This window comes from Pseudomonas sp. NPDC087615, from assembly GCF_044743445.1.
In the GTDB taxonomy this organism is placed as follows: domain Bacteria; phylum Pseudomonadota; class Gammaproteobacteria; order Pseudomonadales; family Pseudomonadaceae; genus Aquipseudomonas; species Aquipseudomonas baetica_A.
Genome location: NZ_JBIUWM010000051.1, coordinates 1 through 43163, shown reverse-complemented (window position 1 = coordinate 43163; position 43163 = coordinate 1). Strand labels below are relative to the sequence as shown.

Genomic DNA, 43163 nt, shown 5'->3' with positions numbered 1-43163 from the left:
ACATAAATGTGCTTGGTCTTGCGCTGCATGATCGTGCCGAAAAACACGATGGCGTAGGCGACCCAGACGATGGTGATCAGGATGTCGATCGGCCATTCCAGCTCGGCGTATTCCTTGGAACTGGTGTAACCCAGCGGCAGGCTGATCGCTGCCAGCAGGATCACCAGTTGCCAGCCCCAGAAGCAGAACGCGGCGATTTTCGGCGCAAACAGCTGAGTCTGGCAGGTGCGTTGCACCGAGTAGAACGAACTGGCGAACAGCGCGCAGCCACCGAAGGCGAAGATCACCGCGTTGGTGTGCAGCGGGCGCAGACGGCCGAAACTGGTCCAGGGCAAATTGAAGTTGAGTTCAGGCCAGACCAATTGGGCGGCGAGAAAAACCCCGAGGCCCATGCCGACGATGCCCCACACCACCGTCATAATGGCGAATTGGCGGACCACCTTGTAGTTGTAGGCGGTACTGATAGAAGTGTTCATGGTTCCCCATCCACGGTTCAGCCGAAGTGAGTGCGAGCAATAAACGCCGCGAATCCTTCGTCTGGAGTTATAGGCAGACTAAAAGCGAGGCAAGCATGGACAAACAGCACAAGGCCAGTATTGACGGGGATCAATGGGCGCAGTGTGTGCTCGATCATGGATGGCTGTGGGATGCCGCCAGTGGTGAGGCTTCGGCGACGTTGATCCTGGCGCATGGGGCGGGGGCGCCGATGGACAGTGACTGGATGACGGATATGGCTGGGCGCCTTGCTGGACTTGGGGTGAATGTGTTGCGGTTTGAGTTTCCTTATATGGCGCAGCGGCGGGTGGATGGGGTTAAACGGCCGCCGAATCCTGCGCCGAAACTGCTGGAATGTTGGCGTGAGGTGTATGGCTTGGTGCGACTTCATGTCGCTGGGACTTTGGCGATTGGCGGAAAGTCCATGGGGGGGCGGATGGCCAGTCTCTTGGCTGACGAATTGGGGGCTGATGCCTTGGTTTGCCTGGGTTATCCGTTTTATGCGGTGGGGAAACCGGAGAAGCCTCGGGTTGAGCATTTGGCTTCTTTGCAGACGCGGACGTTGATTGTGCAAGGCGAGCGGGATGCGTTGGGGAATCGGGACGCTGTCGAGGCTTACGACTTATCGCCGATTATTGAGGTGTTTTGGCTGGCGTCTGGGGATCATGATTTGAAGCCGCTCAAGGTTTCCGGGTTTACACATGAGCAGCATTTGGCCAGCGCCGCGCAGAAGGTGGCTTGGTTTCTTCGTTGAGGTTTGGGATTGGGATTGGGATTGGGTGAATATCCGTTGCTGCGGTGATGGCTGATTAGGGTTCCGCCCTTACGGCGGGTCACTTTTTCCAGACGCCGAAAAAGTAACCAAAAAGGCTTGCTCCTGCGTTCGGCCCGCTCGCTGGGGCTCGGGGTTCCTTCGCTCCGGGATTGATCCGGGCGCATCGCCTCCGGTTTGCTTCGCTGCACCTCCTCTCGATGTGTTTGGCTTCGCCAAACGGTCGCTGCGCTCCCACCCCCGGATCAATCCCTCCGCTCAGCCTTCCGACGTCGCCCGTGGATCAAGATCAAAAGCGGCAGCCGAGCTTGCGCTCATCCTGTTGAGTGGTGAAGAGCAGAAGCGGTGCGCGTTGGGCGCTGCTCCTGCTTTTGCTTTTCTGTGGGAGCTAGCTTGCTCGCGAAGACGGCCTGACAGTGGACCCATTTCTACAGACCGCATGCAGTTCCTGTGGGAGCTGGCTTGCCAGCGATGGCGGCCTGCCAGCCGACCAATCTCTTGCTGATGCACCCGGCCCAACTGTAGGAGTGAGCCTGCTCGCGATGGCGGCCTGACAGCCGACCAATCTCTTACTGATGCACCCGATCCAAATGTGGGAGCGAGCCTGCTCGCGAAAGCGGTCTGACAAACAACATCAAAACAACAGGCTAACTTCCCGCTTTTTCTGCCCATAAACGCAATCCTGCGAGCACGTTTAAACTACACAACCCGTTACGCCACCGGGCCTACAACACCTTGCGTCGTTGCCTACGCGTACGCCAGAATCCGCCGACTTACGCGGCTATGAGGTGGGTTGTATCGTTTCCCTGTCACTGGAAAACAGTGATCGGGTTTGGTAGCCCGCTTCGGTACCGCCGTATGGCGCCACCTTATTCAGTCTCTTTTTGCGGCTGCGTTTTATATGGTGGACATGCGTGGGGCTCATTCGTGAGCGCCGGGTTCCGTACCGACCGGTCTACCAACCCGCGCATGGCCGCCACCCATCGTTTGGTAGCGAGGGTGTTGGCTCCTATTTCTTCGGTATGGAGCTTCATCTATGTTCAAAATCACGCCAAACCCACCGCACACCGATCCAATCCCCCACGACCCAGCGCTCAGCCTGCAAAAGGTCAAAGAAGCAACCGACCGCGCCCTCGACTATTACCTCAAACCCGAAGACCTGGCGGCTCCGCCAAAATCGCCCAAGTTTCGCCCTGTCTATCTTGTCGATCCCATGGTGGATGAAGAAACCCTGCTCGTCGAAGCCTGCGAGTCGCTTTCATACGCCCATGCCATGGCCGGTAACATCGCCAACTCAATCGGCGGCCCGGAGCGCAAACCGCTGCTGGCGCTGCAACAGGTGATCATGCTTAACGAGCTGTTGGTCAATCGACTGCTGGATAAGCTGAAGTTGCCTCAGTAATTTCGCCGGCTGTTATTGCCTCATCGCGAGCAGGCTCACTCCCACAAGGGATTGTCGTCAGAAACAAATCTGTGATGCCACTACGTTCCAAAGTGGGAGCGAGCCTGCTCGCGAAAGCGGTCTGCCAAGCACCATCACTTTCAGACAAGCAACAAAAAACCCGGAAGCTTTCGCCGTCCGGGCTTTGAAGATCAAAAGATCGCAGCCTGCGGCAGCTCCTACATTGGAATGCATGTTCCTGTAGGAGCTGCCGAAGGCTGCGATCTTTTGCTTTTAGCGGTTAAACCGCTCCACCAACGAGTATTGCGTATTCGCAGTCTTCGTCAGCTCTTCACTCAGCAATGCCGAGTTATGCGCCTGCTCGGAAGTCTGATCCGCCAGTTCCGAAATATTGCTGATGTTGCGGCTGATCTCTTCAGCCACTGCACTTTGCTCTTCGGTCGCGGCGGCGATCTGGGTGGTCATGTCGGTGATGTTAGCCACCGCTTCGCTGATGCCGACCAGTGCCTGATCCGCTTCCAGCACCCGTGCCACGCCTTCTTCAGCCTGGCGATGCCCGGCTTCCATGGTTTGTACCGCACTCGAAGCAGTCTGTTGCAACTTGGCGATCAGGGTGTGGATCTGTCCGGTGGATTCGCTGGTGCGTTGCGCCAGTTGGCGCACTTCGTCAGCCACTACGGCAAAACCACGACCCATTTCGCCGGCACGGGCCGCTTCGATGGCGGCGTTGAGCGCCAGCAGGTTGGTCTGGTCGGCGATGCCTTTGATCACGTCGACCACGCCGCCGATTTCGTCGCTGTCCTTGGCCAGTTGGGTCACGGTCAGGCCGGTTTCCCCTACGACAACGGACAGGCGCTGAATGGCTTCGCGGGTTTCACCGGCGATGTCACGACCGCGACCGGTCAGGCGATTGGCTTCCTGGGTAGCGTCAGCGGTGCGCTGTACGTGGCTGGCCACTTCTTGTGTGGTGGCGGCCATCTGGTTGACGGCGGTGGCGACCTGTTCGGTTTCCACGCGCTGGCGTTCCAGACCGGTCGAGCTGCTGTGTGCCAGTCGGTCGGACTGCTTGGCCTGATCGGTCAGGTGTTCGGCGGTGTCTTGCAGACGAGTCAGGCAGGTTTTCAGGCGCGCTTCCTGGCTGAGGATCGACATTTCCAGACGCGCTTGGGCGCCACGGCTGTCGGTGTACATCTGCGCGATCAGCGGGTCGGACGTGGTCTGCTCGGCCAGACGCAGCAGGCGTTTGAGCCCGCGTTGCTGCCATTGCAGGCCCATCAAGCCCAGCGGCACCGACAGACCGGCCGCGAGGGCGAAGCCCCAGTGCGAGTTCAGGGTCGCGCCGATCACGAAGCTCAGTTGGCTGACCAGAATGAACGGCAGCCAGTCTTGTAGCACGGGTAGCCATTTATCGCTGGAAGGGATCGCCGACTTGCCTTGGTTGATGCGTTGGTAGAGCGCTTCGGCACGGCGGATCTGTTCGGCGGTGGGTTTGATCCGCACCGACTCGTAACCGACCACCTGACTGCCTTCAAACACCGGCGTCACGTAGGCGTTAACCCAGTAGTGATCACCGGTCTTGCAGCGATTCTTGACAATGCCCATCCATGGCAAGCCTTGTTTCAGTGTGCCCCACATGTGCGAAAACACCGCCGCCGGGACGTCGGGGTGACGGACCAGGTTGTGCGGCGCACGGATCAGTTCCTCACGCGAAAACCCGCTGATCTCGACGAAAGCGTCGTTGCAGTAGGTGATCACGCCTTTGGCGTCGGTTGTGGAAATCAACCGCTGCTGAGCCGGGAAAGTCCGTTCGCGTTGTGTAATGGGCTGGTTATTACGCATGTTTTTCAATCCGCAAGGCTTTGAAAGGTTGTCGGCGCTGTCAGCTTTTTATTGAAGTTTTTTTTCAGTTTTAAGTACGGCGTCGCAAAACGGCTCTTGCTTCAGCCAGCGAGCATCGGATAAGTGAACAAGCCGAAATGCAGCAGGTTCAGCCCAAAGTGTGTGGCGATCGCGGCACCGAGCCCGCCGAATCGGTAGGCCAGACCATAGCCGACACCTGCCAACCCCGCCAGCAACACCCATGTCCAGCCTGCGCCGATATGTGCCAGGGCGAACAACGATGAAGCCAGCAGCAGGGCGAGGTTTTCGCCGTAAGGCAGGTGTTTGAAGTGCCGGCTCAGACCGCCCTGTATATAGCCGCGAAACAATGCCTCCTCGACCAGTGTCACCAATAGCAGATTGTTCAGTACCCACAGCCACGCTGGATCCGGCCACTTCGGCGCCCAGGCAATCATGCCGAGCAACATCGCGCCACCCAAAGCCAGAATGACGCTCAAGGTCAGGGCCAAAACAGTGGCGTAGACCGTCAGTCGCAACGACCGTCGCGCGACAATCCACGGGCACACCAGCAACAACCAGAAACCGATCAGCGGTTTGTCGAGATTGAGGTACATCGAAAACGGCACGGCGTTGTCGGTGAAGCGTTGCGGGGCGATGCCCCGGCCGTTATAGAAGCCCGGCAGCCAGTGCAGGGCCAGCGCGACGGCCAAAACAATGAACAGACCATGGCCCAGAAAACGTCCAACCGGCACCTTTTGCTGGCGTACGGCGAACCCGGCGAATAACAGAAGCGCGATCGAGATCAATGCCAGCCAGCCAAGTTGGCCGAGGCTCAGCGCCAATCCGTAGCCGAGGCCGAGCAGTGCCAGAAAGAACCATGGCAGAGACTTCATGGAGGGTCCTTGTGCAGATTTTGTGGAAGGGCTTTCTACACGGACGGGCGGCGGGGGACAAGTGAAGGTGAGGTGAGAAACCGGGACAGCACCAAAGCCATTGGCCAAACACAAATCCCAATGTGTGGGGGCTTGCTCGCGAAGGCGGTGGGTCAGGCAATGAATGTGTCGACTGATACACCATTTTCGCGAGCAAGCCCGCTCCCACCGGGGATTTGTATTCCACCGGGGGGCAGAGGGATCAGCGCAGGTTGAGCTTTGCAGCTGCGCGTGCGGTAATTTCCGTGCGCAGCTTCAACGATGGCGCGGCGAGCAGGCGGGCCTGGTCGACGATTGTGCTCGATGCGTTTTCAGGAGAGCCCGAGTTGAACGGCGGTGCGGGCGCATATTCGAGTTGCAGTTGCACGCGTTGTGCTGTTTCGGCATCGACCAGTTCTGCCGCCAGCACCAGCGCAAAGTCGATCCCGGCCGTAATTCCGCCCCCGGTGAACAGATTGCCGTCACGCACCACCCGATCCTTCACCGCAATCGCGCCCAAGATTGGCAGCAACTCGTGGTACGCCCAGTGCGTGGTTGCGCGTTTGCCTTGCAGCAGACCGGCGGCGCCGAGTACCAGCGAGCCGGTGCACACCGAGGTCACGTAACGCGCGTGGGCGGCCTGGCGTTTAATGAACGCGAGGGTCTGCTCGTCTTCCATCAATGGCCCGACGCCGCCACCGCCCGGCACACAGATCACATCCAGATCCGGGCAATCTTCGAACGTCGTGGTCGGTTTGAGCAGCAGCCCTGTGCTGGCGGTGACCGGCATCAGATCCTTCCAGATCAGGTGCACCTGCACATCCGGCAGCGAAGCGAGCACGTCATACGGGCCCGTCAGGTCGAGTTGCTGAACCTGCGGGAATAACAGAAAACCGATCTGCAACGTCATGGTGTTTTTCTCCATTGAAGGGGTGGACGGCTTCACTGTAGGCGCGTAGGTTCTGGCGTATACGCCAATAACCCCACGAATTACGCCAAATGCCCAAAGCCATTCACGTACTCGCGTTTGCCAACATGCAGATCCTCGACGTCACAGGGCCTTTGCAGGTGTTCGCCTCGGCCAACGATCTTGCCCGTCAGCGCCGCTTGCCCATTCCCTACGCGCCATCGGTGATCGCCAGCGAGGGCGGGGCGGTGATGTCGTCGGCCGGCTTGGCGGTATTGGCCGAACCGCTACCGCAAGCACCCAGCGACACGCTGATCATTGCGGGCGGCTGGGGTATTTATCCGGCGGCTGAAGATGTGCCGCTGGTGGATTGGGTGCGGGAACACGCGGCGAAATGTCGGCGCGTGGCTTCGGTGTGCACCGGGGCTTTCTTGCTCGCAGCCAGCGGCTGGCTCGATGGCCGTCGCGTTGTCACTCACTGGACCCGTTGCGAACAACTGGCGCAGCAGCATCCGAAACTGCAGGTCGAAGCCAATCCGATTTTTATCAACGACGGCCCGGTCTGGACCTCGGCGGGCGTCACCGCCGGCATCGATCTGGCACTGGCGATGGTCGAGCAAGACCTCGGTCGCGAGATTGCGCTGGACGTCGCCCGGCATCTGGTGGTGTTCCTCAAACGCCCGGGCGGGCAGTCGCAGTTCAGCGTGACCTTGTCTTTGCAAAATCAGGGTAATCGGTTTGATGACTTGCATGCCTGGATCGCCGAGAACCTGACCTGCGATCTAGGCGTGCCGACCCTGGCCGAGCAGGCCGGAATGAGCGAACGCAGCTTCGTGCGCCATTACCGCGCCGACACCGGCCAGACCCCGGCGCGGGCTATCGAGTTGATCCGGGTCGAGACGGCGCGGCGGTTGCTCAGTGATACCGGGCTGCCCATCAAACGGATTGCGACCAATTGCGGGTTTGGCAGTGAAGAAACGCTGCGCCGTAGTTTCCTGCGCGCGATTGGCGTGACGCCGCAGGCTTATCGGGAGCGGTTTTCGGTCAGTGCTACCAAAGATCCAGCACTGCCTTGAGGGTTTGCCCGGTCAGGCCTCAGCTTCCGCCACCTGATTGAAATACTTGGTCCGATCCGGGGTAAACGTCACTCGCATCTTCGTCCGCGAACAGGTCAGCGTGCGTTCTTCACTCAAGTCGATATCCAGGTGTTCCCCGCGCAACCCCTGCCACTGGGCGAGGTATTTCAGCGAGCCGTACTTCTCGTTTTTCTTCAGGCTGCGACTCACGCCGCCTTTCCAGCCGAGTACCGGCAGTTCGTCGGCGAGGCATTGTTGAGCGAGTTCGGGGAAACGGATGGCGCGCTGGCGGCCGATTTCCCAGCATTTGATCAGGCCTTTGTCGTCGGCCTCCCACAGTTGAGTGCGGGTCAGGCCGGTGCGCAGGGGCGAGTCGATGGTGCGCTGGATGTGGTGGGTCATTCTGGTTCCTTGAATCGGGTTTTGTTGGACAGCTCCGCTGTGCCCGTTGCGGTGGATGGTAGGGGCGGATTAAACAGCTGGCAACAAGGTATTTCGTGGTGTAAGTGCAAGTTGCAGGGGGAGGATGGATCAAGTTCTGTTGAGTATTTGTAGTCCCTCGCCGCAGGGACAGGACTTTCCTGCATCAGTCGCGGGTTTTAGTCCTACAGCGAGGGTTTTTTGAGTGAAATTTCCGACAGCCTCTGACGACATTACGGCTGCCAAGCATTCTTTTCTCCACTCAAACGGCGATCCAGAAAACTTGCCGCGCTGATCAACGCCAGGTGTGTCAGCGCCTGTGGCGTGTTGCCCAAGTGGCGTCCATGGGTGTCGAATTCTTCGGCGTACAGCCCCAGCGGGTTGGCGTAGCGCAGCAGTTGTTCAAATTGCAGATGGGCTTTTTCCACCTGCCCGGCGCGCGCCAGGCATTCGACGTACCAGAATGAACAGGCGGCGAACGCGCCTTCGGTGCCGGGCAGGCCATCGATGCCGTTGTCGTCGTTGCGATAGCGATAGACCATGCCTTCGCGCACCAGGCTTTTCTCGATGGCGTGCAGCGTTGCCAGCCAGCGCGGGTCCTTGGCGCTGACGAAGCGCATCAACGGCATCAACAGCATCGAGCCGTCAAGCGCGGTACCGCCCTGGTACTGAACAAAATGCCCATGTTCTTCGTTCCAGAAGTTTTCCCAAATGTCGCTATAAATGGCCTGTCGGGTTTGATCCCATCGCGCAAATGGCGCGGGCAGCGAGCGTTTGTAAGCCAGGCGAATCGCGCGATCCAGCGCTACCCAGCACATCAGCCGCGAATGCAGAAAATGATGCTGCTCACCGCGCATCTCCCAAATTCCTACATCTTTGTTCTGCCAAGTCTCACAGACGCGGTCGACTATTTGCCTGACATGGTTCCAGCCTTCGTGAGAAATCGCATCGCCGTACTTGTTGACCAAGTACACCGCGTCCATCAACTCGCCAAAAATGTCGAGCTGGATTTGGTCGTAGGCTTCGTTGCCGATCCGCACGGGCTGGGCGCCGCCGTGGCCTGACAGGTGAGTCAGCTCGGTTTCCGGCAACTGCTGTCGCCCGTCGATACCGTACAGAATATTCAGTTTCATCGATTTGCCGTGGCCATCGCTGACCCGGCCACGCAGCCAGCGCATGTAGTCGTTGGCTTCCCCGACAAAGCCAAGACGCATGAACGCATATACCGTGAATGAGGCGTCGCGGATCCAGGTGTAGCGATAGTCCCAATTGCGCGAGCCCCCCGGCGTTTCCGGCAGGCCGAACGTGGCGGCGGCGAGGATGGCGCCGTGTCTGCGTGAGGTCAGCAGCTTGAGTGCCAGCGCCGAGCGGTTGACCATCTCGCGCCAGCGTCCGCGATAGCTGGACTGGCCGATCCAGTCGCGCCAGTACTTCAGGGTGCGCGCCATGCACAGGTTGCCGGCCCCTTCGGCAAAGCGAGGGTCTTGGCTTTCACCGAGCATGAACGAGGCTTGCTGATCCTGCCGCAGGGTGAATGTTGCGACAGCTGCACCTGCGTCAATGTGCAGGTCCTGGTCCGCTGCCAGTCGCAGGGTTGGAAAACCACCGGCGCTGAATAACACGTCTTGCTTGTCCATCCGGGCGCTCGTTTCGGCGCGGGCGTAGTCATGCTTGACGGCGCAGCGCATATGAAAAGTCGCCTGACCGCTGGCCACCCGAACCCGCCGCATGAGCACCGGCATGTCATCTTCGTTGTCGCCGATGGGGAGCAGGTCAGTCACTTCGACCACCGCGTGCTCACTGAGCCAACGGGTCTGCAAGACGTTGGTGCCCGGCAGGTAAATCTGTTCGCGCCGTGCATCGGGCAAGTCCGGTGCCAGTTGAAAAATCCCTGCTTCAGGGGTATCCAGCAGCGAACAGAAAATCGACGGGCTGTCGAACTCCGGCCAGCAGAAAAAATCCACGCTGCCCTTGTCGTTGACCAGTGCCGCACTGCGCATGTCGCCGATGATGCCGTGGGCATCGATCGGGCTTTGTCGTTCTTGATGATGTTCAGCCATTGCCGCGAAACTCCGGATAGAGGCTCATGCCGCCGTCGATGAACAGGGTCGTACCGACGATGTAGTCGGACGCGTCAGAGGCGAGGAAGACCAGGGCGTTGGCGACGTCTTCAGCTTCGCCGATACGTCCGTAGGGAATCAGCTCAAGCAGTTTTTCGCCGGCATCTCCTTCAGTGGCCGCTGTATTGATCGCCGTGCGAATCGCTCCCGGCGCAATGCCGTTGATGCGAATGCGCTGATGGCTGACTTCCTGAGCGAGGGTCTGCATCAACTGATCGACGCCTCCCTTGGAGGCCGCGTAGTTGACGTGCCCGGCCCATGGGATGCGCTGGTGCACAGAACTCATGTGAATGATCTTGCCAGCGGCCCGGGACACACCTTCGCGAATCCCTTGGTGCTGGAAAATCCGCAGCGCGGCGCGGGCGCAGAGAAACTGGCCAGTGAGGTTGACGCCGATGACCGTGTTCCAGTCGTCCAGCGACATATCCACGGCGGCGGCGTCTTTTTGCAGGCCGGAATTGGCCACCAGAATATCCAGTGAGCCAAAGGCTTTCAGGGTTTCGGTGAACATCCGTTCGACCTCATCCTCTTTCGACACATCGGCGCCAATGGCGAGGGCTTGACCACCGTCGGCGATGATCTGCCGGACCAGCGCTTGGGCGGGTTCGGCATGGCGATTGTAGTTGATGACGACCGCCGCGCCGGCAGCGGCGAGGGCTTTGGCAGCCGCATGACCGATGCCGGAACTGGCGCCGGTGATGAGTGCCACTTGATGGGCGAGGGAAATCTGCATGCGAAGTCGCGCCTGGATTGAGGGCTTATTTAGCTGACTGATGGCCGGCGGCCAGAGTTCATCGACGAACATGAAATAAACGATAGGAAGGCCTTCACACTCCACCAACAATTCCCCGCTTCCACGCACATCAGCCTTTATGGCAACTTGGCCGCCCTTGATGAGGCAGCAACCGATGGCAAACCCTTACCGCGAATTGTTCAACGCCCCCGGCACCCGGAATTTTGTGCTGGCTGGGATGATTGCGCGTATGCCGATTTCGATGACGGGCATCGGCGTGATCACCATGCTGTCGCAGTTGAAGGGCGGGTATGCGCTGGCGGGTGCGGTGGCGGCGACGTTTGCCTTGGCCACCGCGTTTTGTGCGCCGCAGGTGTCGCGGCTGGTCGATCGGTTTGGTCAGGGGCGCGTTTTGCCACTGTCGGCATTGATCGGTGGCGGGGCGTTGTTGATGTTGTTGCTGTGTACGCGGTTGCAGGCGCCGACCTGGACGCTCTTCATCTTCGCCGCGTTAGCCGGTTGCATGCCCAGCATGTCGGCAATGGTGCGGGCGCGCTGGACGGAAATCTATCGCGGCCAGCCACAACTGCAGACCGCGTATGCGCTGGAGTCCGTGCTTGATGAAGTCTGCTTTATCGTCGGCCCGCCGCTGTCGGTGGGGTTGTGCGTGGCGGTGTTTCCCGAAGCCGGGCCGCTGGCGGCGTTGTTGATGTTGGCGATCGGCGTAACGGCGTTCGTGGCCCAGCGCAGCACCGAGCCTGCGGTGCATCCCCACGCATCCCATCACCAAAGCTCGATCATTCGCTCGACGGACGTTCAATGGTTGCTGCTGTTGATGATCGCCATGGGCATCATCGTCGGTGTGATCGATGTGGTTAGCGTGGCGTTCGCCCAGCAACAAGGCCAGCCTGCCGCTGCGAGCATTGTGCTGTCGGTGTACGCCATCGGCTCGTGCCTGGCCGGTATCGCGTTCGGTGCGATGCGCTCGAAACTGCCGCTGCCGCGATTGTTTCTGTATGGCGGTGTCGCGACGGCGGTGACGACCTTACCCCTGTTGCTGGCGAACAATATTTTCGGGCTGTCGGTGGCGGTGTTTATCGCCGGGTTGTTCTTCTCGCCGACGCTGATCGTGGCGATGGCGTTGATTGAGCGCATTGTGCCGCCGGCCAAACTCACCGAAGGGCTGACCTGGCTGGTGACTGGTCTGAGCATCGGCGTCGCTGTCGGTGCCGCCGGGTCCGGGGCACTGGTGGATGCCTTTGGCGCGCGTAGCGGTTTCTGGCTGGCGATTGCGGCCGGTGCGGTGGTGCTGGTTTCGGCGGTGCAGAGCTTCCGGCATTTGAAATGAGTTTCGCCTGTGGGAGCGAGCCTGCTCGCGAATGCGGTCGTCCATTGAACATTGACGTCGACTGATCTGGTGCTTTCGCGAGCGGGCTCGCTCCCACAGGGTTTGCGCCGTTACCAGCCCCGCCCCGAGTTGACCCAGAAGTTCACCGACAGCGACGTCGACACCGACGCCACTTGATGGAACCAGCCCTCCGGCAAGAACAGCAGATCCCCGGCCTCCAGCGTCACCCGCAGGAATGTCACATCCCGTGCCGCCGGGAAGCGCTCGTAGTCCGGCGCATCCGGGTTGAAATCACAGCCATCCAGGCCGCCCTTGGGCGCCGTCGACCAGGTGCCCAGCGCTTCACGGTGATGAGGCGCGGCGAGGGTGAAGGTCTTCTGCCCCCAGACCTGAGCAAACAGATTGTCGGTGTCGTCGCGATGCAACGGCGTCAGCGTGCCTTTGGGGCCGATCCAGATTCGTGGCGGGATGAACAGCGTGGCATCGAAGTAGGACGGGTACTGGATCTGCTGCATCAATTGCGCCGGCAGAATGTTGTTGCCCATGTACGCCGGCGGTTCACCGTCTGCACTTTTGGCCGCTGGCGTGTCCAGCGAGGCGATGAAGTCGGCCATCGATGTTGAACGGAAATCACGTTCGGTAGAGAAGGTTTTCTTCACGTAATCGCCATGGCGGGTGATGCCTTGCAGTTCGGCGAAATGCACCAGTGATTCTTCGCGGCTGAGTTTGAACAACGGCCAGTCGTGCAGCGCGTGACTGATCACCACGGGAATACCGTTGGGCAAGTACTTGCTTTTGAATTCGCTGACCGACAACTCGTTGTGCGCGCGCCGTTCGATGCTGATCTGTCTCGGCAGGCTGGCGGTGAGTTTTTCACTGAAGCGTGGCGGTGTCGGATAGCGCTTGTTCATGTCGACCTTCTCCGTCACGGCGCCACCGTGCATCGCATGCTCGATGATCTGCGGCAGTAGCGTCGCCAGGCCCATGTTGCCGCCGATCTTCAGACGACCGCTGGCGAACAGTTCTTCGACGTTGGCCATGCCGCCCATGATCCCGAGAAAGTCGCGCTCGGCGACTTCGATGGTCACATCGGGGCTGGCATGTCGGCCAGGCACAGTGCGGCTGCTGGCCTTGACCTCGGACCAGTAGGCCTGCTGCGGGCCGAACACGAATTGAAAAACGCCTTCGATGCCGACGGCACCGGCATTGGCGAACAACTTGCCCAGAATGCGCTGCAGGTCCACGGTGAATCCTCATTATTGGTTTTGGCCTGAACAGTTAACGAGCGCCTGTATGCGGGATTTACTGGCTGGCGACTAATTTGTTCGGGGCGCAATCCGTTTCTCACTACAGACAATTTTTTTGAGGAGCGCATGGTGACCAAGCTGATCCTGCTGTGCCTGCCGTACTCCGGCGCCAGTGCCATGGTCTACAGCCGCTGGCGGCCGAAGATGCCGCAATGGCTGCACTTGCAACCGGTAGAGCTTCCGGGACGCGGCGCACGTTTCGGTGAGCCATTGCACACCGACATGCGTGCATTGGCGAGGCAACTGGCTAAAGAGTTGTGCCCGACACTCAAGACGCCTTACGCGCTGTTTGGCCATAGCCTCGGTGCGTTGCTGGCCTGCGAATTGGCGCACGCCTTGCGTGCCCTCGGTTGCCCGGAACCGGTTGCACTGTTCGCCTCGGGCACGGCGGCGCCGACGATGCGCGCCGATTACGATCGCGGGTTTGCCGAGCCGAAAACCGACGCCGAGCTGATCGACCAATTGCGCACGCTCAATGGCACCAGCGAAGAAGTGTTGGCCAACGCGGAGTTGATGAGCCTGACGCTGCCGATCCTGCGCGCGGACTTCCAGCTCTGCGGCAGATTCGAGCCGTTACGGCGACCACTGCTCAACTGCCCGGTGCATGTGCTCGGCGGCAAGGCTGACCGCGCCACCACCGAGCAGTTGATCGGCTGGAGCAAGGAAACCCGTGGCAGCTTCTCGGTGGACATGCTCGCCGGTGGGCACTTTTTCATTCATGAACATGAGGCCAAGGTGCTCAAGGTGATCAAGGATCAACTCGATGTGCATCACCGCCGGCACAACCTGATGGCCGTCGTGTAGCCCGATTCCCGTAACTTACCCAATACCCCGTGGGAGCGAGCCTGCTCGCGATAGCTATTGATCAGTCACTACAACGATGACTGACAGGTCGCCATCGCGAGCAGGCTCGCTCCCACAATTTTTGTCTGCCTGACAGTTATTCTCATTCGCTAATTTTTCCGGTCTGCATTCGTTTTATAGGGACGACGTGCCTTTGTGCTGCCTGCCTACTGATCCGGATGCTGAGAAATGAATGCTGAAGACTCCTTGAAACTTGCTCGCCGGTTTATCGGGCTGCCGCTGGAAAAACGCCAGATGTTCCTTGCGGCTTTGCAAAAGGAGGGCGTGGATTTCGCCCGGTTTCCGATCCCCGCCGGCATCGAGGCCGAGGATCGTCAGGCGTTGTCCTACGCGCAGCGGCGCATGTGGTTTCTCTGGCAACTCGATCCGCAGAGTGGCGCCTACAACTTGCCGGGCGCAGTGCGTCTGAGTGGGCGCCTGAATGTGGCGGCGCTGGAGCAAGCGTTCGCCAGTCTGGTCGAGCGTCACGAAACCCTGCGCACGGTGTTCCAGCGCCAGGCCGATGACCGCCTGCTGCAAGTGCCGGCCAGCGCACCGCTGGTGATTGCCCGCGAAGATTTCAGCGCGCTGCCGCAGGCCGAACGCGAGCAGGCTGTGGTTTACACCGCCGAGCAACAATCGGTGCTGCCGTTCGATCTGGCAGTCGGTCCGCTGCTGCGGGTCAATGTGCTCAAACTCGCGGAGCAGGAACACGTCCTGTTGCTGACCTTGCACCACATCGTCTCCGATGGCTGGTCGATGAACGTGCTGATCGATGAATTCATCCGCTGCTACGACGCGTTCGATGGCGATCAGAAGCCGCTACTGGCACCGCTGCCGATTCAGTACAGCGACTATGCCCTGTGGCAACGCCGCTGGCTGGAGGCGGGGGAGCAGGCGCGCCAACTCGACTACTGGCAGGCGCAACTGGGCGACGAACATCCGGTACTGGAATTGCCGCTGGATCATTCGCGCCCGGCGGTGCCGAGCTATCGCGGTACCCGCTACGAATTTGCCGTCGACGCTCAGTTGGCCGAGCAACTGCGCAACACCGCGCAGCAGCATCAGGTCACCTTGTTCATGTTTTTGCTCGGCGCCTTTAACGCGCTGCTGCACCGGTATACCGGCCAGACTGATATCCGCGTCGGTGTGCCCATCGCCAACCGTAATCACGGCGAAGTCGAAGGCTTGATCGGTTTCTTCGTCAACACCCAGGTATTGCGCACGCAGGTGGATGGGCAAACTCGAGTCGATGAGCTGCTGTGCGCGATCAAGGAAACGGCGCTTGGCGCCCAGGCGCATCAGGATCTGCCGTTCGAGCAACTGGTCGAAGCGCTGAAACTGGAACGCAGCCTCAGCCACACGCCACTGTTCCAGGTGATGTACAACCACCAGCCGCAAGTGGCCGATATCGCCAACATCAGCACTGCATCGGGCCTGTTGCTGGACAGTCTCGACTGGCAGAGTCGTACCACGCAGTTCGACCTGACCCTGGATACCTACGAGAAGGGTGGCAAGCTGCACGCCGCGCTGACCTACGCCAGCGACCTGTTCGACGCCAAGACCATCGAACGCATGGCGCGTCATTGGCTGCGATTGCTGGCAGCGATGCTCGCTGATCCATCGCAGCGGGTTGGCGAGTTGCCGCTGCTGGAGGCGGATGAACAGCACGCGCTGGTGCACCTCTGGAACGACACTTCGGTTGCTTACCCTATCGAGCAGCCTATCCATCAACTGATCGAAGCACAGGTTGCGCGCACGCCCCATGCGCCGGCGCTGGTGTTCGGTGAACAGACCCTGAGCTACGCCGAACTCGATGCCCGGGCCAATCGTCTGGCGCACCTGCTGCGTGAGCAGGGCGTGCGGGCGGACAGTCTGGTCGGCATCTGCGCCCAACGCTCCCTAGAGATGGTCGTCGGCCTGCTGGCCATCCTCAAGGCTGGTGGTGCCTATGTGCCGCTGGACCCGGAGTATCCGCAGGAACGTCTGGCCTACATGATTGAGGACAGCGGCATCACCTTGCTGTTGACCCAAGCGGCGCTGCTGACATCGCTGCCGACTGACGGCGTCAAAGTCATTACGCTGGATCAGCCGGGCCTGCTCGACGGCTACAGTGAAAGCCGTCCCGAGGTCAGCGTTGATCCGTTGAATCTTGCGTACGTGATTTACACCTCCGGTTCCACCGGCAAGCCCAAGGGGGCCGGCAACAGTCATGCCGCGCTGGTCAACCGCTTGTGCTGGATGCAGGAAGCTTACGCTCTGGACGCCAGTGATTCGGTGCTGCAGAAAACCCCTTTCAGCTTCGACGTATCGGTCTGGGAGTTCTTCTGGCCGCTGCTCAGCGGTGCGCGTCTGGTCGTCGCTGCGCCTGGGGCGCACCGTGATCCGCGGCAGATGATCGACACCATTAACCGCCACCGCATTACTACGCTGCATTTTGTGCCATCGATGTTGCAGGCGTTTATTCACGAGCCGGGCGTCGAAACGTGCGCCGGCCTCAAACGCATCGTGTGCAGCGGTGAAGCATTACCACTGGATGCGCAACTGCAAGTCTTCGCCAAACTGCCGAATGCCGGCCTCTACAACCTCTACGGCCCGACTGAAGCGGCCATCGACGTCACCCACTGGACCTGCGTCGACGAAGGCGTCGACAGCGTGCCGATCGGTCGTCCGATCGCCAACCTGCGCACCCATGTGCTCGACGCCGAACTGTTGCCGGTGCCAACTGGCGTGGCCGGCGAACTGTACCTGGGCGGAGCGGGGCTGGCGCGCAGTTATCACCAGCGTCCGGCACTGACCGCCGAACGTTTTGTGCCGTGCCCGTTCCATGAGGGCGCGCGCCTGTACCGTACCGGTGACCGTGTGCGTCAGCGAACTGACGGCGTGATCGAGTACCTGGGCCGTCTCGACCATCAGGTGAAACTGCGCGGTTTGCGCATTGAACTCGGTGAAATCGAAACTCGCCTGATGCAGCACTCGTTGGTGCGTGAGGCCGTGGTGCTGGTGCAGGGCGGCAAGCATCTGGTGGCTTATCTGGTGCTGGAAAATACTCAGCCAGACGAGCAATGGCAGCAGGACGTCAAAGCCTGGCTGCTCGGCAGTCTGCCGGAATTCATGGTGCCGACCTACCTGATGACCCTGGCCACACTGCCGGTCACCGCCAACGGCAAACTGGATCGCAAGGCCCTGCCGCAACCTGACGCCGCGCCGCAGCAAGCCTTCGTTGCGCCGCAGGACACGATGCAAAAAGCCCTGGCGGCGATCTGGGCCGACGTGCTCGGTCTTGAGCGCGTCGGCCTCGAAGACAACTTCTTCGAGCTGGGCGGCGACTCGATCATCTCTATTCAAGTGGTCAGCCGCGCGCGACAGGCCGGGATTCGCGTCAGTCCGCGTGATCTGTTCCAGTACCAGACCGTGCGCAGCCTCGCGCTGGTCGCCACGCTGGACAGCCAGACGTCGGTGGATCAAGGGCCAGTGACCGGCGACGCCGTACTCGGGCCGATCCAGCAACACTTCTTCAGCCATGCGATGCCGGTGCGTGAGCACTGGAACCAGTCGCTGCTGCTGACCCCGCGCGCCACTTTGAACGCTCAGTGGCTCGATACCGCGCTGGCGCACATGATCAACCACCACGATGCCCTGCGCCTGCGCTTCGTCGAAAACGCCGAAGGCTGGCAGCAAAGCCATGGCCTGCGGGTTGAAAGCGCTGGGCTGTGGCAGCGCGACGCCGACTCTGTCGAGCAGTTGAACGCCTTATGCAACGAGGCCCAGCGCAGTCTTGATCTGCGCAACGGCCCGCTGCTGCGCGCGTTGCTGGTCACGCTGGCCGATGGCAGCCAGCGTCTGGCGCTGATCATTCATCACTTGGTGGTGGATGGGGTTTCCTGGCGAGTGCTGCTGGAAGATGTGCAGCAGGCCTATGAGCAACTGGCGGCGGGCGGCGGCATTCAATCGCCGGCAAAAACCAGTGCCTTTCAGAGCTGGACAGCACGCCTCGAAAGCGCAGCGTCGCGCTTCGACGACCAACTGAGCTATTGGAAAACCCAGCATCAGGATGCCCTGGATCTGCCCTGCGAGCGTCCGGATGGCAGCCTGCAGAACCGGCATGGCGAGAAAATCCAATGGCGCCTCGACGCCGAGCGCACCCGTCAACTGTTGCAACAGGCGCCGGCAGCGTATCGCACGCAGGTCAACGATCTGCTGCTCACTGCACTGGCGCGCACCATCAGCCGCTGGAGCGAGCAACCGGGCACGCTGATCGAGATGGAGGGGCATGGTCGCGAAGATCTGTTCGATGACATCGACCTGAGTCGCACCGTGGGCTGGTTCACCAGCCTGTTCGCGGTAAATCTGATTGCCGCCGACGATCTCGACGGTTCGATCAAGTCGATCAAGGAGCAACTGCGCGCGGTGCCGGACAAAGGTCTGGGCTATGGCGTGCTGCGTTATCTCGCGGCGCCGTCGGTACGCGCCGAACTTGAGGCGCTGCCGCAGCCGCGCATTACCTTCAACTATCTCGGCCAGTTCGACCGCCAGTTCGACGAGGCGGCGCTGTTCGTGCCGTCCGCTGAAAACAGCGGTGTCGCGCAGGATCCAGAGGCGCCGCTGGCCAACTGGCTGACCGTGGAAGGTCAGGTGTATGGCGGCGAACTGTCGATGAGTTGGGGTTTCAGCCGCGAGATGTTCGACGGCGCAACCGTACAGAAACTGGTGGATCAATACGCCGTCGAGTTGCACGCGCTGATCGAACATTGCTGCACCCTGCAAACCGCGCAAGCGACGCCGTCGGACTTCCCGCTGGCGCAGGTCACGCAGGCGCAACTCGATGCACTGCCGGTGCCGGCCGGTCAGCTCGATGACCTTTATCCACTGTCGCCGATGCAGCAGGGTTTGCTGTTCCACACCCTCTACGAGCAAGCGGGGGGTGAGTACATCAACCAGTTGCGCGTCGATGTGCAAGGCATTGATCCCGAGCGTTTCCGCGCCGCATGGCAGGCCACCGTCGATGCGCAGGACATTCTGCGCAGCGGTTTCGTCTGGCAGGGCGAACTGACGCAACCGGTGCAGATCGTGCACAAGCAGGTGAAATTGCCGTTCACCACACTGGACTGGCGCAGCCGCGAGGATCAACCAGCCGCTCTTGCAGCGTTGGCCGATGCCGAACGTCAGCAAGGCTTTGATCTGACCTGCGCGCCATTGCTGCGACTGGTGCTGGTGCAGACCGGCGCCGAGCAATGGCACCTGATTTACACCCATCACCACATCCTGATGGACGGCTGGAGCAACTCGCAGTTGCTTGGCGAAGTCTTGCAGCGTTACGGCGGCCGTACGCCGGTAAGCGGCGGTGGACGTTATCGCGATTACATTGCCTGGCTGCAACGGCAGGACAGTCAACTCAGTCAGGACTTCTGGAGCGAACAACTCGCTGCGCTGCAAGAGCCGACCCGACTGGCCCGCGCCGCCACCGGCGGGGAAAACCTCAGCGGTCACGGCGATCATTACTTGACGCTGGACGTGTCACGCACCCAGGCACTGAAAGCGTTTGCCCGTCAGCAGAAAGTCACTGTCAACACCTTGGTGCAAGCGGCTTGGCTGCTGTTGCTGCAACGCTACACCGGTCACGAAGCGGTGGCCTTCGGCGCGACCGTGGCCGGGCGTCCGGCGGATCTGCCGGGCATCGAGCAGCAGGTCGGTTTGTTCATCAACACCTTGCCGGTCATCGGTGCGCCGCGTCCGGATCAAACCGTCGGCCAATGGCTGCAAGCAGTGCAGGCGCAGAACCTTAGCCTGCGCGACTTCGAACACACGCCGTTGGCGGACATCCAGCGCTGGGCCGGGCAGGGTGGCGAAGCGCTGTTCGACAACATTCTGGTGTTCGAAAACTACCCGGTTACCCAGGCGCTGAGTCAGGCCGGGCAGGGGCTGGTGTTCGGTGATGTGGGCAATCTGGAGCAGACGCATTACGCCCTGAGCGTTGCCGTGACATTGGGTCAGCAACTGGCGTTGCATTACAGCTTCGACCGCGCCCAGTTCGCCAGTGACGTGATCGAAGGTATCAGTGCGCACCTGCTGCAATTGCTTGAGCAGTTTGCCGCATCGGCTGAGCGCAACCTCGGCGAAATCGGTCTGGCCAGCGCTGAAGAGCAGGCGCGCCAGCAAGCCGAAAACCATCCGCAACCGTACCCGGTGGACATCGGCGTGCATCAGCGTATTGCCGCGCTGGCCGGCGAAAATCCGCAACGCACGGCGGTGATCTTCAACGGTCGGCGCTTCAGCTATGGCGAAATCGATCAGCGTGCCAACCAATTGGCCCATGCGCTGATCGCCCGTGGCGTCGGCGCAGAAACCCGCGTCGGTGTGGCCCTGCCGCGCAGTGAGGCGGTGATCGTCGCATTGCTGGCGGTGCTCAAGGCTGGCGGCGCTTACGTGCCGCTGGACACCCGTTATCCGCGTGAACGCCTGGCCTATCTGATCGAGGATTCCGGGCTGGCGCTGCTGATCAGCGACGCGTCAGTGTCGGCGCAATTGCCTGTGGCCGAATCGGTGCCGCTGCTTGAACTCGATCGCCTCGACTTGTGCGAATGGCCGATCACCGCGCCGCCCGTGCAGCTCGATCCGCACAACCTCGCGTATGTGATTTACACCTCCGGCTCCACCGGCAATCCGAAAGGCGTCAGCGTCGCTCACGGCCCTTTGGCGATGCATTGCCAGGCCATCGGTCAGCGTTATGAAATGCGCGACAGCGATTGCGAATTCCACTTCATGTCGTTCGCCTTCGACGGCGCCCATGAGCGCTGGCTGACCAGCCTGACCCACGGCGCCTCGTTGCTGATCCGCGACGACAGCCTATGGACACCGGAGCAAACCTACAACGCCATGATTGAGCATGGCGTGACCGTGGTCGCGTTCCCGCCGGTGTACCTGCAACAACTGGCCGAACACGCCGAGCGTGTGGGCAGTCCACCCAACGTGCGCATCTACTGCTTTGGCGGCGACGCGGTACCGAACGCCAGTTTCGAGCGGGTCAAACGGGCGCTCGATCCGGACTTCATCATCAACGGCTACGGCCCGACCGAAACCGTGGTCACGCCGCTGATCTGGAAGGCCGGCCGCGATGTGCCGTGCGGCGCCGCTTACGCGCCAATCGGCAGCCGCATCGGTGACCGCAGCGCCTACGTGCTCGACGCCGATCTGAACTTGCTGCCGCAAGGCATGGCCGGTGAGTTGTATCTGGGCGGCACGGGTCTGGCCCGCGGTTACCTGAACCGTCCGGGGCTGACTGCCGAGCGTTTTGTCGCTGACCCGTTCAGCCGCGCTGGCGGCTTGCTTTATCGCACCGGTGACCTCGTTCGTCAGCGCGTCGACGGCACATTCGACTATCTGGACCGCATCGACAATCAAGTGAAGATCCGCGGTTTCCGCATTGAGCTCGGCGAAGTCGAAGCCGCCCTGCAAGCGCTCGACGGTGTGCGCGAAGCCGTGGTCGTGGCCCAGGAAGGCAGTGCGGGTAGCGGCAAGCGTCTGGTCGCCTATGTGGTGGGCGATTCTGCCCGCGTCGACTTCACCGAAGACCTGCGTGCGCAGCTCAAGGCCATCTTGCCGGCGCACATGGTGCCGGCGTATGTCTTGCGTCTGGAGCGCATGCCGCTGACGCCAAACGGCAAGCTCGACCGCAAGAACCTGCCGAAGCCGGATGTCAGTCAACTGCAACAGACCTATGTCGCTCCGCAGAATGCGCTGGAGCAACAATTGGCGACGATCTGGCAAGACGTGCTTAAGCTTGGGCAGGTCGGCATCAGCGACAACTTCTTTGAGCTGGGCGGCGACTCGATCATTTCCATTCAAGTGGTCAGCCGTGCGCGGCAGGCCGGCATTCGCTTCACGCCCAAAGACCTGTTCCAGCACCAGACCATCCAGGCGCTGGCGGTTGTCGCGCAGACGGGCGAAGCGCTGCAAGTGATCGATCAGCAACCGGTGACCGGCCGCACGGCACTGTTGCCGATTCATCAGGAATTCTTCGCTCAGGCGATTCCCGACCGTCATCACTGGAACCAGTCGGTGATGCTCAAGCCGAATCAGGCGCTCGATGGCCACTTGTTGGAGCAAGCGCTGGACGCGCTGGTGCTGCACCACGACAGCCTGCGCCTGGACTTTGTCGAGCAGGCTGACGGCTGGATCGCGAACTACCGCGACATCGCCACGCAAGCAGGTGAAACCATTCTCTGGCAAGTCGAGGTCGCCGACCTCGCAGCCCTTGAGGCATTGGGCGACAAGGCTCAGCGTAGCCTGCAACTGAGCGGTGGCTCGCTGATTCGCGCGGTGCTGGCGAACCTGGCCGATGGCAGTCAACGCCTGCTGCTGATCGTCCATCATCTGGTGGTCGATGGCGTGTCGTGGCGGATTCTGTTTGAAGATCTGCAAAACGCTTACCGGCAGATCGCTACGGGCAATGCCGTGCAGTTGCTGGCCAAGACCCATGCGGTCAAAGCCTGGGCGCAGGCCTTGCAGGAATACGCCGCCACGCCTGCGTTGCAGTCTGAACTGGGCTTCTGGCAGCAACAGTTGCAAGGTGCATCGGCGACGTTGCCTTTCGACCGTCCCGACGGTGGGCAGCAACACGATCAGGCGCTGACCATTCGCAGCAAACTGGACCAGACCCTGACCCGTCAGTTATTGCAGGATGCCCCGGCGGCTTATCGCACGCAGGTCAACGATCTGCTGCTGACCGCGCTGGCGCGGGTGATGGTGCGCTGGACCGGTGCCGACCACGCGCTGGTTTTGCTCGAAGGCCACGGTCGCGAAGACCTGTTCGACAGCGTCGACCTGACGCGCACCGTCGGCTGGTTCACCAGTGTGTTCCCGGCGCGCCTGTCGCCGGTTGCCGAGCCGGGCGCATCGCTCAAGCAGGTCAAGGAACAACTGCGGGCGATTCCGCACAAAGGCATCGGCTTCGGCGCGCTCGCGCATCTGGGCGATGAGCTGGCTCGCCAAGCCCTGCAAGCCTTGCCGGCACCACGCCTGACCTTCAACTATCTGGGCCAGTTCGACGGCAGTTTCGATGCCGCCGCCGAAGCCCTGTTCGTGCCGACCAGCGAGTCCGGCGGTGCCGAAGTCAATCTGCAAGGCCCGTTGGGCAACCCGCTGGCGCTGAACGGCAAAGTCTTTGGCGGCGAACTGGATCTGAGCTGGACCTACAGCGGCGCGATGTTCGACGCGGCGACCATCCAGCGTCTGGCCGATGACTACGTGCAGGAATTGACTGTGCTGATCGGCCATTGCTGCGACAACGCCAACCGTGGCGTGACGCCGTCAGACTTCCCGCTGGCGCAACTGTCGCAGGCGCAACTCGATGCGCTGGTGCTCGAACCGCAAAGCATCGATGACATCTACCCGCTGTCGCCGATGCAGCAGGGCATGCTGTTCCATACGTTGCTCGAACATGGCAACGGCGACTACATCAACCAGATGCGCCTGGACGTCGACGGCGTCGATCCGCAACGCTTCCAAGCGGCGTGGCAAGCGGTGGTGGATGCCCATGACATTCTGCGCACCGGGTTTTTCTGGCAGGGCGATCTGCCGCAACCGGTGCAAGTGGTGCAGCGCCAGGTTGAAGTGCCATTCAGCGTGCTCGACTGGCACGGCAAAACCGGGCTGAACGCGGCGCTGCAAACCCTCGCCGACGAAGAGCGCGCACAGGGTCTGGATTTGATCTGTGCGCCGCTGCTGCGTCTGGTGCTGGTGCGCACCGCGACGGATCGTCATCACCTGATTTACACCAACCACCACATCCTGATGGACGGCTGGAGCAGCGCGCAGTTGCTCGGCGAAGTGTTGCAGCATTATCGCGGCGAAGCGGTGGCGCGTCCGGCGGGCCGCTATCGCGATTACATCGGCTGGCTACAACGCCAGGATGCGGCGGCGGCCGAAGCCTACTGGCTGGCGACGCTGCACAACCTGCAAGAGCCAACGCGCCTGGCCAATGCCATCGCGCGGCCGCAGTACGGTTTGCCAAGCGTCGGTTATGGCGATCACTACCAAGTACTCGACGTCAATCTGACGCAGCGTTTGGGCGAATTCGCCCGGGCCGCGAAAGTCACGGTCAACACCGTGGTGCAAGCCGCTTGGCTGTTGCTGTTGCAGCGTTATACCGGCAAAGACTGTGTCGCTTTCGGCGCCACCGTCGCCGGGCGTCCGGCGGATCTGCCGGGTGCCGAAGCGCAGATCGGCCTGTTCATCAATACCTTGCCGGTGGTTGCTGCGCCGCAAGCGCAGCAGAGTCTGGCCAGTTGGCTGCAAGGCGTGCAGGCGCAGAATCTGGCTTCGCGCGAGTTCGAACACACACCACTGGCGGATATTCAGCGTTGGGCCGGGCAGGGCGGTGATGCGCTGTTCGACAGCCTGATGGTGTTCGAGAACTACCCGATTGCCGACGCGCTGGAACGTGGCGCGCCGCAAGGCTTGCGTTTCGGCGCGGTGGCCAATCAGGAGCAGACCAACTATCCGCTGACCCTGCTGGTAAACATGAGCACGCAACTGACGGTGCATTTCAGCTATCAGCGCGACAGCTTTGCCGACGCCAGCGTGGCGCAGTTGGGCGCGCATTTGCAGCGTCTGCTGAGCCAGATGACCGAGGCGGGCGAGCGGTCACTCAGTGAGTTGAATCTGATCGAAAGCGTCCCGAGCGTCGATGCCGATTTCGTCACCGATCTGTGCATTCATCACGGCATTGCCCGTCAGGTGGCGGCGACGCCGGATGCGCTAGCGGTGACCTTTGGCAGCACGCAACTGACGTACGCCGAACTCGACGCGCAAGCCAACCGCTTGGCGCACAAACTGATCGAACTCGGTGTTGGCCCGGAAGTGCGCGTGGGCGCGGCGATGCCGCGTTCCGAGCAGTTGCTCATTGCCTTGCTGGCGGTGTTGAAGGCCGGTGGTGCGTATGTGCCGCTGGACCCGGATTACCCGGCGGATCGTGTCGCGTACATGCTGGAGGACAGCCGTGCGCGGGTGTTGCTGACCGAGCAAGCGGTCGCCGCGACCCTGACGGTACCTGGCGAAACGCAAGTGTTGCTGCTGGATCAGGTGTTGTTGAGCGGTTATCCGAGCAGTGCACCGCTAACATCGGTCGTTCCAGACAACCTCGCCTACGTGATCTACACCTCCGGCTCCACCGGCACGCCAAAAGGCGTGGCGATTGCCCATCGCAACGTCATGGCGTTGATCGACTGGTCGGCCAAGGTCTACAACCGCGACGATATTCAAGGCGTGCTGGTTTCGACCTCGGTGTGCTTCGATCTGTCGGTGTGGGAGCTGTTCGTCACACTGGCCAACGGCGGCTCGCTGATCATCGCCCGTAATGCTCTGGAACTGCCGCATTTGCCGGCGCGCGATCAGGTGCGCCTGATCAACACCGTGCCGTCAGCCATTGCTGCATTGCAGCGCGCCGGGCAGATTCCGCCGAGCGTGCGCATCATCAATCTGGCCGGTGAGCCGCTCAAGCAAGGGCTGGTTGACGCGTTGTATCAGCAGTCGACGGTCGAGCATGTCTACGACCTGTACGGCCCGTCGGAAGACACCACCTATTCGACCTGGACTCGCCGCAGTGCCGGTGGTGAGGCACGCATCGGTCGTGCCCTCGACCACAGCGCCAGTCACTTGCTCGACGCTGATTTGCACGCTGTCCCGCAAGGAGCGTCGGCCGAACTGTACCTGTCCGGTGCCGGCATCACGCGCGGCTATCTGGGCCGTGCAGCAATGACAGCCGAACGCTTTGTGCCCAACCCGTTCGCCAATAACGGCGAACGCATGTACCGCACCGGCGACCTCATCCGCGAGCGTGAAGAGGGCGAACTGGAATACATGGGCCGGATCGACCATCAGGTGAAAATTCGCGGATTCCGCATCGAGTTGGGGGAGATCGAGGCGCGATTGCTCGCCCAACCGGCCGTCACCGAAGCGGCGGTGCTGGCCGTCGAAGGCGAGGCGGGCGCGCAACTGGTGGCCTATGTGGTCGCCCCACCACTGGATCTGTACGACGGCGAAGCGCAGCGGCTCCTGCGCGACGGACTAAAGACTGGCCTCAAGTCTTCGTTACCTGACTACATGATTCCCGCGCACCTGCTGTTCCTTGAGCAGTTGCCACTGACCCCCAACGGCAAACTCGACCGCAAGGCCTTGCCAGCGGTCGATGCCAGCCAGATGCAGGCCGCGTATGTCGCGCCGCACAGTGAGCTTGAGCAGCGGGTCGCGGCGATCTGGCAGCAAGTGCTCGACGTGCAACGCATCGGCCTGAACGATCACTTCTTCGAACTGGGCGGGCACTCGCTGCTGGCGGTCAACGTGGTGTCGCGCATGGCCCTTGAACTGGGCCTGACGCTGACCCCGCAACTGTTATTCCAGCACCCCGTCCTGAGCGACTTTGTCGCTCGACTCGATACAGGAGGCGGGGCAATCAACGAACAGAAACTGAGCAAGCTGGAAGCCCTGCTTGACGATATGGAGGAAGTCTGATGGACAAGAGTGTTGCTTTGAGGGTAGCCAAGCGCTTTATCACTCTGCCGCTGGACAAACGTAAGCTGTACCTGGAAAAGATGCTCGAAGAGGGTGTCTCTCCGGCCAACCTGCCGATCCCGGAAACACGTTCCGGGTTTGCGGCGATTCCTCTGTCGTATGCCCAGGAACGTCAATTGTTCCTCTGGCAAATGGACCCGCACAGCACCGCGTATCACATCCCCAGCGCCCTGCGCCTCAAGGGGCGGCTGGAGGTGGCGGCGCTGGAACGCAGCTTCAATGCCGTGGCCGCGCGTCACGAAAGCTTGCGCACGACCTTCGCCGAGCAGGGCGAAACCTTTTGTCAGGTGATCCATCCGCAACTGCCGCTGAACATCAGTCTGGTTCCGCTGCCCGAAGGCCTTGATGCCGCCGGTGAAGAGGCTGCGGTCAAGGCGTTCGTCGAAAGCGAAACCACGCGCCCGTTCAACCTGCAACAGGGCCCGCTCCTGCGCGTGGCGCTGCTGAAAGTGGCGCAGGACGATCATGTGCTGGTGCTGATCCAGCACCACATCATCTCCGATGGCTGGTCGATCAAAGTGCTGGTCAATGAGCTGATCCAACATTACGCCGCCGACACCAGCGGGCAGCCGTTGACGCTGCCGGCGCTGGACGTGCAATACGCCGACTACGCGATCTGGCAGCGTCACTGGCTGGAAGCGGGCGAGCGTGAGCGGCAACTGGCTTATTGGATCAAGACGCTGGACGGCGAGCAGCCGGTGCTGGAGTTGCCAATCGATTTCCCCCGCCCGGCGGTGCAGAGTCTGCGCGGTGCGCGGCTTGAACTGGACTTGCCGACGGCCCTTGGCGACGCCCTCAAACATCTGGCCCAGCGCGAAGGTGCGAGCCTGTTCATGGTGTTGCTGGCGTCGTTCCAGGCCTTGCTGCATCGCTACAGCGGCCAGGCGCAGATTCGCGTCGGTGTGCCTACGGCCAACCGTAACCGAGTCGAGACGGAGGGCCTGATCGGCTTTTTCGTCAACACTCAGGTATTGAATGCCGAGGTGAACGGGCAACTGCCGTTCAACCGCTTGCTGGCGCAGGTCAAGCAAGCGGCGATGGATGCTCAGGCGCATCAGGATCTGCCGTTCGAGCAATTGATCGAAGCGCTGCAACCGGAGCGCAGCCTGAGCCACAGCCCGGTGTTCCAGGTGATGTTCAACCACCAGACCCGCCGTGATCAGGGGCGTGGCGCGGTGCAACTGCCGCAGTTGAGCGTCGAGGATGTGCAGTGGGAAGGGCGCACCGCGCAGTTCGACCTGACCCTCAATACTTATGAATCCAACGACGGTTTCGCCGCCGAGCTGATCTACGCCACTGACCTGTTCAAGTCTGAGACCATCGAGCGCATTGCCCGTCACTGGCAGAACCTGCTGCAAGGCATCGTGGCTGCACCGACTCAGCGCGTCGGCGAATTGCCGTTGTTGGACAGTGCCGAACACGGTGTGTTGTTGCGGGACTGGTTACGCGTGGCCGATCACACCGTGCAGGCCGAGTGCGTGCAGCAGGCTTTCGCCTTGCAGGCACAGCAAACGCCGCAGGCCACCGCGCTGATCATCGGCGCAGACGTGCTGACCTATGGCGAACTGGAGGCCCGGGCCAATCAACTGGCGCACAAGCTGATCGAGGCCGGTGTCGGCCCGGATCGACTGGTCGGCATCGCCGTCGAGCGCAGCGTCGAAATGATCGTCGGCCTGCTGGCGATCCTCAAGGCGGGCGGCGCGTATGTGCCGCTGGACCCGGCGTACCCGGAAGATCGTCTGGCCTACATGATCGAGGACAGTGGTTTGCAATTGCTGCTGACGCAGTCGCACTTGCAGGCGCAGTTACCGATCCCGACGGGCGTGCAGACGCTGTTGCTCGATCAGCCACACGACTGGCTGGCGGCGTATCCACAGACCGCGCCGGACGTGGCGGTCAACGGCGAGCATCTGGCCTATACGATCTACACCTCGGGTTCGACCGGTAAACCGAAAGGCGTGATGGTGCGCCACGCGGCCCTGAGCAACTTTGTCGCGAGCATGATCAAGCAGCCAGGGATCGCGGCCACTGATCGCATGCTGTCGCTGACCACGTTCTCGTTCGACATTTTTGGCCTGGAAATCTACGGCCCATTGCTGGCCGGCGCCTGCGTGGTGCTGACCGGCAAGGACGTGCATCAAGACCCGCAAGCGGTGCTCGAACTGATCGAGCGCCACGCCGTCAGTGTGCTGCAAGCCACGCCGTCGACCTGGCGCATGCTGCTGGACAACGAACACGCCGCGATCCTCAGCGGCCGCACGTTCCTCTGTGGCGGTGAAGCACTGCCGCAGGAACTGGCGCAGCGCATGCTGGCGCTGACGCCACGCGTGTGGAACCTCTATGGCCCGACCGAAACGACGATCTGGTCAGCACAACATGCGCTGAGTGCGGACAACAGCCGTCCGTTCCTCGGCACGCCCATCGACAACACCGCGTTGTACATCCTCGGCAGTGACCTTGAGCTCAATCCGCTCGGCGCGCCGGGTGAATTGCTGATTGGCGGTGACGGTTTGGCCCGTGGTTATTTCCAGCGCCCGAGCCTGACCGCCGAACGTTTTGTACCGGATCCCTTTGCGAAAAACGGCGCGCGCCTGTACCGCACCGGCGACCTGACCCGCTATCGCGCCGAGGGCGTGATCGAGTACATCGGGCGGATCGACCATCAGGTGAAAATCCGTGGTTTGCGTATCGAACTGGGTGAGATCGAAGCGCGTTTGCTCGCGCTCGACAGCGTGCGCGAAACCGTTGTGGTCGCGCAGGACGGCCCGACCGGCCCGCAACTGGTGGGCTACGTGGTGCCATTGGTCAATGATGTTTCGGAAGCCGATTTGCGCGCCGCGCTCAAGGCCAGCCTCAAGGCTGAACTGCCGGAATACATGGTGCCGGCGCACCTGTTGTTCCTCGCGCAACTGCCGCTGACCCCCAACGGCAAAGTAGATCGCAAAGCCTTGCCGGCGCCCGACGCCAGCCAGTTGCAATCGACCTACAGCGCCCCGCAAACCGCCACCCAGCAGACCGTCGCCGAAATCTGGCAAACGGTGCTTAAGCTGGATCGCGTGGGCCTCGGCGATAACTTCTTCGAACTGGGCGGCCACTCGTTATTGGTCACCCAGGTGGTCTCTCGGGTGCGCCAAGCGCTGAACGTTCAGGTGCCGCTGCGTACGCTGTTCGAACACAGCACGCTGGAAGATTTCGTCGCCGCGCTCGGTCTTGATCAGGCGCATCAGGAACCGCCAATTGTCGCGTTGCCGCGCCTGCAACCACTGGCGCTTTCGTATGCCCAGGAACGTCAATGGTTCCTCTGGCAACTGGAGCCGACCAGCACTGCCTATCACGTCCCGGCGGCGTTGCGTCTGCGCGGTGAACTGGATCTGGGGGCGTTGCAGCGCAGCTTCGATGCCCTGATCGCGCGCCACGAATCCTTGCGCACCTGCTTCGTCGAAGAGCAGGGCCAGCCCCTGCAAGTGATTCAGGCCCTCGCCACGTTGGATCTGCACGTGCAGGACGTTGCCGCCGATCTGGACGAGGCTGCGCTGCAAGCGCTGGTCGCCGAAGAAACCCTGCACCTGTTCAATCTCCAGCAAGGCCCGCTGCTGCGGGTCAAATTGCTGCGTCTGGCGGATGACGACCACGCACTGGTCATCACCTTGCACCACATCGTTTCCGATGGCTGGTCGATGAACGTCATGGTCGATGAACTGGTGGCGTTGTACGCCGCTTATAGCCAAGGGCAGGCCGTGCAATTGCCGGCGCTGGCGGTGCAATACGCCGACTACGCGGTGTGGCAAAAGCAGTGGATGGACGCCGGTGAACGCGAGCGTCAGTTGAGCTACTGGACGGCGCAACTGGGCGATGGCGATCAGCCGCTGCTGGAGCTGCCGACCGATCGCCCACGTCCGCCTGAGCAAAGCTATCGCGGCGCCCGTCGTGATATCCCGCTGAGCCTGGAACTGGCGTCTGCGCTCAAGCAGGTTGCCCAGCGTGAAAACGTCACGCTGTTCACACTGTTGCTGGCCTCGTTCCAGACCTTGCTGCATCGCTACAGCGGTCAGGCCGACATCCGCGTCGGTGTGCCGGTGGCGAACCGCAACCGGGTCGAGACGGAAGGGCTGATCGGCTTCTTCGTCAACACCCAGGTGCTGAAAGCTGAATTCGACAGCCAGCAGACGTTCCGTAGCCTGCTGCAGCAAGTGAAAAGCACCGTGCTCGGCGCCCAGGCTCATCAGGATCTGCCGTTCGAGCAACTGGTCGATGCGCTGCAACCGGAGCGCAGCCTCAGCCACAGTCCGTTGTTCCAGGTACTGCATAATCACCAGAGCCAGGCCCGTCAGGCTCAGGGCGCCACACGCTTGCCGAACATCGAGATCGAAGGCCTGAACTGGGCGTCGAACACCGCACAGTTCGACTTGACCCTGAACACCTTCGAATCCACCGACAACGTCTGGGCCGAGCTGACTTACGCCACCGACTTGTTCGACGCCGCGACCATCGCGCGCCTGGCGCAACACTGGACGAATCTGCTGCAAGGCATCGTCGTCGACAGCGGTCAGCGCATTGCCGAACTGCCGCTGCACGACGCTGCCGAACGCGCGAAGACCTTGCTGCAATGGAACCCGGCCTTGGCCGATTTCCCCAGCGAGCGGTGCCTGCATCAATTGATCGAAGCCCAGGCTGCCCGCGCACCGCAAGCGATTGCCGTGGCCTACGGCCAACAGACGCTGACCTACGACGAACTCAACAGCCGCGCCAATCAGTTGGCCCACAAACTGATCGCCAACGGTGTCGGCCCGGATGTGCGCGTCGGTCTGGCGGTGGAGCGCAGCCTCGACATGCTGGTTGGGCTGTTGGCGATCCTAAAGGCCGGGGGCGCTTACGTGCCGCTGGACCCGAGCTACCCGCAAGAACGCCTGAGCTACATGATCGGCGACAGCGGCATCGGCCTGCTGCTGACCCAAAGCCATCTGCTTGATCGTCTGCCGGTGCCGGACTCGGTACGCAGTTTGATGCTCGATCAGGACCGCGACGGTCTCGAAGGCTACAGCGACAGCAACCCGCAGGTCAGCATGAGCCCGGACAACCTGGCGTATGTGATCTACACCTCCGGTTCGACCGGCCAGCCGAAGGGCACCTTGCTGGCGCATCGCAACGTGCTGCGCCTGTTCGAAGCCACGGGTGCGTGGTTCGATTTTGGTCCGACCGATGTCTGGAGCCTGTTCCATTCCTACGCCTTCGATTTCTCGGTGTGGGAGATTTTCGGTGCGCTGCTGTACGGCGGCAAACTGGTGGTGGTGCCTTACGAGGTCAGCCGTGCGCCGGAAGATTTCTACGCTTTGCTCGGCCGCGAAGGCATTACCGTACTGAACCAGACGCCCTCGGCGTTCAAGCAATTGATGCAAGTGGCGTGCGCCCCGCAACACGCCGCTCTACAGCCGTCGCTGCGTTACGTGGTGTTCGGTGGCGAGGCGCTGGAGGTCAAGAGCCTGCGCCCGTGGTTCGAACGTTTCGGCGATCAGGCACCGCAACTGATCAACATGTACGGCATCACCGAAACCACCGTGCACGTGACTTACCGGCCATTGTCGATGGCCGATCTGCAAGGCGATGTCGGCAGCCCGATCGGCGAGCCGATCGCGGATCTGTCGTGGTATTTGCTCGACGCTGACCTGAACCCGGTCGCCAAAGGCTGTATCGGCGAGTTGCACATCGGGCGTGCCGGGCTGGCGCGGGGTTATCTGAACCGTGCCGACCTAACCAGCCTGCGCTTTATTCCCGATCCGTTTTCCGCTGACGGCGGGCGTCTGTACCGCACCGGTGACCTGGCGCGTTATCGCGCTGACGGCGTCGTCGAATACGTCGGGCGCATCGACCATCAGGTGAAGATTCGCGGGTTCCGTATCGAACTCGGCGAGATCGAAGCGCAACTGCTGGAGCAACCAGCGGTGCGCCAAGCCGTGGTGCTGGCGCAGCCGGGCCTCAGTGGTCAGCAATTGGTCGCGTATCTGGTGCCGAGCGATGCCGCGCTGCTCGACGCCAGCCTGGCCGAACAGGCGCAGTGGCGCGACCGTGTGCGTGCCGAGCTCAAGGAAAACCTGCCGGATCACATGATCCCGGCGCACCTGTTGCTGCTGGCGCAACTGCCATTGACCGCCAACGGCAAACTCAACCGCCGCGCCTTGCCGGCCCCTGACGCGAGCCAGGCGCAGCAGGCTTATCAGGCACCACAAAGCGAGCTGGAACAGCGCTTGGCGGCGATCTGGCAAGACGTGCTGAAACTGCCGAAAGTGGGCCTCAACGACAATTTCTTTGAGCTGGGCGGCGACTCGATCATTTCGATTCAGGTGGTCAGCCGTGCCCGTCAGGCCGGCATTCGTCTCAATCCCAAAGACCTGTTCCAGCACCAGACCGTGCAGCGTCTGGCGCTGGTCGCACAACTGGGCGATGGCGAGTCGACGATTGATCAACAGGCGGTGACCGGCGCGGCGTTGCTGCTGCCGATCCAGCAGCAGTTTTTCGAAGATGAAATCCCTGAACGTCACCACTGTAATCAGTCGGTGCTGCTCCAACCGCGTCAGGCGCTGGACGCCGCCAAGGTCGAGCAAGTGCTGCGCGCGCTGGTGGCCCATCACGATGCCCTGCGCCTGAGTTTCTCGCCGCAGGATGGCGTGTGGCAGGCCGAACACCGAGCGGTGGAAGATTCATCGCAAAACCTGCTCTGGCAGGAGGACGTCGCCGATGCTGCTGCGCTGGAAGCCTTGGGCAACCGCGCCCAGCGCAGTCTCGACCTGCAAAACGGGCCATTACTGCGCGCTGTGTTGGCAAATCTGGCCGACGGCACTCAGCGTTTGCAGTTGGTGATTCATCACTTGGCGGTAGACGGTGTGTCGTGGCGGATTCTGCTTGAAGACCTGCAAAACGCTTATCAACAATTGCTCGATGATCAGCCGCTGAGCCTGCCGTCCAAGACCAGCGCTTTCAAGGACTGGAGCGAACACTTGCAGCGCTACGCCAACGGCCCGGCGTTGCAGGCTGAGCTGGCTTACTGGCAGGCCTGCCTGAGCGATGTCAGCACCGATCTGCCGTGCAAACGCGTGAACGCCGGTCAGCACAATCGACTGGCGCAGACCGTGCAGACCCGACTCGGCGTCGAGCTGACCCGGCAATTGCTGCAAGAAGCCCCGGCGGCGTATCGCACTCAGGTCAATGACCTTTTGCTGACGGCGCTGGCGCGAGTCATCGGCCGCTGGAGTGGGCAGACGTCGACGCTCATTCAGCTCGAAGGCCATGGTCGCGAAGCGCTGTTCGACGGGGTCGATCTGACCCGCACCGTCGGCTGGTTCACCAGCCTGTTCCCGGTGTGCCTGACCCCGGCCGCGACAGCGGGTGAGTCAATCAAACAGATCAAGGAACAACTGCGCTCGATCCCCGACAGGGGCATTGGTTTCGGTGTGCTGCGCCACTTCGGTGACGCTCAGGCGCAGCAGAGCCTGCGTGCCTTGCCGAGCCCGCGTATCACCTTCAACTACCTCGGCCAGTTCGACGGCAGTTTCGAGGGCGATGACGGCGCATTGTTCGTGCCGTCGCCGGACAACGCCGGCCTCGATCAAAGCCCGGACGCGCCGCTGGGCAACTGGCTGACCCTCAATGGTCAGGTGTATGGCGGCGAGTTGCGCGTGGGCTGGACCTTCAGCAGCGAACGCTTCGACAGCGCGGTCATTGAAGCGCTGGCCGCCGATTACGCCGAAGAACTGGCCGCGTTGATCGGCCATTGCCTCACCCCGGGCGTTGAAGGTCTGACCCCGTCGGACTTCCCGTTGGCCGGCCTGACGCAGGCGCAACTCGACGGCTTGCCATTGCCGGCGCAGCAGATTGCCGATGTCTATCCGCTGTCGGCAATGCAGCAGGGCATGTTGTTTCACAGCCTTTACGAACAGGCCGCTGGCGATTACATCAATCAGGTTCGCCTCGACGTCGAAGGCCTCGATCCGCAACGCTTCCAGCAGGCCTGGCAAGCGGCGGTGGACAACCACGATATCCTGCGCACCTGTTTTGTCTGGCAGGGTGAACTGGCGCGACCGGTGCAAGTGGTACACAAGCAACTGGACATGCCGTTCAGCGTGCTCGACTGGCGCGAGCGTGGCGATGGCCAGGGCGAATTGAATGCACTGGCCGCTGCCGAGCAGGCGCAAGGTTTTGACCTGAGCCAAGGGCCGCTGCTGCGCATGGTGGTGGTGCGTCTGGATGACCAGCGCTGCCATTTGATCTACACCAACCATCACATCCTGATGGATGGCTGGAGCAACTCGCAGTTGCTCGGCGAAGTGCTGCAACGCTACAGCGGCATTGCTCAGCCTGTGCTGGCCGGGCGTTATCGCGATTACATCGAATGGCTGCAACGTCAGGATGTACAGGCCAGCGAGCACTACTGGACCGCGCAACTAGCCGACTTGCAGGCGCCGACCCTGCTGGCGCAGGCACTTCAGGCACAGCGTGGCGATGCGCCGCGTGCCGGGCATGGCGAACATTTCTGCGTGCTGGACGCGCAGCAGACCCGTCGTCTGGGCGATTTCGCTCGCCAGCAAAAAGTCACGCTCAACACGCTGATTCAGGCGGCCTGGCTGCTGCTGTTGCAGCGCTTGACCGGCCAACAAAGCGTGGCGTTCGGCGCCACGGTGGCGGGGCGCCCGACCGAACTCAAAGGTGTCGAGCAGCAGATTGGGCTGTTCATCAACACCTTGCCGGTGATCGCCAGCCCTCGCGCGCAATCGAGCGTGGGCGAGTGGTTGCAGAGTGTGCAGGCGCAGAACCTGGCCCTGCGCGAGCATGAACACACGCCGTTGTTCGACATTCAGCGTTGGGCCGCGCGCAACGGTGAAGCGCTGTTCGACAACATTCTGGTGTTCGAGAACTACCCGGTGTCCGAGGCGCTGGAGCAGGGCGCGCCGCAGGAGTTGCGCTTTGGCGAGATCAACAACCACGAACAGACCAACTACCCGCTGACCCTGCTGGTGCATTTGAGCGATGAATTGTCGATGCATTTCAGCTACCAGTGCGACAGCTTTGCGGCGCACAGCGTGGTGCAGTTGGGCGAGTACTTGCAGCGCCTGCTCGGGCAGATGAGTGAGTCGGGTGAGCGTTTGCTCAGTGAGTTGAACCTGATCGATAGTGCCCCGAGCGTCGCAGCCGATTTCGTCACCGAGCTGTGCATCCATCAGGGCATCGCCCGTCAGGTGGCGGTGACGCCGGATGCGCTGGCGGTGACTTTCGGCGACAAGCAACTGACGTATGCCGAACTGGATGTGCAGGCCAACCGTCTGGCGCACAAACTGATCGAACTGGGTGTTGGCCCGGAAGTGCGGGTGGGCGTGGCAATGCCGCGTTCCGAGCAGTTGCTCATTGCTTTGCTGGCGGTGCTCAAGTCGGGTGGCGCGTATGTGCCGCTGGACCCTGATTACCCGGCGGGTCGTGTCGCGTACATGATCGAGGACAGCCGCGCGCAGGTGCTGCTGACTGAGCAAGCCGTCGCTGCGACCCTGAGCGTGCCTGTTGATACCCAAGTGTTGCTCATGGATCAGCTGTCGCTCAGCGGTTATTCCGCCGATGCACCACACACCGCAGTGCAACCGGATAACCTCGCCTACGTGATCTACACCTCGGGCTCCACCGGCAAGCCAAAAGGCGTGGCGATTGCCCATCGCAACGTCATGGCGTTGATCGACTGGTCGGCCAAGGTCTACAGCCGCGACGACATTCAAGGCGTACTGGCCTCGACCTCGGTGTGCTTCGACCTGTCGGTGTGGGAGCTGTTTGTCACGTTGGCCAACGGAGGTTCGCTGATCATCGCGCGCAATGCCCTGGAGCTGCCGCAACTGGCGGCCCGCGATCAGGTGCGCCTGATCAACACCGTGCCGTCGGCCATCGCTGCACTGCAACGCGCCGGAGAGATTGCGCCGAGCGTGCGGATCATCAATCTGGCCGGTGAACCGCTCAAGCAAGGGCTGGTCGACGCGCTGTATCAACAGTCGACGGTCGAGCACGTCTACGACCTCTACGGCCCGTCGGAAGACACCACCTATTCGACCTGGACTCGCCGCAGCAGCGGTGGCCAGGCGCGCATCGGCCGTGCCCTCGACCACAGCGCCAGTCACTTGCTCGACGCTGATTTGCACGCTGTCCCGCAAGGGGTTTCGGCTGAGCTGTACCTGTCGGGCGCCGGCATCACGCGCGGTTATCTGGGGCGTGCGGCGATGACCGCTGAACGGTTCGTACCCAACCCGCTCGCCGACAATGGCGAGCGGATGTACCGCACCGGCGACCTGATCCGCGAGCGTGAAGCGGGCGAACTGGAGTACATGGGCCGCATCGACCATCAAGTGAAGATTCGCGGCCTGCGGATCGAACTCGGCGAAATCGAAGCGCGTCTGATGGCACACGCCGCCGTGCGCGAAGGGGTGGTCGTGGCCAGTGAAGTGCTGGGCAGCCAACAATTGATCGCCTACCTGGTGCCGGCCGATCCGACAACGCTGGATGCCAGCACTGAGTTGCAACGTGAACTGCACGACGACATCAGCACCTGGCTGGGCGCGACCCTGCCGGAATACATGGTGCCGACTCACCGTCTGTGGCTGGCGCAGCTACCGCTGACCCCCAACGGCAAGATCGATCGCAAGCGCTTGCCGGCGCTGGAGCTCACGGCCGCGCAACAACATGTCGAACCGGCCAACGCTACCGAGCAGACGCTGGTGGACATCTGGAAAGACGTGCTGGGTCTGGCGCAGGTCAGCACCACCGACAGCTTCTTCGCCCTGGGCGGCGACTCGATCATCTCGATTCAAGTGGTCAGCCGCGCCCGTCAGCAAGGCTTGGAGCTGAGTCCGAAAGACCTGTTCCAGCACCCGACCATCGGGCAACTGGCGCAACGGGTTGCCAGCACCTCGGACGTACCGTTGGCAGCGCTGGTCGACATGCCTCTGCACGGTTTGACCGACGCGCAAATCGCGCAATTGCCGCTGCCGCAGGATCAACTGGCGGGGCTTTATCGCTTGTCGCCGATGCAGCAGGGCATGCTGTTCCTCGGCCTGAACTCGCCGGAGTCGGATCTCTACATCAACCAGTTGTGCATTCCGGTGCAAGGCCTTGAGCCTTGGCGCTTGAAAGATGCCTGGGAAACCGTCAGCCGTCGTCACGACATCCTGCGCACCGGTTTCCTCTGGCAGGACATGGCCGAACCGCTGCAATTCGTCCTCGCCGATCCGCCGTTGCCGCTCAGCCTACTCGACTGGCGCGCACAGGATCACTCGGCCGAAGCCTTGCAGGCCTTGGCGGATGCCGAGCGGGCCAAGGGCTTCGACCTCAATCAGCCGCCGCTGCAACGTCTGACGCTGGTGCAAGTGGGCGAGGACAGCTATCAGTTGATCTGGACCTATCACCACATCCTGATCGACGGCTGGAGCAGTTCGCAGTTGATCGGCGAAGTGCTGAGCCAGTATTCCGGCAAGCCGCTGGCCGACGCCGTGCCGTATCGTCATTACATCAACTGGCTGCAACAACAGGACGGCAATGCCAGCGAAGGGTTCTGGCGTCAGCACCTGAGCAAGCTCGACGAGCCGACCTACCTTGCCGACACCGTGGCGCGTACTGGCAGCGGTCGTGGTCACGAGGCACTGTATAGCCGCTTGGGCGAGCCGCGCACCGAACAGCTCAAGGCCTTTGCGCAAGCTCAGCAAGTGACCCTCAACACCTTGGTGCAGGGCGCCTGGCTGATGCTGCTCAGCCGTTACAGCGGTCAGCGTTGTGTGGCGTTCGGCGCGACAGTGGCGGGGCGCCCGGCGAGCCTGCCGGCGTCGGAGTCGATCCTCGGCCTGTTCATCAACACCTTGCCGGTGATCAAGGATGTGCCGGCCGAGCAGTCGGTCGGTGAGTGGCTGCGTGATTTGCAGGACTTCAACCTGGAAATGCGTGAGCGCGAGTACACCCCGCTCACCGATGTGCAGCGCTGGGCCGGACGTGCCGGGCAATCGCTGTTCGACAGCATCATCGTGTTCGAGAACCACCCGATCGACCAGGCGCTGCGCGAATGGCGCGATGACTCGCTGAAATTCGGCGAAATCAGCAACGCCGGCCTGACCAACTTTCCGATGGACCTGATGGTCACGCTCGAAGAAGGTCTGGTGATTGAGTACATGTTCCTGCGTGAGCATTTCGACCGGGTGACTGTGGAAGGCATCCGCAGCAACATGGAAGGTCTGCTCGCCGCGTTGGCGCAAGACGCCGCGCAGCCGCTGGGCCGCATCGGTCTGCCGACCGGCCAGCGTTTGTTGGCACCCGTCGTTCGGATGCCAACGCACGCGCCATGGGTGCATCAGCGTATTGGCCAATGGGCTGCCCGGCACCGAGAACAAACGGCGCTGATCTTCAACGACGAAGCGTTCAGCTACGGGCAGATAGAGGCCCGGGCCAATCGTCTGGCCCATGCACTGATTGCCGAAGGTGTCGGCCCGGAGATCCGCGTCGGTGTGGCCCTGCCACGCAGCGAAAACATGATCGTCGCGCTGTTGGCGGTGCTCAAGGCCGGAGGCGCTTATGTACCGCTGGACGCGACGTATCCACGCGAACGCCTGAGTTATCTGATGCGCGATTCGGGCATCGCCTTGTTGCTCAGCGATTCGAGTCTGCGTCAGGTGATGCCGACCGGGGACAACCTGCATGTGCTGGAACTCGATCACCTGGATCTGAGCGCTCAGCCAGAGGTGGCGCCGCAGGTCGCGGTGCAAGCGGACAATCTGGCCTACGTGATTTATACCTCCGGCTCTACCGGCCAGCCGAAAGGCGTCGGTGTCGCTCACGGGCCATTGGCGATGCACTGCCAGGCCATCGGTCAGCGTTATGAGATGAGCGAAGCCGATTGCGAACTGCACTTCATGTCGTTCGCCTTCGACGGTGCCCATGAGCGCTGGTTGACGACACTGACCCACGGTGCGCGCCTGCTGATCCGTGATGACAGCCTGTGGACCGCCGAGCAAACCTACAACGCCCTGCATGAGCATGGCGTGACCGTGGCCGCGTTCCCGCCGGTGTACTTGCAGCAACTGGCCGAGCACGCTGAACAGCACGGCAACCCGCCGGCGGTGCGCATCTACTGCTTCGGCGGTGATGCGGTGCCGGTGGCGAGTTTCGAACTGGCGAAACGGGCACTGAAACCGCAATACATCATCAATGGCTACGGCCCGACCGAAACCGTGGTGACGCCGCTGATCTGGAAAGCCGGTGCTGACGATCAGTGCGGTGCGGCCTACGCGCCAATCGGCAGTGTGGTCGGTGAGCGCAGCGGTTATGTGCTCGACGCCGACCTCAATCCGCTGCCGGTGGGCCTTGCCGGTGAGCTGTACCTGGGCGGCGCGTTGGCCCGTGGATATCTGGGACGTGCCGGCGGCACTGCGGAGCGTTTCGTGGCCAACCCGTTCAGCGCTGATGGCAGTCGCCTGTACCGTACCGGCGACCTGGTTCGCCAGCGTGAGGACGGCACTGTCGACTATCTGGGTCGGATCGACCATCAAGTGAAGATCCGTGGTTTCCGCATCGAGTTGGGCGAAGTCGAAGCGCGCCTCAAGCAACAACCGGGGGTGCGTGACGCCGCCGTGGTGGCCCGCGAGGGTGTCAGCGGCAAGCAGTTGCTTGGTTATGTACTGGCCACAGCCGAAACGGCAACGGACGGCTTGTGCGAACGCTTGCGCGAGCAGCTCAAGGCCAGCCTGCCGGACTACATGGTGCCTGCGCACCTGATGTTGCTCGAGCGCATGCCGCTGACCCCTAATGGCAAACTCGACCGCAAGGCCCTGCCCAGCCCCGACGCCGAACAACGTCAGGATTACGTGGCGCCGCGCACCGAGCTGGAAAAGGCCATGGCGAAGATCTGGCAAGAGGTGCTGAAAATCGATCGCGTCGGCCTCACCGACAACTTTTTCGAACTGGGTGGTGATTCGATCCTCAGTCTGCAAGTGGTGGCGCGCAGTCGCGTGCTGAAAGCCCAAGGGCTGAGCCTGAAACTGCGCGACCTGATGCAGAAACCGAGCATCGCCGAACTGGTTGCCAGTGTGCAGGGATCCGCCGAAAAAGCCTCCGGGTTGCTGGCGATGAACCCTGAAGTCAAGGGCGTTGCGCCGCTGTTCTGCATTCACGCCGGCTTCGGTACGGTGTTCGACTACGAACCATTGGCGCGCCGCTTGAGCAGGCGCCGGCAGGTGTTGGCGATTCAGTCGCGGATGCTGCTGGATCCGGCGTTCAACGATGTGTCGTTGCAGGACATGGCCAGCGATTATGTGGCGCAGATCCGTGAGAAACAGCCAGACGGGCCGTATTACCTGTTGGGCTGGTCGCTGGGTGGGACGCTGGCGATGTTGATGGCCGCGCAACTCGAACAGGTCGGCCAGACAGTCAAGTTCGTTGGTCTGGTGGACAGCTTCGTACCGTCGGCCAAGGTCAACGAGGGCGCGGTGGATGATTGGCAGGCTGATCTGCGTGACTTCCTGCGGGTGACCCTGCCGGACGCCGCGCCGGGCTTGAGCATCGACGGTGAAGAAACGCCGCAGAACCTGCGCGCATTGTTCGCCAGGGCCATGAGTACCGAACGTGGGGCTTCGACCTACGTGGCACTGGGCGCCGATGAACTGGCCCATGTGTTCAGCGTGGCGCGTCGACTCAAGCAACTGTCGTTGCAACTGGATCGCTGTGCACCGCTGGCGTTCAACCCTATCTGCTGGTGGACCCTGGGGCGCGAAGAGGAGGCCGTGGAACTGGCGGCGCAACTTGAGCAGTCGGGCATGGGCGGCGAATGGCTTGATTGCGGGCACTTCCAGATCCCGCGCGATGAAACTTTCCTGTCCGAGGCTGAAGAAATGCTCGGCGAGATCTTTGAACCACTAGCCATGTCCTGAAATTTGCTCTGAAACCAGAAAGAAAGCATTCGGGCGCTCATCGCGTGCGAATGCTTTTGGAGAAATAAATGCCTTTGAACCCTGATATCGCCGCATTCCTGCAACTGGTCGGTAACGGCCGGGCCAGTGGCAAACGTGTTGGCATGCATGAGCTGAGCCCGGCAGAAGCCCGCGAGCAATTTGATCAGTCATCACTGTTGATGGATGCCGGCGGCGAAGACTTGCAAGTGGTGGATGAACTGCAATTACCCGTGCGCGATGGTACGCGTCTGAACGCACGGATCTACAGCAATCAGCTTTTGAATGCAGGTGCCGGACGTCCGGCGCTGTTGTATTTCCACGGCGGGGGTTATGTGGTCGGCAGCCTCGATTCCCATGATTCGCTTTGCCGGGCATTGGCTTCGATGGCCGATTGTGTGGTGCTGTCGGTGGCTTACCGGTTGGCGCCGGAATTTCGCTTTCCAACGGCGGCCGATGATGCCCGAGATGCCTGGGATTGGCTGGTGGTCAGCGCCGAGGGTATGGGCATCGACGCCTCGCGCCTGGCGATTGCCGGTGACAGCGTCGGCGGCAGCCTGGCCACGGTACTCGCCGCGCAACTGGCGGGCGCCGCCGTGCAGCCGCGCTTGCAGGTGCTGATTTATCCGGTCACGGATGCCAGTCGCAGCACGCCGTCGATCGAGCGTTTTGGCGAAGGGCATTTGCTGGAGAAAGATTCGCTGCACTGGTTCTACGAGCACTATCAGCGTGATGTCAGTGATCGTCTCGATCCTCGTTTTTCGCCGTTGCTGGCGCAGGTCAACGCCAACCTCGCACCGGTGCTGTTGGTGTTGGCCGAATGTGATCCGTTGCACGACGAGGGCGTGGCGTATGCGCGTCATTTGCAGGCGGCGGGGGTTGAGGTGCAATTGAAGGTTTATGAGGGCATGACCCACGACTTCCTGCGCATGGGCGCGATTATCGATGAGGCTGAAGAGGCGCAGCAGCATATTGCTGAGCGCTTGGTCGAGGTGTTTGCTGTGGCTTGACGGGATGGGTGAATATCCGTTGCTTTGGGCGCAACCCTAAGCAGCCGTTACCGCCGCAACGGATATGCTCACAAACCCCACGTTCAAATCCCCGGGAAAACCAAATCAAAAGATCCCAGCCCTCGGCAGCTACACTGATTCCTACGGCTTGCCTTTCAAGCCTCAGACAACCACCACTGAAGGAGTCTGTCCCATGCCTGTTACTTCTGAAAGCACCTGTGACTGTCCTAAATGCAACTGCAAGCTCGGTGAACATCCGATTGCGCGCCACGGCAAGCACTACTGCTGCGAAGGCTGTGCCAAACACCACGAACATGGTGAGGCGTGTTCAAGCAAGGGCTGTAAATGCGCACACGGCTAACGACCGCCATCGAGTAGGAGGCGGATTCACATCCGCCGTCCTCTCACACCACCGTACGTACGGTTCCGTATACGGCGGTTCAGGTTATACGGTTAAGTCGG

The 43163-nt window shown here is 61.7% G+C and carries 17 protein-coding genes; 9 read left to right on the top strand and 8 right to left on the bottom strand.

Annotation, left to right across the window (positions count from 1 at the left end):
• A partial coding sequence (locus tag ACIOU6_RS21940) for a cbb3-type cytochrome c oxidase subunit I (RefSeq protein WP_401138871.1) occupies positions 1-476 on the bottom strand: 476 nt, incomplete at its 3' end.
• Positions 477-571: 95 nt separating this feature from the next.
• Here ACIOU6_RS21940 and ACIOU6_RS21935 point away from each other — a divergent pair.
• Both ACIOU6_RS21935 and ACIOU6_RS21930 read left to right on the top strand, forming a co-directional pair.
• Positions 572-1249, top strand: a complete 678-nt coding sequence (locus tag ACIOU6_RS21935; RefSeq protein WP_401138870.1) for an alpha/beta family hydrolase — start codon at positions 572-574, stop codon at positions 1247-1249.
• Between the two features lie 1054 nt (positions 1250-2303).
• Positions 2304-2669 (top strand): DUF6124 family protein, encoded by a 366-nt coding sequence (locus tag ACIOU6_RS21930; protein WP_401138869.1) that lies wholly within the window; start codon positions 2304-2306, stop codon positions 2667-2669.
• Positions 2670-2942: 273 nt separating this feature from the next.
• Here ACIOU6_RS21930 and ACIOU6_RS21925 read toward each other — a convergent pair whose 3' ends face one another.
• The 3 genes from ACIOU6_RS21925 to inhA form a co-directional block, all read right to left on the bottom strand.
• On the bottom strand, positions 2943-4508 hold the full coding sequence (locus tag ACIOU6_RS21925; RefSeq protein WP_221733297.1) for a PAS domain-containing methyl-accepting chemotaxis protein: 1566 nt from the start codon (positions 4506-4508) through the stop codon (positions 2943-2945).
• A gap of 101 nt (positions 4509-4609) precedes the next feature.
• A complete protein-coding gene (locus tag ACIOU6_RS21920; protein ID WP_401138868.1) occupies positions 4610-5401 on the bottom strand; it encodes a type II CAAX prenyl endopeptidase Rce1 family protein in 792 nt (263 codons plus the stop codon).
• Between the two features lie 241 nt (positions 5402-5642).
• Positions 5643-6329 (bottom strand): isonitrile hydratase, encoded by a 687-nt coding sequence (gene inhA, locus ACIOU6_RS21915; RefSeq protein WP_401138867.1) that lies wholly within the window; start codon positions 6327-6329, stop codon positions 5643-5645.
• Positions 6330-6418: 89 nt separating this feature from the next.
• Here inhA and ACIOU6_RS21910 point away from each other — a divergent pair, with 89 nt between their 5' ends.
• Positions 6419-7402: a GlxA family transcriptional regulator gene (locus ACIOU6_RS21910; RefSeq protein ID WP_401138866.1), complete on the top strand. Its 984-nt coding sequence runs from the start codon at positions 6419-6421 to the stop codon at positions 7400-7402.
• 12 nt (positions 7403-7414) lie between these two features.
• On the opposite strand, the gene ACIOU6_RS21905 is transcribed toward ACIOU6_RS21910, so the two are convergent.
• The 3 genes from ACIOU6_RS21905 to ACIOU6_RS21895 all read right to left on the bottom strand — a co-directional run bounded on the left by ACIOU6_RS21905 (position 7415) and on the right by ACIOU6_RS21895 (position 10675).
• The gene (locus ACIOU6_RS21905; RefSeq protein WP_221733301.1) at positions 7415-7804 is read right to left on the bottom strand and encodes a hypothetical protein; all 390 of its coding nucleotides are present in this window, start codon (positions 7802-7804) and stop codon (positions 7415-7417) included.
• A gap of 251 nt (positions 7805-8055) precedes the next feature.
• Positions 8056-9882, bottom strand: coding sequence for a glycoside hydrolase family 15 protein (locus tag ACIOU6_RS21900; protein ID WP_401138865.1), 1827 nt, complete (start codon positions 9880-9882; stop codon positions 8056-8058).
• The gene (locus ACIOU6_RS21895; protein WP_401138864.1) at positions 9875-10675 is read right to left on the bottom strand and encodes a glucose 1-dehydrogenase; all 801 of its coding nucleotides are present in this window, start codon (positions 10673-10675) and stop codon (positions 9875-9877) included. The genes ACIOU6_RS21900 and ACIOU6_RS21895 overlap by 8 nt, the downstream gene beginning before the upstream one ends.
• 175 nt (positions 10676-10850) lie before the next feature.
• Here ACIOU6_RS21895 and ACIOU6_RS21890 point away from each other — a divergent pair, with 175 nt between their 5' ends.
• Positions 10851-12023, top strand: coding sequence for an MFS transporter (locus ACIOU6_RS21890; protein WP_401138863.1), 1173 nt, complete (start codon positions 10851-10853; stop codon positions 12021-12023).
• A 110-nt stretch (positions 12024-12133) separates the two neighbouring features.
• Here the strand turns inward: ACIOU6_RS21890 and ACIOU6_RS21885 are convergent, their stop codons facing one another.
• Positions 12134-13267: a cupin-like domain-containing protein gene (locus tag ACIOU6_RS21885; RefSeq protein WP_401138862.1), complete on the bottom strand. Its 1134-nt coding sequence runs from the start codon at positions 13265-13267 to the stop codon at positions 12134-12136.
• 129 nt (positions 13268-13396) lie between these two features.
• Between ACIOU6_RS21885 and ACIOU6_RS21880 the strand changes: the two genes are divergently transcribed.
• From ACIOU6_RS21880 to ACIOU6_RS21860, 5 genes are all read left to right on the top strand, one after another.
• Positions 13397-14134, top strand: a complete 738-nt coding sequence (locus ACIOU6_RS21880) for a thioesterase II family protein (protein WP_401138861.1) — start codon at positions 13397-13399, stop codon at positions 14132-14134.
• Positions 14135-14362: 228 nt separating this feature from the next.
• On the top strand, positions 14363-26683 hold the full coding sequence (locus ACIOU6_RS21875) for a non-ribosomal peptide synthase/polyketide synthase (RefSeq protein ID WP_401138860.1): 12321 nt from the start codon (positions 14363-14365) through the stop codon (positions 26681-26683).
• Positions 26683-41673, top strand: a complete 14991-nt coding sequence (locus ACIOU6_RS21870) for a non-ribosomal peptide synthase/polyketide synthase (RefSeq protein ID WP_401138859.1) — start codon at positions 26683-26685, stop codon at positions 41671-41673. Before ACIOU6_RS21875 ends, ACIOU6_RS21870 begins: the two co-directional genes overlap by 1 nt.
• Before the next feature lie 68 nt (positions 41674-41741).
• Positions 41742-42701, top strand: a complete 960-nt coding sequence (locus tag ACIOU6_RS21865; RefSeq protein WP_401138858.1) for an alpha/beta hydrolase — start codon at positions 41742-41744, stop codon at positions 42699-42701.
• A gap of 193 nt (positions 42702-42894) precedes the next feature.
• Positions 42895-43062 (top strand): metallothionein, encoded by a 168-nt coding sequence (locus tag ACIOU6_RS21860; RefSeq protein ID WP_221733310.1) that lies wholly within the window; start codon positions 42895-42897, stop codon positions 43060-43062.
• Positions 43063-43163 lie beyond the last annotated feature (101 nt).

Bases quoted from the DNA above. Each gene is read 5' to 3' on its own strand.
- ACIOU6_RS21935 (WP_401138870.1), top strand. From the start codon at position 572: ATGGACAAACAGCACAAGGCCAGTATTGACGGGGATCAATGGGCGCAG.
- ACIOU6_RS21930 (WP_401138869.1), top strand. From the start codon at position 2,304: ATGTTCAAAATCACGCCAAACCCACCGCACACCGATCCAATCCCCCAC.
- ACIOU6_RS21925 (WP_221733297.1), bottom strand. From the start codon at position 4,508: ATGCGTAATAACCAGCCCATTACACAACGCGAACGGACTTTCCCGGCT.
- ACIOU6_RS21920 (WP_401138868.1), bottom strand. From the start codon at position 5,401: ATGAAGTCTCTGCCATGGTTCTTTCTGGCACTGCTCGGCCTCGGCTAC.
- inhA (WP_401138867.1), bottom strand. From the start codon at position 6,329: ATGACGTTGCAGATCGGTTTTCTGTTATTCCCGCAGGTTCAGCAACTC.
- ACIOU6_RS21910 (WP_401138866.1), top strand. From the start codon at position 6,419: ATGCCCAAAGCCATTCACGTACTCGCGTTTGCCAACATGCAGATCCTC.
- ACIOU6_RS21905 (WP_221733301.1), bottom strand. From the start codon at position 7,804: ATGACCCACCACATCCAGCGCACCATCGACTCGCCCCTGCGCACCGGC.
- ACIOU6_RS21900 (WP_401138865.1), bottom strand. From the start codon at position 9,882: ATGGCTGAACATCATCAAGAACGACAAAGCCCGATCGATGCCCACGGC.
- ACIOU6_RS21895 (WP_401138864.1), bottom strand. From the start codon at position 10,675: ATGCAGATTTCCCTCGCCCATCAAGTGGCACTCATCACCGGCGCCAGT.
- ACIOU6_RS21890 (WP_401138863.1), top strand. From the start codon at position 10,851: ATGGCAAACCCTTACCGCGAATTGTTCAACGCCCCCGGCACCCGGAAT.
- ACIOU6_RS21880 (WP_401138861.1), top strand. From the start codon at position 13,397: ATGGTGACCAAGCTGATCCTGCTGTGCCTGCCGTACTCCGGCGCCAGT.
- ACIOU6_RS21875 (WP_401138860.1), top strand. From the start codon at position 14,363: ATGAATGCTGAAGACTCCTTGAAACTTGCTCGCCGGTTTATCGGGCTG.
- ACIOU6_RS21870 (WP_401138859.1), top strand. From the start codon at position 26,683: ATGGACAAGAGTGTTGCTTTGAGGGTAGCCAAGCGCTTTATCACTCTG.
- ACIOU6_RS21865 (WP_401138858.1), top strand. From the start codon at position 41,742: ATGCCTTTGAACCCTGATATCGCCGCATTCCTGCAACTGGTCGGTAAC.
- ACIOU6_RS21860 (WP_221733310.1), top strand. From the start codon at position 42,895: ATGCCTGTTACTTCTGAAAGCACCTGTGACTGTCCTAAATGCAACTGC.